This is a genomic window from Arthrobacter sp. 147(2020) (assembly GCF_013116715.1).
In the GTDB taxonomy this organism is placed as follows: domain Bacteria; phylum Actinomycetota; class Actinomycetes; order Actinomycetales; family Micrococcaceae; genus Arthrobacter_D.
Genome location: NZ_JABFOM010000025.1, coordinates 1 through 56,776, shown reverse-complemented (window position 1 = coordinate 56,776; position 56,776 = coordinate 1). Strand labels below are relative to the sequence as shown.

The following is a 56,776-nucleotide window of genomic DNA, read 5'->3' as shown; positions in this document are numbered from 1 at the left end:
CCGGAACGTGGCGATCAGGTCGGCGATCCTGTCCTTCTCCTCCCGGGAGCAGACGTTGACGCTCATCAGGTTCTGCGCGCGTTCGATGGCTTCGGCCTGGCTGAAATGCACCACATACACCGGTGCCTGCCGGGTACTCAGCAGCTCCTCCAGGGATTCCTGCACGGTCGTCTCGACGTAGTAGAAGTGCAGGGGGATGGGGCGTTCGGCGCTGCTGATAGTGGTGCTGGCGCGGCCGGTGAGCGAGGTGAGCGCCTCCTCGAAACGGGTCATGTCGCCCAGGGTCGCCGACATCAGCAGGAACTGGGCCTGCGGCAGCTCCAACAGAGGGACTTGCCACGCCCAGCCGCGCTGCGGGTCCGAGTAGAAGTGGAACTCGTCCATGATGACGGTGCCGACGTCGGCCTGCGCACCCTCACGGAGGGCAATGTTCGCCAGAATCTCGGCCGTGCAGCAGATGATCGGGGCATCCTGGTTTACGCCGGAATCGCCGGTGATCATGCCGACGTTCTCGGCGCCGAACGTCTCGCAGAGGGCGAAGAACTTTTCGGACACCAGCGCCTTGATCGGCGCGGTGTAGTAGCTGCGCTTGCCCCGGGCAATGGCGTCGAAGTGCGCTGCAACGGCCACCAGTGACTTTCCCGAGCCGGTGGGCGTCGCGAGGATCACGTTGTTGCCCGAGACCAGCTCAAGCACTGCCTCGTCCTGCGCCGGGTACAGGTTCATTCCCTCGCTGGTGGTCCACGCGAGGAACGCGCTGTAGACATCGTCGGCCTGGTCCGTGCCTGCGGGGAGGTGTTCCTGAATTCTCATAGGACTCCAGCCTATCTGCTGCCGCCTTACCGGGGCGCTGGCTGGCCCATTCGGCGGCCCGATACGCTGGAGGCATGCAATGGGATCCCACACAGTACTCACTGTTCTCCGACCACCGCGGCCGGCCGTTCCTCGACCTGGTCGGTCGGATCAACCATGCCGCTCCAAGGGTCGTCGTCGACCTCGGATGCGGGCCGGGGGACCTCACCCGGCTGCTGGCTGAACGCTGGCCCGACGCCGGGGTGCTGGGCATCGACTCGTCGGCCGACATGGTGGGGCGCGCCAATGAGCAATCCGATCCGCCGCCACATCTGCAGTTCGAGACCGGTGATATCCGGGACTTCTCGCCCGCTGACGACGTCGACGTCGTCGTCACCAACGCCGTCCTGCAGTGGGTGCCCGGTCAGGCCGAGCTGGTGCAGAAGTGGGCGCGGGCGCTTCGCCCCGGTGCCTGGCTGGCCCTCCAGGTCCCTGGCAACTTCGGATCCCCGGCGCACACCTTGATGCGCGAACTCGCCGGATCGAACGCCTGGCGGGACAAGCTCGGGGGAGTGCTGCGGCATACCGACGTCGTGTCGGAGCCGGAGGAGTACCTGCGGATGCTCAGCGAGGCGGGCATGACCGCCGACGTCTGGGAGACCACTTACCAGCACGTCCTCGCGGGACCCGATCCGGTCCTGCAATGGCTCAGGGGCACCGGATTGCGCCCGGTACTGCATGCGCTATCCGACGACGACGCCGCGGCCTTCGTGGACCAGTTCACCGCCCTGCTGCGCGGGGCCTACCCCGAGAAACCGTGGGGGACAGTCTTCGGGTTCCGGCGGATCTTCGCGGTCGGCGTGAAGAACCTAAAGAATTAGGCTCCCACCAGGACTGGCTCCACCGGTCGCGCGCTTCGGAGAGGACTCTAAGGGAGGCCACTAAGGTTGACCTCCGAGGTCTGGCCGATGCCTTGTGCAGCTGTGGTGGGTCCCGTCACTCTCTTGTGCAGTTGTGGTGGGTCGGGGCGTGTCCCACCCACCACAGGTGCCCAAAAGATCGCGAGGATCGAGGCGCGCGGGCCGATCACTCGCCACAGGTGCCCATAGGCCGCTGCTACCAGCCGCGGGCGCGCCACTCGTCGAGGTGCGGCCGCTCGGCTCCGAGGGTGGTGCCCTTCCCATGGCCGGGATGCACGATGGTGTCGTCCGGCAAATAATCAAAGATCCGCTCGGACACGTCGTTCATCAGCGATTCGAACCGGGCGGCGTCGCCCTGCGTGTTTCCCACACCCCCTGGGAACAGGGAGTCTCCGGTGAACAGGTGCGCGGGGCCCTGCGGGTCCCGGTACAGCAACGCCACACTGCCCGGTGTGTGCCCGCGCAGCTTGATCGCCTCAAGGTCAAAGCCGTCGAAGTTGCCGATATCGCCGTGGGCGAGGGAAACGTCGGTGGGAACTGAGATATCCGGAACGTCCTCGGTTCCGGCGGCGGTCCGCGCCTTCGTCTGCCCGACGACGTCGGCCAGCGCCCGCACATGGTCCCAGTGCGAGTGGGTGGTGATGATCAACGCCAGCTTGGTGTCGGCCGTGCTGTCGGCGGCGGCATCCTGCAGCAACTGCCCGATGGCGGCCGCGTCGTCGGCAGCGTCGATCAGCACCTGGGCACCGGTCGACTTGGAGGTGAGCAGGTACACGTTGTTGTCCATCTCGCTGACGGAAATGGAGCGGATGGTGAGGTCCTGGAGATTATGCATGGCCCAAGTCTAGGCACGCCGGGAAGCGGGTGGGTCTATCGGGCGTAATCAACGCGTGGAACAATGGCTGCATCTGCACTGTGCCCGAAAAGCGGGAGGACAGCGCACTGAAGAGTCCGAAGACCGAAAGGCAACAGTGAATCCTGGCGCAACAGGCAGCACCGACGTCACCGGCTGGCTGCGCATCGACCAGGCAAGCTCGGTTCCCCCGTATGAACAACTCCGCGTCCAGATCCTGGACGCGGCGAACGACGGGACGCTGCCCGTGGGTACCCGGCTGCCACCGGTGCGGACCCTCGCCGGCCACTTGGGCGTCGCAGTCAACACCGTCGCGCGGGCCTACCGGGAACTGGAACAGGCAAACATCGTCGTCACCCGGTCCCGGGCTGGCACTGTCGTTGCGGCAGCCGGGGACGAAGCGCGCCAGCGAGCCGCCGAAGCGGCTGACGGCTACGCCGATGTGATCAAGGCCAACGGCCTGACAGAGGACGAAGCTGTCGCGTATTTACGGGCTGCTCTGCGCCGTCGGTGAACATCCCGACGCAACCCGCCGACGACACGCTGAAAACACGGTGATCGAACATGTATTCGAACGTAGTTTCAATTAGAGTGGTTGGGTGTCTATTGCAACCTCGCTTGAATCAGAGTTTTCCGACCCCCGCATGACCCAGGATCTGTCACGCCTGGTCGTCAAGGGGGCGCGTGAGCACAACCTCCGCAACGTCGACCTGGACCTGCCCCGGGATGCCATGATCGTGTTTACCGGTCTGTCCGGGTCCGGTAAATCGTCCCTGGCCTTCGACACCATCTTCGCCGAAGGTCAGCGCCGCTACGTGGAGTCCCTCTCCGCTTACGCACGGCAGTTCCTCGGCCAGGTGGACAAGCCCGACGTCGACTTCATCGAGGGTCTCTCGCCGGCAGTGTCCATCGACCAGAAGTCCACCAACAAAAACCCTCGGTCCACAGTCGGCACCATCACCGAGATCTACGACTACATGCGGCTGCTCTGGGCCCGCGTGGGACGCCCGCACTGCCCCACCTGTGGTGAGCCGGTAGCCAAGCAGACCCCCCAGCAGATTGTCGACCAGCTGCTCGAGCTTGAGGAGGGCACCCGCTTCCAGGTCCTCGCCCCCGTAGTCCGCGGACGCAAGGGCGAGTTCGTCGACCTGTTCCAGGAACTCACCGCCAAGGGCTACGCCCGGGCCCGGGTGGACGGCGACGTCATCCAGCTGTCCGACTCACCGAAGCTCGGCAAGCAGTACAAGCACACCATCGAGGTGATCGTCGACCGCCTGGTGGTCAAAGACGGCATCCGCCAGCGACTCACCGACTCGGTGGAAACCGCGCTCAAGCTCGCCGACGGCCGTGTCCTCGCCGACTTCGTCGACCTCCCCGAGAAGGACGCCAAGCGCATCAGGGCCTTCTCCGAGCACCTCGCCTGCCCCAACGAGCACCCGCTGGCGATCGACGAGATCGAGCCACGCTCGTTCTCCTTCAACAACCCCTTCGGCGCCTGCCCGGCCTGCACCGGCATCGGCACCAAGCTGGAGGTTGACGAGGAACTGGTGGTCCCCAACCCCGACCTGACTCTTGCGGAAGGCGCCATCGCCCCCTGGTCGCTGGGCACCGCGACCCTCGAATACTGGACCCGGCTCCTCGAAGGCCTGTCCAAGGAACTGAACTTCAGGATGGACGTGCCCTGGCGGAAGCTGCCGGACCGCGCCCGCGAAGCCGCCCTGTACGGCAAGGACCACAAAGTGGTCGTCCAGTACAAGAACCGCTTCGGACGCGAACGGAAGTACAGCACCGGTTTTGAAGGCGCAGTGCAGTACATCCACCGCAAGCACCTGGAAACCGAGTCGGATCATGCCCGTGACCGCTACGAGGAGTACATGCGGCAGATCCCATGCCCCACGTGCGGGGGAGCCCGGCTGAACCCCGCGTCCCTGTCGGTGCTGATCAACGGCAAGTCGATCGCCTCGGTCGCGGCAATGCCCATGCGAGACTGCAGTGACTTCCTGAACAACCTGGTCCTGACCGGCCGGGAAGCCCAGATCGCATCCCAGGTGCTCAAGGAAATCCAGGCGCGCCTGCAATTCCTGCTCGACGTCGGCCTGGAGTACCTGAACCTTGAACGGTCCTCCGGTACTCTCTCCGGTGGCGAAGCCCAGCGGATCCGGCTTGCCACCCAGATTGGCTCAGGCCTGGTCGGAGTGCTTTACGTCCTCGACGAGCCCTCCATCGGCCTGCACCAGCGGGACAACCGCCGCCTGATCGAAACCCTCGCCCGGCTCCGCAACCTGGGTAATACCCTGATCGTGGTCGAGCATGACGAGGACACCATCCAGGAAGCCGATTGGATTGTCGACATCGGTCCGGGCGCGGGGGAGCACGGCGGCGAGGTGGTCCACTCGGGGCTGCTCGAAGACCTGCTCACCAACGAGCGCTCGATCACCGGTGACTACCTGTCGGGGCGACGGAAGATCGAGATCCCCAAGAAACGCCGGAAAATCGACAAGTCACGCCAGCTCAAGGTGATCGGGGCGCGTGAACACAACCTGACCTCGTTCGACATCGCATTCCCCCTGGGGGTGCTGACCGCCGTGACCGGTGTCAGTGGATCGGGAAAGTCGACCCTGGTCAACGAGATCCTCTACAAGGTCCTCGCCAACAAGCTGAACGGCGCCAAGCAGGTAGCCGGCCGGCACAAGCGGATCGACGGTCTGGAGCACCTCGACAAGGTGGTCCACGTCGACCAGAGCCCGATCGGCCGGACGCCGCGCTCCAACCCCGCCACCTACACCGGCGTCTTCGACAACATCAGGAAGCTCTTCGCCGAGACCACCGAGGCGAAGGTGCGCGGCTACCTTCCCGGCAGGTTCTCGTTCAATGTGAAGGGTGGCCGCTGCGAAGCCTGCTCCGGCGACGGCACCCTGAAGATCGAAATGAACTTCCTCCCCGACGTCTATGTACCGTGCGAGGTCTGCCACGGACAGCGCTACAACCGGGAAACCCTTGAGGTCCATTACAAGGGCAAGACCATCGCCGATGTGCTGAATATGCCGATCGAGGAGGGGGCAGAGTTCTTCGCCGCCTTCAGCCCGATCGCCAGGCACCTCAACACGCTGGTGGAGGTGGGCCTGGGCTACGTGCGGCTGGGGCAGCCAGCTACCACCCTGTCCGGTGGCGAGGCTCAGCGCGTGAAGCTGGCCAGCGAGCTGCAGAAGCGGTCCAACGGACGCAGCATTTACGTACTCGATGAGCCGACCACCGGTCTGCACTTCGAGGACATCCGCAAGCTCCTGCTCGTCCTCCAGGGACTCGTCGACAAGGGGAACACGGTGATCACCATCGAGCACAACCTCGACGTGATCAAGAGCGCCGACTGGGTGATCGACCTCGGGCCCGACGGCGGATCCGGCGGCGGCCAGATCATCGCGACCGGTACCCCCGAGCAGGTGGCCAAGTCGACGAAGAGCTACACCGGCACCTTCCTCGCCGAAACCCTCGGACGATAGGAAACGGCCGATATATTCCGTGGAGGGAATGCAGTTTTCCACTGGGGACCGGCTGTGGGAAACTTGGCCGGTGATGAACTACCGCCTGCTCGTACTCTTTGACCTCGATGGAACTCTCGTCGACCCCGCAGGCGCCATCACCGGTGGAATCACCGCGTCGCTGCAGGCCCACGGGCTTCCTGAGGCGTCGGAAGACCAGCTGCGCGCCATGGTGGGGCCACCTTTGGTGACCTCTCTGCGCGAAATCGCAGGGGTTCCGGAGCAGCTCCTGGACCCGGTCATCGCCCACTACCGGGAGGGCTACCGCCGGCATGGCATGGCCGGTAGCAGGCCCTACCCGGGAGTCATTGAGGTGGTGGAACGGCTGCGTGCCGCCGGACATCTGGTGGCCGTCGCCACCCAGAAGCCGCAGGGGCTGGCGGGCGAGCTGCTCCGCGTCCAGCAGATGGACGGGCTCTTTGAATCCATCAACGGGTCGCCAGACGAGGAACAGGCACCGGGTCCGGACGGCAAGACCCCCATCATCGCCGCGGCACTCGCCCGCCATGAGGGCAGGTACGACGACGCCGTCATGGTTGGCGACCGGTCGCACGACATCAGCGGTGCGGCAGCCAACGGGCTCGACTGCATTCCGGTGGGCTGGGGCTTTGGCTCACCCGAGGAGTTCAGTGCCGCGGGCGCCACCGAAACGGCCGAAACGGCAGAGGCCCTGCTGGATCTGATCCTTGCACGGGTGCCGCAGGAGGTGCGCCATGGGCATCTATGACCTCACCCGTAGCAGCACCCGCGGACTCATCGCCGGGCTCTGCCGCCCCACTGTCGAAGGCCTGGCCAACGTCCCGGCGGACGGCCCGCTGATTGTCGCGGCCAACCACCTGTCTTTCCTTGACAGCGTCCTGATCCAGGCCCTGATGCCCCGGCCGGTCGCGTTCTTCGCCAAGGCCGAGTACTTCACAGGCCGCGGCCTGAAGGGCAAGGCCATGCGCTCCTTCTTCGAGGGGGTCGGCTCGATCCCGGTGGAACGCGGTCAACAGGCGGCAAGCGTGCAGGCGCTGAAAACCCTTCACGAACTGTTGGAGGGCGGCAACGGGATCGGCATCTACCCGGAGGGCACCCGGTCCCGGGACGGGCTGCTGTACCGGGGGAGGACCGGAGTCGGCTGGCTCGCGCTCACCACCGGCGCGCCAGTGCTTCCCGTCGGACTCATCGGCACCGAGAACCTGCAGCCAGCGGGCCAGAAACGGATCAAACCGCAACACTTCACCATGAGGATCGGTGTGCCCCTGTACTTTGAGAAAACCGGCCCCGGGCATTCGCTGCCCGCCCGCCGGCAGGTCACTGACACCATCATGGATTCGATTGCCCACCTGAGCGGCCAGCAACGTTCGGCCAGCTACAACCAGAGCCCGGTCCTCGACTAATGGCAGATCCCCGCAGCTACCGCCCGCAGACCGGAGAAATCCCGGTGGATCCGGGCGTCTACCGGTTCCGTGACGAACACTCACGGGTGGTCTACGTCGGCAAGGCCAAGAACCTGCGCTCCCGGCTGAACTCCTACTTCGCCAACCCCCAGGGCCTGCTGCCCCGTACCCGGGCGATGGTGTTCACCGCTGCGAGCGTCGAGTGGACGGTCGTCGGCAGCGAGCTCGAAGCGTTGCAGCTCGAGTACACCTGGATCAAGGAGTTCAACCCCCGCTTCAACGTCATGTTCCGTGACGACAAGTCCTACCCCTACCTGGCCGTCACGATGGGTGAGAAATACCCGCGCGTCCAGGTCATGCGCGGCGACCGGCGGAAGGACACCCGCTACTTCGGCCCCTTCTACCCCGCCAAGGCGATCCGCGAAACGGTCGACACCCTGCTCCGCGTCTTTCCCGTCCGTACCTGCAGCAGCGGCGTTTTCAAACGGGCCGAGCGCACGGGCAGGCCCTGCCTGCTCGGGTACATCGACAAGTGCTCGGCACCCTGCGTCGGACGCATCAGCCCCGAGGACCACAAGGAGCTGGCCGCCCAGTTCTGTGATTTCATGGGCGGGCAGGCCACCCGGTTCATCGTCGACCTGGAGAAGCGGATGGCGGCCGCCGTCGCCGACCTGGACTACGAGTCCGCAGCGAGGATCCGTGACGATATCGCCGCCCTGAAACGGGTCTTTGAACGCAACACGGTGGTGCTGTCCGAGGACACTGATGCCGACATCTTTGCCCTGAAGGAGGATGAGCTGGAGGCGGCGGTCCAGGTCTTCCACGTGCGCGGCGGCAGGATCCGTGGCCAGCGCGGCTGGATGGTCGAGAAGGTCGAGGACATGACCACCGCCGACCTGGTGGAGCACCTCCTGCAGCAGGTCTACGGCGACGGCAGCAGCAGCAATAACCAGATCCCCCGTGAGGTGCTCGTCCCCGAGCTGCCCAGCAACGCGGACGAGATGTCCGTCTGGCTCGCCGGTCTCCGGGGCGCCAAGGTGGACCTCCGGGTCCCGCGGCGCGGTGACAAGGCCACCCTGCTCGGCACCGTGGAGCAGAACGCCGCCGACGCCCTCCGGCTGCACAAGAGCCGACGCGCCGGCGACCTCACCACCCGGTCGGCCGCCCTCCAGGAACTGCAGGAGGCACTGGACCTGCCTCAGCCCCTGATGCGCATCGAGTGCTTCGACATCTCCCACGTGCAGGGCACCAATGTGGTCGCATCGATGGTGGTGGTCGAGGACGGGTTGCCGCGCAAGGCCGACTACCGTCGGTTCTCCATCACGGGCGACGCCGCCCGGGACGACACCGCCTCGATGTACGACGTGATCCAGCGCCGCTTCCGCAACTACCTGGCGGAGAAGGCTGCACCCGCACTCCCGCCCGCCAGCATCGGCGACGGCGGTGCGCCGCCGGTCCCGCTGGCCGACACCACCACCGCCCCCACGCGCCAGAAGTTCGCCTACCCACCCAATCTGGTGGTGGTCGACGGCGGCCAGCCGCAGGTGCACGCCGCCGCGCGGGCCCTGAAGGACCTGGGGATCGACGACGTGTTTGTGATCGGCCTCGCGAAACGGCTGGAGGAGGTCTGGCTCCCGGACAGCGACTTCCCGGTCATCCTGCCCCGCGCCTCCGAGGGTCTCTTCCTGCTGCAACGGATCCGCGACGAAGCACACCGGTTTGCCATCGCTTTCCACCGGCAGAAGCGGGGCAAGTCGATGACGGCCTCGGCGCTGGACGCGATCCCGGGCCTGGGCCCGGCGAAGCGAAAGGCCCTGCTGGCCCACTTCGGGTCGGTGAAGAAGGTGCGCGCCGCCTCGGTCGAGGAGCTCCAGGCCGTGCCCGGGGTGGGACCGTCCCTCGCCGAAACGGTGCAGCGCGCCCTGGCCGCCGCGACGGCCGACGGCTCCACCAACGCACCGGCCCCGGCCGTGAACATGGCCACCGGCGAAATCCTTGATTCTTAGCTAGGGTAGAGCGTGGGGGAAATCCGCAAGAACCGCTAATACCTGCCGGGATGGAACACGCAAATGACTGAGGGCGAAGCCACCCTGACTCCGATCAAACCTGCCGAATCGGAACTGCTGGTGGTGACCGGCATGTCCGGTGCCGGCAGGAGCACTGCCGCCAACGCGCTGGAAGACCACGGCTGGTACGTGGTGGAAAACCTTCCGCCCCAGATGCTGGGCACCCTGACCGATCTGGTCGCCCGCATGCCCCAGTCCATCCCCAAGCTCGCCGTCGTCGTCGACGTCCGCAGCCAGGAGCTGTTCCACGACATCCGCAGTTCCCTCGACGCCCTCCGCGTCTCGGGCGTCAACTATCGGGTCCTCTTCCTCGACGCCAACGATGACACCCTCGTCCGCCGGTTTGAACAGGGCCGGCGCCCCCACCCGTTGCAGGACGAGGGCCGGATCCTCGACGGCATCGCCGCAGAGCGGGAAATCCTCAAGGAACTCAAGGAAGCCGCCGAGCTTGTGGTCGACACCTCGGAATTGAACGTGCACGCCCTGGCGACCGCCATCACCGAGCTGTTCTCCGAGTCGGGCCCGATCGTCCTGCGGATCAACGTCATGAGCTTCGGCTTCAAGTACGGCCTCCCGGTCGACTCCAACTATGTGGCGGATGTGCGCTTCATCCCCAACCCGCACTGGGTCCCCGTCCTCCGGCCGCAGACCGGACTGGACCAGCCGGTCCGCGACTACGTACTGGGAGCCACCGGCGCGGCCGAGTTCGTCAACCGGTACGTGCACGCGCTCGAACCTGTGCTTGACGGTTACCGACGTGAGAATAAGCACTATGCGACGATCGCGATTGGCTGCACCGGCGGCAAGCACCGTTCGGTAGCGGTCACCGAGGAGATCGCCAAACGCCTGGCCCAGTACCCCCATCTGCAGGTGACTGCCCACCACCGTGACCTGGGTAGGGAATAGTGGCACTCCTCACCGGGTCCCTGCCGCTGCTCCCCGCTGCGGCGGCCAGCCGGCGCGGCTCCGGCCCACAGGAGAACGCCCCCTCGGTGGTGGCGCTCGGCGGCGGGCACGGCCTGTCGTCGTCGCTGTCGGCGTTGCGGCTGCTCACCTCCGAACTCACGGCCATCGTCACCGTGGCCGACGACGGCGGCTCCTCGGGCAAGCTGCGCAAGGAACTCGGGGTACTGCCACCCGGTGACCTGCGGATGGCCCTGGCCGCGCTCTGCGATGACACGGACTGGGGCAGGACCTGGCGCGACGTCATGCAGCACCGCTTCACGTCCAAAGAGGGAGTCGACGGATCCCTGGACAACCACGCGCTCGGCAACCTGCTGATCGTGACCCTCTGGGAGCTGCTGGGAGACCCCGTGGCCGGCCTGCAGTGGGCCGGTGCACTGCTCGGCGCGCGGGGCCGGGTCCTCCCGATGGCCAGCGTCCCGTTGACCATCGAGGGTGACGTGCTCACCGAGGAGAACGGCTCGCTGCGGCTGCGAACCGTCAGTGGGCAATCCCAGCTGGCCGTGGCGGGCAGCGCGGCGAACGTCAACAATGTCCGTCTGCTCCCGGCCGGCGCCCCCGCCTGTGTTGACGCGCTCACCGCCGTGGAGCTTGCCGACTGGGTTATCCTCGGTCCCGGCTCCTGGTACACCTCGGTGCTGCCGCACCTGCTGCTGCCGGAACTGCGGGATGCCCTCTGCAGCACTACCGCCAAGCGGTGCCTCACCATGAACCTGAGCAATGAGACCAAGGAAACCGCCGGCATGTCGGCGGTCGACCATCTTGAAGTCATCAAGCGGTACGCCCCCGATTTCACCGTCGACGTCGTCATCGCCGATCCCGCAGTCATCGGCAACCGCGAGCAGTTCATCGCTGCCGTCGCCGAGATGGGAGGTCGTGCCGTGTTGGGTAAGGTAGGTTCTTCAACGGGCAAACCTGTTCATGATCCCCTGCGCCTCGCAACGGCGTTCCATGACATGTTTGGTGAAAACTAATCGATCTGAGGTTGTATTTGTGGCGCTGACTGCGGACGTGAAAGAGGAGCTGTCGCACCTCTCTGTCAAGAAGTCATCGGTGCGCAAAGCCGAGGTGTCGGCCCTGCTGCGATTCGCGGGGGGCCTGCACATCATTTCCGGCCGGATTGTCATCGAAGCGGAGGTTGACCTCGCGTCGACCGCGCGTCGGCTGCGCACCACCATCGCCGAAGTGTATGGGCACAACAGCGAGATCATCGTCGTCTCCGGCGGCGGACTGCGCCGCGGCAACCGGTATGTGGTCCGGGTGGTGCGCGACGGCGAATCCCTCGCCCGGCAGACCGGCCTCCTCGACAACCGTGGGCGGCCCGTCCGCGGACTGCCCTCGGCCGTGGTGAACGGGTCAACTGCCGACGCTGAAGCGGTGTGGCGCGGCGCCTTTCTCGCCCACGGCTCCCTGACCGAACCGGGGCGCTCCTCGTCCCTCGAGGTCACCTGTCCCGGCCCGGAGTCCGCGCTGGCCCTGGTGGGCGCCGCACGCCGCCTCGGCATCGCTGCCAAAGCACGCGAGGTCAGGGGAGTGGACCGGGTGGTCATCCGGGACGGGGACACCATCGCCGCCCTGCTGACCCGCATGGGAGCGCACGACGCGCTGATGGTCTGGGAGGAACGCAGGATGCGCAAGGAAGTGCGCGCAACAGCGAACCGCCTCGCCAACTTCGACGACGCCAACCTCCGCAGGTCCGCGCAGGCGGCGGTTGCTGCGGGCGCGCGGGTGGAGCGTGCCCTCGAAATCCTGGGGGAGGGTGTACCCGACCATCTCAAATACGCGGGTGAGCTGCGGGTCGCCCACAAGCAGGCCAGCCTCGACGAGCTGGGCAGCCTGGCCAACCCCCCGATGACCAAGGACGCGATCGCTGGACGCATCCGCCGGCTGCTCGCAATGGCCGACAAGCGCGCCATAGAGATTGGAATACCGGGAACCGAAGCCAATGTGACAGCCGACATGTTGGACGAGTGAATCTCTGCATAGGATGGAAGAGGCACGGGAATACCACCGACTACGGCGGGGTTCCCTGCAATATTGAACCAACTACGGTGTCTGACCGGTTGCGGTGCCAAATCACCCGCTGTGTCGGACCGACCTGGAGGAATTCGTGAGCGAGTACGTACTGCCCGAACTGAACTATGACTATGCTGCCCTGGAGCCGCACATCTCCGCACGCATCATGGAGCTCCACCACAGCAAGCACCACGCTGCCTACGTCAAGGGCGCCAACGACGCCATGGCCCAGCTGGCCGAGGCCCGTGAGAAGGGTGACTTCGGAAACATCTCGAAGCTCTCCAAGGACCTTGCCTTCCACACTGGCGGCCACATCAACCACTCAGTCTTCTGGAACAACCTGTCCCCGGACGGCGGCGACTCTCCCGAGGGTGAGCTTGCCGCAGCCATCGACGACGCCTTCGGCTCGTTCGACAAGTTCCGCGCCCAGTTCAGCGCGGCCGCCCTCGCCCTGCAGGGCTCCGGGTGGGCGTTCCTCGCCTACGAGCCCATCGGTGGCAACCTGGTCATCGAGCAGCTCTACGATCAGCAGGGCAACGTCGCGGTGGGCACCACCCCGCTGCTCATGCTGGACATGTGGGAGCACGCCTTCTACCTGGACTACGTCAACGTCAAGGCTGACTACGTCAAGGCCTTCTGGAACATCGTGAACTGGGCCGACGTCGCCAAGCGCTTCGCCGCTGCCCGCACGTCAGCCACCTCGCTGATCGTCGTCGGCTAGTCACACCAGGCACAGCGCCCTCTGGGCGTACCCGGGACGCCGCCCCCGCGGCGGCGTCCCGGACCTTACCAGCAACACAGTTCAAGGAGATAGAACGAATGACTACTCGTGTAGGAATCAACGGCTTCGGTCGAATCGGGCGCAATTTCTTCCGCGCCGCACTGGAGCAGGGTGCTGACCTGGAAATCGTCGCCGTCAACGACCTGACCAGCCCCGAGGCCCTGGCCCACCTGCTGAAGTATGACTCCGTCACGGGTCGCCTGGCAGCCACCGTCGAGGTCAACGACGGCAACATCGTGGTGGACGGCAAGTCCATCAAGGTCCTCGCGGAGCGCGACCCCGCCAACCTGCCGTGGAAAGACCTCGGAGTGGACATCGTCATCGAATCCACCGGGTTCTTTACCAAGGCCTCCGACGCGCAGAAGCACATCGACGCCGGCGCCAAGAAGGTCATCATCTCGGCTCCAGCCACCGATGAGGACTTCACCGTTGTACTGGGCGTCAACGACGACCAGTACGATCCCGAGACCCACAACATCATCTCCAACGCCTCCTGCACCACCAACTGCCTTGGGCCGCTGGCCAAGGTACTCAACGACAGCTTCGGCGTCGAGCGTGGCCTGATGACCACCATCCACGCCTACACCGCAGACCAGAACCTGCAGGACGGCCCCCACAAGGACTTGCGCCGCGCCCGCGCCGCAGCCCTGAACATGGTGCCCACCTCCACTGGTGCTGCCAAGGCCATCGGCCTGGTGCTGCCGGAACTGAAGGGCAAGCTGGATGGCTACGCCATCCGGGTTCCGGTCCCCACCGGCTCGGCCACCGACCTGACCGTCACGGTGTCCCGCGAGGTCACCGTCGAGGAAGTCAACGCCGCCTTCAAGGCAGCCGCGTCAGAGGGCAAGATGAAGGGCTACCTCACCTACACTGACGCGCCGATCGTGTCCTCGGACATCGTGGGCGATCCGTCGTCCTCCATCTTCGACTCGGGTCTGACCAAGGTCATCGGCAACCAGGTGAAGGTTGTGGGCTGGTACGACAACGAGTGGGGCTACTCCAGCCGTCTCGTCGACCTGACCAGCATCGTCGCCTCCAAGCTCTCCTAGCACCGAAGGACCGAAGTGGCCTCCTCCCTTGATGACCTCCTGCAGCTCGGCGTCCGTGGACGCACCGTCCTGGTCCGGTCGGACCTGAACGTCCCGCTCGACACCTCGGGGTCCGCCCCTCGGGTGACCGATGATGGCCGGCTCAGGGCCTCCCTGCCGGTGCTGCAGAAGCTCACCCAGGAGGGGGCCGCGGTGATCGTGATGGCCCATCTGGGGCGCCCGAAGGGCGCACCCGATGAACGCTATTCGCTGAAGCCAGCGGTCGACCGGCTGGCTGACCTGGCGGATTTCCCCGTCACGCTCGCCACTGACACCACCGGGGAGAACGCCAGGGAGCAGGCCGCAGGGCTTGCCTCCGGCAGCGTCCTGGTCCTGGAGAACGTGCGGTTCGATGCACGGGAGACCAGCAAGGACGACGGCGAACGGCAGGCCTTCGCCGCCGAGCTGGCAGCACTGACCGGCGACGACGGCGCCTACGTGAACGACGCCTTCGGCGCGGTCCACCGGAAACACGCGAGCGTCTACGACATCGCTGCGATCCTCCCGTCCTACCAGGGTGACCTGGTCAGGACCGAGGTGGAAGTGCTGCAGCGCCTCACCGGCGAACCGGTTGCTCCCTTCGTGGTGGTACTCGGCGGTTCCAAGGTGTCCGACAAGCTTGCGGTGATCGAAAACCTGCTGGGCACCGCAGACCGCATCCTCGTGGGCGGCGGCATGGTGTTCACCTTCCTCGCCGCGCAGGGCCACAAGGTGGGAGCGAGCCTCCTGGAGGAAGACCAGCTCGACGTGGTCAGGAGCTACCTCGAACGGGCGCAGCAGGCCGGCACCGAGTTTGTGCTCCCCACCGACATCGTGGTGGCCGCGAAATTCGCTGCCGACGCCGAACACGAGACCGTCGCAGCGGATGCCATTGAAGGAAGCTCCTTCGGCTCCGACGGCATCGGCCTCGACATCGGGCCCGCATCGGGCGCAGCATTTGCCGAGTCCATCGCGACCGCAGGGACTGTGTTCTGGAACGGCCCCATGGGCGTATTCGAGTTCGACGCGTTCGCGGGCGGGACCAAAGCCGTGGCGCAGGCCCTCACCGAAGCGACCACGCGCGGGGCACTGACAGTGGTCGGCGGTGGCGACTCCGCCGCAGCGGTCCGCTCACTTGGTTTCACCGACGACCAGTTTGGCCATATTTCGACCGGCGGAGGTGCCAGCCTCGAGTACCTCGAAGGCAAGGAACTCCCCGGACTGACCGCCCTCGGGCAGTAGGAGCAGCACATGACTTCCTCGACCAACGGCAAGTACGACCGCCGTCCCCTGATCGCCGGCAACTGGAAGATGAACCTGGACCATGTCCAGGGGATCACGCTCCTCCAGAAGCTTGCCTGGACCCTCGACGATGCGGGGCACGACTACCAGCGCACCGAAGTGGCAGTCTTCCCACCGTTCACTGACCTCCGCGGGGTACAGACCCTCGTCCGCGGCGACGACCTGCAGGTCGTGTACGGCGGCCAGGATCTGTCCCCACACGACTCAGGGGCCTACACCGGCGACATTTCCGGCCAGTTCCTGGACAAGCTCGATTGCACCTATGTCCTCGTCGGCCACTCCGAGCGGCGTGCCATCCACCACGAGACCGACGAGCTGCTCGCCAGCAAGGTCAAGGCCGCCTTCCGGCACAACCTGACCCCTATCCTCTGCGCCGGCGAAGGCCTTGAGGTGCGGCAGGCGGGCAACCATGTGGAGCACACCCTCAGCCAGCTGCGGAACGGAATCGAAGGACTCAGCGCCGCCCAGGTCGCCGAACTCGTCGTCGCCTACGAGCCGGTCTGGGCCATCGGCACCGGCGAAGTTGCCGGACCCGAGGATGCCCAGGAGATGTGCGCCGCCCTGCGTGCTGAACTGACCACCCTGTACGACGCGGAAACTGCCGGGAAGGTGCGCCTGCTCTACGGCGGATCCGTCAAGGCCGCAAACGCGGGCTCCATCCTCAAGGGCCGCGACGTCGACGGCTTGCTGGTCGGTGGTGCCAGCCTGGACGCTGCCGAGTTTGCTAGTATTGTCAGGTTCGAACATCTTCTGGTCACTGACTAAGAACGCTTCCTGCTGTCGGCCGATCGCGCACGTCAGTTACCCCTGAAAGGCCACTGTGGACATTCTCCGAATCATCTTGTTGGTTCTCCTTGCCATCACGAGCATGCTGCTCGTTCTGCTGATCCTGCTGCACAAGGGCCGCGGCGGTGGCATGTCCGACATGTTCGGCGGCGGTATGACCACGAGCATGGGCTCATCAGGCGTCGCTGAGCGGAACCTCAACCGTTTCACCGTGGCGCTGGGCCTGACCTGGGGCATTGTCATCGTGGCCCTGGGACTGCTGCAGCGGTTCGCCGCCTGACCTCTCCACCCGGCCGCCGGAGTCTGTCTCCGGAGCCAAAAGTTTTTCAGCTTTCCCGCGTTGACCATCATTTCCTGGCCACTTCATTGGGCGTAGACTGACCCTGTTGTCGGAGCCTAGTCCAGGAGCAATCCATGGTTAACGCGGGAAACGCATTTAAGGGCACACGAATCGGAACTGACTCATACGGGGGAATGGCTGGCTGGCAAGCCGAATCCGGACGGAGTCCTGCTGTCGTGGACCGAACGGTGGTGAGCTATTGGTGCATCCAGAACCACGAGACCAAACCGACCTTTGCCAAACTGCATGAGGACGAGATTCCCGAAGTCTGGGAATGCGGGACGTGCGGTCGTGCCGCAGGCAGGTTGCCGGGGGTGGAGCCCCTGGTGGATGGCGTCGAACCGTTCAAAAGCCACCTGCAGTATGCGAAAGAGCGCCGCACCGAAGCCGAGGCCGCAGTCGTCCTGGAGCAGGCGCTCTGCAACCTGCGGGCGCGGCGGTCAGGTCTCCGGCTTACCTAGCCGGGCGCGTCCTCAGACAGCCTCGTCGTCGGGTTCTTCATCTCCGGAGTCGATCAGCCGGCCCGGGAGCTGGGCTGCCGCCTCCTGGTCGATGAGCCACAGCGTTTTGCGCTGTCCGCGCGCACCGGACGCGGGGACCTGCACCGTCCCGGCACCTGCCAGGGCTAGTCCCACAGCTCCTGCTTTGTCCTGACCGCCCGCGGCGATCCAGATCTCCTGCGCCGAGTTCAGTGCCTCAAGGGTCAGGGAGATACGCAACGGTGGAGGTTTCGGCGCGTCGGCCACTCCCACGACAGTCTGCTCCTTGGTCCTGATGCCGGGCATCTCCGGGAACAGGGACGCTATGTGGGCGTCGGGCCCCACCCCCAGGAGCAGGACATCGAACCGGGGGAGCCGGGGATCCTGGCTGTCTCCCGCACGGTCGCCGTCGTCCCCTTCGTTGGCCAGGGCCCGTTCGGCGTCGGCGGCGTCCTGCAGCCGCGCGGCATAGTCGGCGGCAGCGGCGTCCTGGTCTGCGAAATCATCGCTCGACCCGAATTCGTGGACCTGGGACTCGGCGAGGCCCAGCTTCCCGAGGAGGGCCTGACGCGCCTGGACCGCATTGCGGTCTGGGTCGCTGGCACTGAGGAAGCGCTCATCTCCCCACCAGAAGTCGACCCGGCTCCAGTCCACGGCCGAGCAGGCTGGCGAATCGGCGACGGCGGCTAGCGCCGCGGTGCCAAGGGCCCCGCCGGTGAGTACCACTGTCGCTGATCCGCGCTCGTTCTGCACGTCGACCAGCCGGGTGATCAGCCGGGCAGCGACGGTGGCTGCGAGCAACGACGAATCCGGATGGATACTTACTTTAGGTTCAGCGTTCACTAGGACGCACGCTCCTTAGGTTGGTCCGCGCGAGCCCCTCCATGATCACCTCGCCGAATACCTCATCCGGGTCGAGACGGCGGAGCTCTTCTGCGAGACAGTCTTGCAGGCTCCGCCGCGGCAAGGAAATTCGCTGCACGGGCTGACCCGGCTGGTAAAGCTCGGCGACCGCCTGGTGCGGCCGGTTCAGTTCGACGTCGCCAGCGGGCCGGGACAACCTCACCCGCCGCAGTCCGGTGCCCGCGGGACCGGCAGCGATGGTGACCGGCGCGTCCAGCGCCAGGGTGAGCCAGGCGGCGAGCAACACGGTGCTGGGTGAATCGACTGCTCCCTCTACCGTGACTGCGGTAATCGGTGAGTCGTCCAATTGGTCGAGGACAGCGGCGAGCTGGATCCGCCAGTTCGTCAGCCGGGTCCAGGCTAGGTCGGTGTCACCGGCCGCGTAGGTACCACGGATCGTCGACAGGGCCGCCACTGGGTCCGGCTCGTTGGCTGCGTCGGTGATCCGCCGGTGGGCAATACTGCCGATGGACGTCCGGGATGCGTTCTCCGGCGCCCCGTGCGGCCACCAGGCCACAATGGGGGCATCAGGGAGCAACAGCGCCGACACGAGTGACTCGTTTTCCTCGGCGAGCTGCCCGTAGCCCTTGAGCACGATCACATCGGAGGCACCGGCGTCACCGCCCACCCGGATCTGCGCGTCCAGCCGGGTCTCATCCTCAGCGGAGCCGAGGGCGAGCACGATGATCCGGCAGGGGTGCTCGCGGCTCGCGAGGTTCGCGGCGAGGATCGCTTCCTCCTCATGGCCGGACGAGGTGATCACCACCAGGGTGAGCACCCGCCCCAGTGCGACGACGCCGCCCTTGTCGCGCAGGGTCATGATTTCCTTGGACACCTTCGAGGTGGTGGTGTCGGGCAGTTCGACGATCATGGCCTGCGCCACGTCCTTCCATCACGGGCGAGGAGCTCGTCAGCGGAGGCCGGGCCCCAGCTTCCCGGCACGTACTTCTCCGGCTGGTCGCCGAGGGACGCCCAGTATTCCTCGAAGGGATCAAGAATCTTCCAGGACAGTTCCACCTCTTCGTGCCGGGGGAACAGCGGCGGTTCGCCCAGCAGCACGTCGAGGATCAGCCGCTCATAGGCTTCGGGGCTCGATTCGGTGAACGAGTGACCGTAGCCGAAGTCCATGGTGACGTCCCGGACTTCCATCTGGGTGCCGGGCACCTTGGAACCGAACCTGATGGTCGCACCCTCGTCCGGCTGCACGCGGATGACGACGGCGTTCTGACCGAAGTCGTCCTCACCGTGGTCGCGGAACAGGAGGTTCGGCGCACGCTTGAAGACGACGGCGATCTCGGTCACCCGGCGGCCCAGCCGTTTGCCCGCCCGGAGGTAGAAGGGCACGCCGCTCCACCTGCGGGTATGGATGTCGAGGCGGAGGGCGGCGAAGCTTTCGGAGGTGGACTGTGGCGGGATTCCCTCTTCCTCCAGGAAGCCCCTGACGTGCTCGCCGCCCTGCCAGCCGGCGTCGTACTGGCCACGGGCGGAGGACTTGGAGAGGTCATCGGGCAGTTTCACCGCGGCGAGGACCTTCTCCTTCTCCGCCCGGAGGTCGTTGGCGTTGAAGGAGATGGGTTCTTCCATAGCGGTCAGCGCCAGGAGCTGCAGCAGGTGGTTCTGGATCACGTCGCGGGCCGCTCCGACCCCGTCGTAGTATCCGGCCCGACTGCCAATGCCGATGTCCTCGGCCATGGTGATCTGGACGTGGTCCACATAGTTGGCGTTCCACAGCGGCTCGAAGAGCTGGTTCGCGAACCGGAGGGCCAGGATGTTCTGGACGGTTTCCTTGCCCAGATAGTGGTCGATCCGGAATACGGCGTCCGGAGGAAAGACCTGTTCCACCACGGCGTTGAGCTCGCGGGCCGACTGCAGGTTGTGCCCGAAGGGCTTTTCGATGACCACCCGTCGCCACTGGCCCTCATTGGGCTGGGCGAGTCCGTGCTCCGAGAGCTTCTGGCAGACCAGTTCGAAGTCCTTCGGCGGGATGGACAGGTAGAACGCGTGGTTCCCCCGGGTCCCGCGGCTGGAGTCCAGCTCCTGGAGGGTGACTTCCAGCCGCCCGAAGGCGTCGTCGTCGTCGAAGTTTCCCTGCACGAACCGGATCCCGGCGGAGAGCTGTTCCCAGACGGTCTCATCGAACGGGGTCCGCGAGTACGCGGTGACAGACTCGCGCACCTCCTCGACGAACCTCTCGTCGTCCCAGTTCCGCCGGCCGAACCCGATCAGCGCGAAGCTCGGCGGCAGCAGCCCCCGGTTCGCCAGATCGTAGATTGCCGGCATCAGCTTCTTGCGCGCCAAGTCGCCGGTGACCCCGAAGAGCACCAGCGACGACGGCCCGGCGATCCGGCTGAGCCGGCGGTCGCGTGGGTCCCGCAGCGGGTTGGCGGGGCGCGCGTCGGTTGAGTCGGGCACTATACGGTGCCGTTCTCGTTGGAGGCCCGCTGGCCTGCGGCACCGCTGAGCAGGTGCGTAACCACCTGGACGAGCTGGTCCAGGCCGGCAGCCCGGTCTGCCAGGTGGAGGCGGAGCACCGGTCGTCCCTTGCCTGCAAGGACCTGGGCGTCGCCGGCCGCCTGGGCGGTGATCAGTTCACCGAAGGTGAAGGGACGCTCGGGGATGTCCAGGTCTTCGGCCGCTGCACCGGTGATGGTGAGGAACACGCCCTGCGCCGGACCGCCCTTGTGGAACTGGCCGGTGGAGTGCAGGAACCTGGGGCCCCAGCCAAACGTGACGGGACGCCCCGTCAGGGACGCGAGGGGTGACCTGATGTCCTCCAACCGCGACTGCACCGACCGGTCCAGGTAGGCCTGGACTGCCAGGTACCCGTTGGGCTCAAGGGTAGCGAAAAGCTGCTGCAGGGCGTCGCCCAGCGTACTGGCGTCGCCGAGCAGTCCACCGTCGGCGCGGATTTCGACGGCACCGTCGACGAAGTTCGCGGGGGTGGACTCGGGTTGTGCGTCGAGCAGACCTCTGGCGGCCGTCTTGGCGGCCTCCACATCGGGCTGGTCGAACGGGTTGATGCCCAGGAGGCGACCGGCGACCGCGGTGGCGAACTCCCAGACGAGCAGTTGGCTGCCGAGGCTGCCGCTGACGGTGACCTGGTTCCCCACCGGCTCAATATCGGCGTCCGGTGCGGTCAGTCGGACGGCGAGGACGTCGCCGTCGCCGGCGAGGATTTCCGGAGCGCCTTCCTCGGCGACCACCGGGAGTACACCGGTGCCCAGCTTGCCGGTCGATTCGGCGATCAACTGCTCAGCCCAGTCGGCGAGCCCGGGGATCCCCGAGGCCTCATCGGCAAAGACAATCTTGTCCCGCAGGGGGCTCGTGCCGCCCAGCACCGCTCCCAGGCGCAACCCGATGTTCGTCGGATCGTCTTCACCGAGGAACTCGGCGGTCTCCTCCGCGTCGTCCAGCAGGGCGTCGAGGTCGACTCCCGCAAGACCGGAGGGGACCAGGCCGAACGCGGTCAGCGCCGAGTACCTGCCGCCGACGTTGGGGTCAGCGTTGAACACGGCGCGGTAACCGGCCTCACGGGCTGAAGCGTCCAGCGGAGACCCCGGGTCAGTGACAATGACCACCCGGCTCAGCGGGTCGATACCCGCCGCGGTGAACGCAGCCTCGAAGATCCGGCGCTGGGAGTCGGTTTCGACGGTCGACCCCGACTTCGAGGAGACCACCACTGCCGTCTCCGCCACCCGGTCCTCGACCGTCCGACGGACCTGGTCCGGGTCGGTGGAGTCGAGCACCGTCAGCTCCACTCCGGCGGTCCGGGTGATCACCTCGGGCGCCAGGGAGGAACCTCCCATGCCGCACAGGACGATCCGGCTCACGCCGTCCGCCCGCAGGGAATCCCGCAGTTCCATGATGCCCGGGACGAGGCCGCGGGACGCGTCGACGAGGTCAACCCAGCCCAGCCGGACCGCTGCCTCCACCTCGGCGTCGTGACCCCACAGGGTGGGGTCCTTGGCCATCAGCCGCGATGCCACCCGGTCCTCGACGAGGGTGCCGGTGACGCGGTCGATGGCTTCCAGGGCGGCGCCAGCCGCCGCGAGCGTCATGGAACTCATCTGGTTTAGCCCTTCGCCCTGTCCAATGCGGTCTGGACGGTTTCGAGGAGCTCGTTCCAGCTCACTACGAACTTGTCCAGGCCTTCGATTTCCAGCTGTTCAACCACTTCGACGTAAGAAACGCCGATGTTCTCGAGATTGTTGAGGACCGTGTTCGCGTCCTCGTAGGACCCGGTGATGGTGTCCCCGGTGATGACGCCGTGGTCAGCCGTGGCCTCCAGGGTCTTTTCGGGCATCGTGTTGACGACGCCGGGTGCCACCAGCTCGGTGACGTACAGGGTGTCCGGCAGTGCCGGATCCTTCACACCGGTCGAGGCCCACAGGGGGCGCTGCCGACGGGCACCTGCTGCCGCAAGCACTTCCCACCGCTCGGTGCCGAACAGCTCCTCGTACACCTGGTAGGCCAGGCGTGCGTTGGCGAGCCCTGCCTTGCCCTTGAGTGCTGCCGCCTCGTCAGTGCCGATGGCGTCCAGGCGCTTGTCCACTTCACTGTCCACGCGGGACACGAAGAAGGAGGCGACCGAGTGGATGGTGGACAGGTCGAACCCGTTCTCCTTGGCCTGCTCGATGCCCAGCATGAAGGCGTTGATGACGGCACGGTAGCGTTCCAGCGAGAAGATGAGCGTCACGTTGACGCTGATCCCCTCGGCGATCGTCGCCGCGATGGCTTCGAGCCCCTCCACCGTGGCGGGGATCTTGATGAGGACGTTGGAGCGCTGCACCTTGGCGTGGAGCCGTTTCGCCTCGGCGATCGTGCCCTCGGTGTCCTTGGACAGGCGTGGGTCCACCTCGATGGACACCCGGCCGTCAACGCCGTCGGTGCTCTTCGCCTCGGCCGCGAAAATGTCGCAGGCCTGGGCGACGTCGTGGGTGGTGATGTCGAAGACGGCGTCGTTGACGGGGATGTTGGCGGCTGCGAGGGCCTCAATCTGGGCGGCGTACGAGTCGCCCTGCTGCAGTGCGGCAGCGAAGATGCTCGGGTTGGTGGTCACACCAACCACGTTGCGCTCCTCGATCAGGTGCTTGAAGGCGCCCGAGTTGATGCGCTCCCGGGAGAGGTCGTCGAGCCAGATGGAAACGCCTGCGGCGGAAAGGTCCGCCGTGGGGGTGGAAGTCATTGTGGATCTCCTTGAATTGTCGACTGTTACTGCTGGTCGCCGGTTTCGGATGACATGGGGCCGGACCAGGCCGGCGTGCCGTTCGGCGCCCGGTGGTTCCCTGCGGCGGCGATGGAGTCGCGGGCGGCCTGGGTCACGGCGTCGGCGGTGATGCCGAACTCGTTGAACAGGCGCTTGTAGTCGGCTGACGCACCGAAGTGCTCCAGTGAGACCGACCGGCCGGCGTCGCCGATGAGTTCACGCCAGCCCAGGGCCACGCCGGCCTCGACCGACACCCGTGCCAGGACGTTGCCGGGCAGTACCGACTCGCGGTACGCCTCGTCCTGCCGGTTGAACCACTCGAGGCTCGGCATCGACACCACGCGGGCGGCGATGCCTTCGGCCTGAAGCGTTGCGCGCGCCTCAACAGCCAGCTGGACCTCCGACCCGGTGCCGATCAGGATGACCTCGGGGGTGCCCCCCGCTGCTTCGGCCAGGATGTACGCGCCCCGGGCAGCGCCCTCGGCGGAACCGAAGGTGTCGCCGTCGGCTGCGCCCTCGCCCCGCTCGTACGTCGGGATGTTCTGCCGGGTCAGCACAATGCCGGCCGGGTTTTCGGTATTCTCCAGGATGGTGCGCCACGCGACGGCAACCTCGTTGGCGTCGCCCGGGCGGACGACGTCGAGACCCGGGATCGCCCGGAGTGCCGCGAGCTGTTCCACGGGCTGGTGGGTGGGGCCGTCCTCGCCCAGGCCGATCGAGTCGTGGGTCCACACGTAGATGGATGGAACGCCCATTAGCGCGCCCAACCGGACGGCGGGCCGCTGGTAGTCGCTGAAGATGAGGAAGGTGCCGGAGAAGGCGCGGGTGCTGCTGTGCATGACAATACCGTTGACGATCGCCGCTGCCGCGTGCTCCCGGATGCCGAAGTGCAGCACCCGGCCGTACGGGTTGCCCTGCCAGGCGTCGGTCTGCTTGCCGACGGGGACGAACGACGGCGATCCCTCGATAGTGGTGTTGTTCGATTCCGCGAGGTCAGCTGAGCCGCCCCACAGTTCGGGAAGGACCGGGCCAATTGCCGAGAGCACCTTGCCCGACGCCGCACGTGTTGACATGTCCTTGCCGGCCTCGAAGGTGGGGAGGGCATCGTCCCAGTTATCGGGAAGCTTGCGGGAAGCGATCCGGTCCAGGAGCTTCGCGTTGTCCGGGTTGGCCTGCTGCCAGGCGGTGAACGACTGCTCCCACTCGGTCCGCAGCGCCTTGCCGCGGTCTCCGACCTGCCGTGCATGATCCAGCACCTCCGCGGCCACGTCGAAGTGCTTGGCCGGGTCGAGGCCGAGCGTCTCCTTCAGGGCTGCCACCTCATCGGCGCCGAGAGCGGAGCCGTGGATCTTGCCGGTGTTCTGCTTGGTGGGGGCGGGCCAGCCGATGATGGTGCGCAGGGACACGATCGACGGCTTCGACGTCTCGGCCCGTGCAGCCGTCAGGGCCCTGTGGAGCTCTTCGATGTCTTCGACGTACTCGCCGGTCTTGGTCCAGTCGACGCGCTGGACGTGCCAGCCGTACGCCTCGTACCGGCCCAGCACGTTCTCGGTGAACGCGATGTCGGTGTCGTCCTCAATCGAGATGTGGTTCTCGTCATAGAGCACCACCAGGTTGCCGAGTTCCTGGTGCCCGGCGAGGGAGGAGGCTTCGGCAGTGACACCCTCCTGCAGGTCGCCGTCGGAAGCGATGACCCAGATGGTGTGGTCGAACGGGCTCTCGCCCACTGCAGCGTCGGGGTCCATCATGCCGCGCATGCGTCGCTGGGCGTAGGCGAAGCCCACCGCTGAGGCCAGGCCCTGGCCGAGTGGCCCGGTGGTGATCTCAACGCCGGGCGTGTGCCGGTACTCCGGGTGGCCCGGGGTCTTGGAGCCCCAGGTGCGCAGGGACTGCAGGTCCTCAAGCTCCAGGCCGTAGCCGGAGAGGAAGAGCTGGATGTACAGGGTGAGCGAGGTGTGGCCGGGGGAGAGGACGAAACGGTCCCTGCCGGTCCATTCGGGCTGCGAAGGGTCGTGCCTGATCAGCTTCTGGAAGAGCAGGTAGGCGGCGGGCGCCAGGCTCATCGCCGTGCCGGGGTGGCCGTTTCCCACCTTCTCCACCGCGTCGGCTGCCAGTACCCGCACGGCATCCACCGCACGGTTGTCCAGGTCAGTCCAGGTCAGTTCTTGCGTATCAAGCTGCGGCACGAAACCTCAGCCCCTCTCTGTGCTCCACGGCCAGCGCCACGGCGCCTCAAGTGGGACTGGCGATTGCCGTCCTCTAGCACCGGACCAGCTGGCCGTTCACCGTTGAAAATCTGCATTGTCTGAAAATTTGCATGTCGCTGCCCACGCTCCGCTCAACCGGCAAAATACACCAGCTGAAACGGCCCGGGCGTTACCGTCAACCCTATCGCTTTGGGCTGCCAATCAAATTCATTGTCCACATAGTGACGCAGGGAGTCACGCGCCGTCGACCTGGGCCGATACTTCTACACGCTGTAAAATCTGGGATCGGCGGGGCAGTATGATGAGAGAGGACTTTCCCCCCAGCAGAAACGGCAGTGTTACCTCGTGAAGACCGAGCAGGATCCGCGCCTTGCCAGTACAACGGGCAGCAGTACGGGTTTCAAACGCAAGGCGAAGGCCTATCTCGCTCTGACCAAACCGCGGGTCATTGAGCTGCTGCTGGTCACCACGCTCCCGACCATGATCTTCGCCCAGGGCGGCCTGCCCGGTCTCTGGCTGATCATCTCCACCATGGTGGGCGGGGCCCTGGCGGCAGGCAGTGCCGGCTCGTTCAACTGCTATATCGACCGCGACATCGACAAGGTGATGCACCGCACCGAGAAGCGCCCGTTGGTCACCGGGGAGGTGTCCCCTCGGGAGGCGCTGATCTTCTCCTGGGTCCTCGGCATAGCCGCCATCACCGTGCTGTGGTTCGGCGCGAACCCGCTGGCGGCCGCGCTGGGCGTCGCGGCGATCTTCTTCTACGTGGTTGTGTACTCGCTGATCCTCAAGCGCCGCACCTCGCAGAACATCGTGTGGGGCGGCGCCGCGGGCTGCATGCCGGTGCTGATCGCCTGGGCCGCGGTGACCAACACCGTTGAGTGGCCCGCCGTCGTCCTCTTCCTGATCATCTTCCTGTGGACGCCGCCGCACTACTGGCCGCTGTCCATGAAATACAGCGACGACTACAACGCGGCAAAGGTGCCCATGCTGGGAGCCATCGCCGGGGCCCGCGTGGTCTCCGTCCAGGTGGTCCTGTACGCCTACGCCACCGTTGCCTGCTCCCTGCTGCTGATCCCCGTGGGCGGTGCCGGCTGGGTGTTCACCGTGGCCGCCATCGCCTCCGGTATCTGGTTCCTGTCGGAAACGCACAAGCTCCACGCCTCGGCCGTCCGCGGGACCGTCACCGACAAGGGCTCGATGAAGGTCTTCCACGGCTCCATCAGCTACCTCACCGTGGTGTTCCTGGCACTGGCCATCGACCCCTTCATCGGCGGCCCGGTCTTTTAACGCTGCCGCCCGTCATCTTCTAACGCTGCCGCCTGTCAAGGGCAATACAGCTAGCATGAGCACATGGTGTTCAACGGTCTTATCGCGTATCCGGTCACTCCCTTCCACGAGAACGGTGACATCAACTTCCCCGAGCTGTCCTCGCTGGTGACCTCCCTGGCGTCCTCGGGAGTTGATGCGATAGCGGTGCTGGGGTCATCAGGCAGTTTCGCCTACCTGAACGCCGGGGAACGGTCCCGGGTTGCGGCGACCGCCGTCGACGCCGTCAGCGCATCCGACGCTGACGTCCCGGTGGTCGTGGGGATCAGTTCGGTGGGCACCCGGGAGGTGCTGGACGCCGCCCGCGACGCGGAGCGCGTCGGCGCCTCGGGGGTGGTGCTGTCACCGGTCTCCTACGTGCCGTTGAACAATGACGAGGTAGCAGCGCAGACCGCAGCCGTCTGCGATGTGACCGACCTGCCGATCTGCCTGTACAACAACCCGGGTACCACCCAGTTCCACTACGACCTGGAGCTGGTGGCCGAACTCCTTGACCTGCCCAACGTCGTCGCCTTCAAGGACACCGCCGCCGACGTCGTCACCTTCAGCCAGCGCTACGACCGGTTGCGGTCCCTGACCGGCCAGCCGGTGAGTCACGGGCTCAGCGGGGACCTGCTGATTGCGTCGGGCGACGTCGCGGCCGACGCCTGGCACACCGGACCGGCCGCACTGCTCCCCGTCGCCTACACCGAGTTCCGCGCGGCTGTCCTCAGCGGTGATACCGCCCGCATCGACGAGTCGCGGAAACTTCTGCTCCCCGTGGTCCAGGCGGTCCTGCGGTTGCGGAAACTGAGCGGGCTCCACTCGCTGGCGAAGGCGTGCGGCGTGAACGCCGGCGAACCCCGGCTACCCGTCCTGCCTGTCCCGGGCAGCGAGCAGCGCGACCTTGCCCGCCTGGTCGACGCGCTGGAGGTTACCGGGCGTCTCTGAGGTCCGCGGGCTGGGCTTCGACGCGAGGGGTGCCCAAGTCCAGAGTGGCGTGCTCCTGGCGGCTCACCGCGAGGTACAGGCTGTTCGCCATCGCGGCTGTCAGCACCGAGGCCCCCAGCATGTGCAGGGCCACCAGGGCTACTGGGAGGTGCAGGAAATGCTGCAGGTAGCCGACGGCGCCCTGCGCCAGCACCACGGCGGCGAGGAGTACCACCGATTTCCTCAGCCGCGGTGCTGTGGACTCGCGGTAGACCAGCACCAGCGCGACGGCGACCGTCAGCACCAGCAGGTAGACCGGCGCCGCGTGGATGCGGGTCATCAGGTCCGGGTCAAGGTTGTTCCGGGCGGCGCCGGCGTCGCCCGCGTGGGGTCCGGAACCGGTGACGATGACCCCGAGGAAGACGGTAACAGCGGTGAGCACCGCTGCGGCGCTCAGGATCTGGCGCAGCAGCCGCGACCCGAGCGGAGCGGCCGATCTTGCCGCCTGCGCGGTGCTGAGCCGGACCCGGTTGACCAGCACCGTTGCCAGCACGATCAGGACCATCGAGACGATGAAGTGCCAGCCCACCACCCAGGGGTTGAGCTGGGTCAGGACGGTGATACCGCCGAGGATGGCCTGGGCCGGGATGCCTGCGGCCAGGGCGATCGCCAGACGGAACAGGTCCTTGCGTTCCTTGCGGAGGTTCCAGAGTGAGACCACCATGGCAATGGCGATCGCCGTCAGGACGAAAGTGAGTAGCCGGTTCCCGAACTCGATCACTCCGTGGATCCCCATTTCCGGGGTATTCACTATCGAGGTGGCCGTGCACCGGGGCCATTCGGGGCACCCCAGGCCCGAGGCAGTGAGCCGGACGGCGCCCCCGGTGACCACAATCAGGATCTGGGAGATCAGCGACGCCAGGGCCAGCCGACGGACGAGCCGGGAGGTGGTGCGGGGGAGCTTTGCCGTGACGCGGCTCCAGCCGGTGGGTGCGGGGTGTGTCATGAAACTAACTCCATTTGAACCAGCGGATTGCGGCAAGGCTGGACAGGACTGCCCAGGCCGCGAGAATGAGCAGGGCGGGGAGGTTGAACGCCCCGTCGATGAGCGCCGAGCGTAGTCCGTCGCCAAGTGCCGCTGACGGCAGGATATCGACAAACGGTCGGATCGCGTCGGGCAGCAGGGTCCCCGGCAGGACGATGCCGCCGCCGACCGCCAGCAGGATCCACAGCAGGTTGGTCACCGCCAGGGTGGCCTCGGGGCGGAGCGTCCCAGCCACCAGGAGGCCCAGGGCCGTGAACGCGGCAGCGCCCAGGATCAGCTGCACCAGCCCGATGAGCAGGCCGGTGGGGTCGGGCCGCCACCCCAGGAGTGCCGCGGCCGTGCCGATCACCACCAGTTGCACCGCCAGCACCACGACGACGCCGAGCGCCTTGCCCAGGATCAACCCAGGTTTGCCCAGGGGAGTGGTCGAGAGGAACCGCAACACCCCGTACCGCCGGTCGAACCCGGTGGCGATGCCCTGTCCGGTGAACGCTGTTGACATGGCGCACAGCGCGATGATGCCCGGTGTTGCGGCGTCGATCCGGCTCGATGCCATCCCGTCGAGGAACGGGGTGAGGACCAGGACCACGAGCCCCAGCAGCGGCAGGGCAATGGCGAGGACCAGCTGCTCGCCATTGCGGAGCATCGCCAGTGCCTCATAGCGGCCCTGCAGGAGGATTCGTTTGGTCAGCGGAGCGGCGGTACTCATCGGATGTCCCGTCCGGAAATGTCGAGGAAGACGTCTTCCAGGGAGCGTGGCTCCATGGTGATGGCAACCGGCAGGATTCCGGCCTCTTCCCACCACCGCGCCAGCGACGTCAGATCGGCAGGGGTGAAGCAGCCGGCCACCGAGTATCGTCCCGGCTCGGTTTCCCGCAGGGTGAGGGCAGGAAAGGCTGCTGCCGGGAGGTCCAGGTTGGGGGCGGCCTGGAACCGCAGGTCACGGTAGGTATCGCCGGCGTCGTCGGCGGTCAGGTCGGCGACGGTGCCGTGGGTGACCGTCCGGCCGCCGTCGAGAATGTAGACGTAGTCGGCAAGCTTCTGGGCGTCGTCGAGCAGGTGGGTGGTGAGGATGATCGCCAGCCCCTCGGCGCGGAGTTCGCGGATCAGGTCGAAGACGATGGTGCGTGACTGTGGGTCCAGGCCGGCGCTTGGCTCATCAAGGAAAAGGACTTCGGGGTTGCCGATCAGCGCGCAGGCCAGAGCGAGGCGCTGCTTCTGGCCGCCGGACAGCCGCCGGATGCCGGTACCGGCGTAGGAGTTGATGCCCAGCCGGTCGGCCAGTTCGGCGACGGGCCGCGGGGAGCCGTACATGGCCGCGACGTGGTTCAGCAGGGCCAACGGCCGCGCCGACGGCGGCAGCCCGCCTTCCTGCAGCATGACTCCCACCCTGCTGCGCAGTGCCGCCCCGGCGTTGAACGGGTCTTCTCCCAGCAATCTGACGGACCCACCGTTGGGGCGCTGCAGACCCTGAGCGCATTCAAGGGTGGTGGTCTTGCCGGCACCGTTAGCGCCCAGCATGGCCGTCACCTGTCCGGGGTAGGCTCGAAGGTGGACGCCGTCGAGCACCCTGACCATCTTGCCGTCGAGCGAGGAAACGGGTCCAAAGTCCTTGACGAGCGCTGTGACTTCAAGCGCGGGAGACGGGTTTGGCACTCAATTATTCTACGCCATGTAGTACAGGTGCCCTCGCTGGCGGTGGTGCGCTGGATAGCCTCACCTTACTGGCAGCAAGGAACAGATTAGGACATGATTGTGTTGTCTATTCAATGGACGTGAAAACTCTGTGACCGGCACCGGAGCGCAGATATCGGAGGAGGCGGAATGAGCCAGGCACGCCTGGGCAGCACCTTCCCAGCTACCCCACGCCCGGCCGACGACGTCGCGCGCACCCCGTCCCTTCCCACCGCGCCGCGGGCCTCCCGGGCACCGGCTCGGTCCGACGCCGAGGACCGGACCCGCAGCAAGGTCCTGGCAGCGGTCCTGGAACACGGCCCCGTCAGCGCCGCCGAACTCGGCGAACGCCTCGGCTTCACCCCCGCAGCAGTCCGGCGCCATCTGGACGCGCTGTCCCGCAAGCAGCTCATCGAGGTGAAACTCGTCGGGAACCCGTCTTCCGGTGCTGGCCGACCCGCCCGGCGCTACGTCCTGAGCCAGCGCGGACAGACCGAACTCGGCACCGATTACCTCTCCATCGCCAAGGCGGCACTCGCCCAGTTGCAGGAGATGGCGGGCCCTGACGCCGTCGAGCAGTTCGCCCGCACCCGGTTCGCCGAAATGGAAACCCGCTACCGTCCCCTGGTGGAAGCCGCCGGCCCGGACCTCGAAGACCGCGCCCGCGCCCTGGCCGGCGCCTTGACCACCGACGGCTTTGTGGGGTCCACCACAGTTGTTGGCCGGAATGCCCCCAACACTGCCATGCTGGCAGTCCAGCTCTGCCAGGGGCACTGTCCCGTCCAGGAGCTGGCCGCCGAGTTCCCCTCGTTCTGCGACCAGGAGACCGAAGTGTTCTCCCGGCTGCTCGGCGTCGACGTGCGGCGGCTGTCGACGCTCGCCCGCGGCGGCCACGTCTGCACCACCCATATTCCCGTGGGCCGGGTTACACCGGCCCCCGCCGGAGCTGACACCTCCGAGCTAGAACCGACCGTATCCACCCATCAGCAAGAAAGGCCGTGATGACGGATCAAGTAGACCAGAAGACAATGGCTGAGGCAGCCGTTCCGGAAGCAGTAATCAGCGACATCCTGGAGCGCAACCCCGAGCTCGAAGGCATCGGTAACTATGCCTTCGGTTGGTCCGACAAGAACGACGTCGGCGCCAACGCCAAGCGTGGACTCAGCGAAGAGGTGGTCCGCGACATCTCGGCCAAGAAGGACGAGCCCGAGTGGATGCTCGACCTGCGCCTGAAGGGCCTGAAGTACTTCGATCGGAAGCCCATGCCCGCATGGGGTGCCGACCTGTCGGGCATCGACTTCGACAACATCAAGTACTTCGTGCGTTCCACGGAGAAGCAGGCCGGCAGCTGGGAGGAACTCCCGGAGGACATCAAGAACACCTACGAGAAGCTCGGGATCCCCGAGGCCGAGCGTAACCGTCTGGTCTCCGGCGTGGCAGCCCAGTACGAGTCCGAGGTGGTCTACCACCAGATCAACGAGGAACTCGAACGCCAGGGTGTCATCTTCATGGACACCGACACCGCGCTGAAGGAACACCCCGAGTTCTTCGAGGAGTACTTCGGTTCCATCATCCCGGTGGGCGACAACAAGTTCGCCTCACTGAACACGGCGGTCTGGTCCGGCGGCTCGTTCGTCTACGTGCCTCCCGGCGTTCACGTCGAGATCCCGCTGCAGGCCTACTTCCGCATCAACACCGAGAACATGGGCCAGTTTGAGCGCACCCTCATCATCGCTGACGAGGGCTCCTACGTGCACTACATCGAGGGCTGCACCGCCCCGATCTACACGTCGGACTCCCTGCACTCGGCCGTCGTCGAGATCGTGGTGAAGAAGGACGCCCGCGTCCGTTACACCACCATCCAGAACTGGTCGAACAACGTGTACAACCTGGTCACCAAGCGGGCCATCGCCCACGAGGGCGCCACCATGGAGTGGGTCGACGGCAACATCGGCTCGAAGGTCACCATGAAGTACCCGGCCGTCTACCTGGTCGGCGAGCATGCCAAGGGTGAGACCCTGTCGATCGCGTTCGCCGGCGAGGGCCAGCACCAGGACACCGGGTCCAAGATGGTACACATCGCGCCAAACACCAAGTCATCGATCATTTCCAAGTCGGTGGCCCGGGGCGGTGGGCGAGCCGCCTACCGAGGCTTGGTCCAGGTTCGCGAGGGCGCCAAGCACTCGGCGAACACCGTGCGCTGTGACGCACTGCTGGTCGACACGATCTCGCGGTCCGACACGTACCCGTACGTGGATATCCGGGAGGACGACGTCACCATGGGCCACGAGGCAACCGTCTCGCGGGTCAGCGAAGAACAGCTGTTCTACCTGATGTCCCGCGGCATGCCCGAGGACGAAGCCATGGCAATGATCGTGCGCGGGTTCATCGAGCCGATCGCCCGTGAGCTCCCCATGGAGTACGCACTCGAACTGAACCGCCTGATCGAACTCCAGATGGAAGGGGCCGTGGGCTAACACATGGCTGAAGCTACCCAGCTGGACGCACCAGCGTCCGCAGAAAAAATTGCCATCGACGGTTTCACCGAGGAGGGGGAGAACCTTTCCCCCTTCAATGAGGGAACTGTCCAGCACGGCGCCAAGAAGCACAGCCACGGCGACGCTCCGGTCATCCCGGAAGCCTCCCGCGGGGAACGGCTGAAGTCCTACAAGCTCGCCGACTTCGCGCCGCTGAACGGCCGCGAAGAGGACTGGCGGTTCACACCGCTGAAGCGTCTGCGCGGCCTGCACAACCAGCCGCTGACCGGCACGGGTCCCACTGTCGAGGTGACCGGTGCGACGAACGTCCTGGTCGAGACGGTGGGCCGTGACGACTCACGGATCGGCTCCGCTTCAGTTCCCGATGACCGGGTCTCGGCTGCGGCCTGGGAAGCGTTCACCGAGGCGACAGTGGTGACCATTCCGGTGGAAACCGTCGCCGACGGTGACGTGCAGATCTCGATCAATGGTGTCGACGAGGCTCCTGCCGCGCAGCACCTGATCATCAACGCCGAACGTTTCTCGAAGGCGGTGGTGGTCCTGGACCACCATGGGAAGACCACTCTCGCGCAGAACGTCGAGATCGTCGTCGGCGACGGTGCCGAGCTCACTGTTGTCAGTGTGCAGGAGTGGGACGACGACGCCGTCCACACCTCCACCCAGCAGGCCAAGATCGGGCGGAACGCGAAGTTCAAGCACGTGGTCGTCAGCCTCGGCGGCGACCTGGTGCGCATGACGCCGTCGTCGCTGTTCACCGGCCCCGGCTCAGAGGTGGAGATGTACGGACTGTACTTCGCCGACGCCGGCCAGCACCTGGAGCAGCGGTTGCTCGTTGACCACGCCGTCCCCAACTGCAAGTCCCGTGTCACGTACAAGGGTGCACTGCAGGGCCAGGATGCCCACACCGTCTGGGTCGGCGACGTGCTGATCCGCAAGGCGGCCGAGGGAACCGACACGTACGAGACAAACCGTAACCTCCTGCTGACCGACGGTACCCGTTCGGACTCGGTCCCCAACCTGGAGATCGAAACCGGACTGATCGAGGGTGCCGGCCACGCCAGCGCCACCGGCCGGTTCGACGACGAGCACCTGTTCTACCTGATGGCACGCGGCATCGACGAGAAGACCGCCCGCCGTCTGGTGGTCCGCGGTTTCCTCAACGAGGTCATCCAGCAGATCAAGGTGCCAGCGCTCGAGGAACGGCTCACCGACGCCGTCGAGCGGGAACTTGCGGCAGGAAACATCTAATGACCGACGCACCGAAGGGCGAGCTGGTCTGCAATGTCAACGACATTGAAGTCCGGCAGGCCCTGCGCATCCTGATCGACGACTACCCGGTGGCAGTGGTGAAAGACTCCGAGGGCGCGATCCACGCCCTCGGTGACACCTGCTCCCACGCCGACATTTCCCTTTCCGAGGGCGACGTCGAGGGTTGTGTCATCGAGTGCTGGGGCCATGGGTCGCAGTTCGACCTGCGCAGCGGCGCCCCGCTGCAGCTGCCAGCCTACGAACCCGTCCCGGTGTTTGCCCTGGAAATCCACGGCGACGAGGTCTACGTGGACATCACCACCGTCACCAACGGTGCCGCTGTCCCCGACCTCGGTTAGCCACCCCCACACTTTCGATCGCCCCGGTGGTGATCGAACCCGAACCCACATTGCACTCCCTGCCACGCAGGGCGCGAAGGAGAACCACAGATGTCCACCCTTGAAATCAAGGACCTCCACGTCAGCATCGAGACGGAGCAGGGGGCCCGGAAGCAGATCCTCAAAGGCGTCAGCCTGACCATCAACACCGGTGAGTCACACGCCATCATGGGCCCCAACGGCTCCGGCAAGTCGACCCTCGCCTCCACGATCGCCGGCCACCCCCGGTACCTCGTGGACAGCGGATCCATCACCCTCGACGGTGAGGATGTCCTCGACATGAGCGTCGACGAGCGGGCCCGCGCCGGTCTGTTCCTGGCCATGCAGTACCCCGTCGAGGTGCCCGGCGTGACCATGACCAACTTCCTGCGCACCGCGAAGACCGCGCTGGACGGCAAGGCCCCGAGCCTGCGCCACTGGACCAAGGACGTCAAGGAAGCGATGTCGCAGCTGCGCATCGATGCCGACTTCGCCCAGCGCAACGTCAACGAGGGCTTCTCCGGCGGCGAGAAGAAGCGCGTCGAGATCCTCCAGCTTGAGCTCTTCAAGCCCCGCTTCGCCATCCTCGACGAGACCGACTCCGGCCTCGACGTCGACGCGCTCAAGGTGGTCTCCGAGGGCGTCAACCGCGAGCACTCCAAGGGCGGAATGGGTACCCTGTTGATTACCCACTACACACGGATCCTGCGCTACATCAAGCCTGACTTCGTGCACGTGTTCGTTGACGGCAGGATCGCCGAGCAGGGTGGCCCGGAGCTGGCTGACCGCCTCGAAGCGGAAGGCTACGACCGCTTTGGAACCCCTGCCGCGGCTTCCGTCGACGCACCGGCCGGCGCCTAAGTTCGTTGGTATTGAGCTCGGTAACGTTTCGAGAAGGTAGACAACAATGAGTGAAGTGAACGCGGGACAGACCGCGATAGACGACGTCGAGGAAGCCCTCAAGGACGTGATTGACCCCGAGCTGGGTGTCAACATCGTCGACCTGGGGCTCCTGTACGGCCTGAAATACGCCGACGACGGCGCCCTCCTGATCGACATGACGCTCACGACGGCGGCCTGCCCGCTGACGGACGTCATCGAGGAGCAGGTGGGACAGTCTCTCGACGGCATCGTCGATGACTGGCGCCTGAACTGGGTGTGGATGCCGCCATGGGGTCCCGAAAAGATCACCGAAGACGGCCGCGACCAGATGCGGGCCCTCGGGTTCAACATCTAGGCTCCGGACCGTACCGACAAGGGCGCTGCACCACTGGTGTAGCGCCCTTGTTGTATCCCGGCTCAGTCCTCGCTGGCGCCGGCTGCTGCCGATGGGCCCGCCTCGCCCAGCCCCCGCGCGGCCAGCGCCTCACCGGTCTGGTGCGCGTAGGCGACGGCGCCGATGACCACCGGGATGACCAGGGCCCGCGGATTTCGTTCCAGACCGCGCGCCCTCGCAGCATCGCGCACGTCGGCGACGGAACCCACCAGGTAGGGCACGCTGCGGGTCATGAGTGCGAGGGTCAGCCCGAACCGCTCCGGGTCCGCACCCAGCCGGCGGAACGGAACGGCGAGGGAGACCAGCCCGTCCAGCAGGCGCTGCCCCTCGGTGGTCAGGGTGAGCAGACGGGCGGCCAGGAGACAGGTACCAATGTTCCCGACAAGTAGCAGCGCCGCCGCAGGGCCGTTGACGATCAGCTGATACCCGGCAAGGATGACCAGCATCGGCCAGACCGGTGCCAACGGTCGCCACAGGTGTATCGGGGATAACCGTGCCCCCACCAGGTAGCCGACCGTGACCAGGGCCAGGGCCGCACCGGTGACGGCAGGACGGTTGGCGAGCAGCACGCCCGTCGACAGCAGCAGGACGCCGAGCCCCTTCGGCCACAGGGGTGCGCGGTGCAGCAGGGAGTCACCGTCCACATAGGTGCCCAGCAGGCTCCCGTGCCCCCTCACCGGTCGTCTCCCGGCAGCTTCCCGGCGTCCAGGTGCAGACCCCGGTAGTGGTCGATGGCGGTGCGGGGGTCGCCGTCGAACACGAGCCGACCGTCGTCGATCACCAGCACCCGGTCACTGTCGCCGGCGAATTCCAGGTCGTGGGTGGTGAAGACAAGCTGCTGATCCAGGCCGCTGAACAGCCGGCGGACCCGGCGCTCATTGCGCAGGTCCAGCAGGGTGGTGGGTTCGTCGGCCACCAGGATGCGGGGGTCGACGGCGAGGACGGCTGCCAGGGCCATCAGCTGCCGTTCACCACCCGAGAGGTCATAGATACTCTGCTCGGCCAGGGGTGCCAGCCCGAACCGTTCCAGGACGCCCAGGGCGGTGGTCCGGCGTTCGGTGGGGTTGCGGAGACGGGCGCGCAGCGACAATTCAACGTCTTCGAGTCCCGTGGGCATCACAAGCTGCGACAGGGGATCGGTAAAGACGAACCCGACCCGCTGGCGGACCGCTCGGCCGGCCTTGACCGTGTCCAGTCCCTCAACCAGCACCCGTCCCGCCGTCGGGGTAACCAGCCCGTTGATCAGCTTCAGGAGGGTGGATTTGCCCGAGCCGTTGGCGCCGATCACGGCGATCCGCCGCTCGGCGAGGGTGACGCTTAGGGGCTCCAGGATCCGTCGGTCACCGTCCGGCCCCGGCACGCTGACCGTTGCCCCCTCGAAAACGATCATCGCTGGTGGGTGCCGCCAATCAGGCGGGGGAACGCGCGGTGCACGCTCAGGCCGATGGCCGCGGCGATCAGGTTCTTCAGCACGTCGCCGGGCAGATAGATGATGTCGGCGGCGACGGCTGCCACGAAGTCCAGCTTTCCGTTGATCATCAGACCCGCAATACCGAGGGGGTGGATGACGAGCAGACTGGCGGTCAGGCAGGCCGCGAAGAGTGCTGCATAACGGAACCTTTGGACCCTGGCCAGCACCAGTCGGGCCAGGAACCCGGCGACCAGCGCCGCGAGGGGGAAGGCCAGCAGGTACCCGGCAGACGGACCGGCGAGAACTCCCACGCCTCCGCTGAAGCCGCTGAAGATGGGAAGACCGGCCAGTCCCACGACCAAATACAGTGCCACCGCAGCGAAACCGCGGCCCGGGCCGAGCACAATCCCTGTCACCATGACGGCGAGGGTCTGGAGGGTCACCGGCACACCGAGCGGGCCGGCGGGGATAGCGGGTAGGATTGCAAGAGCGGCCACCAAGGCCGCGAAGACCGCGATCAGCGAAAGATCCGTGGCATTCCAGCGGCGCCTGGCGTGAGTGGGACTATCCACAGCGGCGGCCGCCGGAACCTGATTCTTCAGACGCATGATGGCTCTTTCTGTTAGTTATCGACAACAGCGTGCCGTCACTTACTGAGATTAGTGCCCCCGGATTCAAATTCGCTTGTAGGTTTCCTACAAAAACTAGGCTTCCAGCAAACACCCGATGATGCGGACCCGATCCATTGAAAGGCCACGTAATTGATTACCGTCTCGAACTTAGAGCTGCGCGCGGGAGCACGCCTGCTTATGGATGCGGTGTCATTCCGTGTTGACCGCGGGGACAAGATTGGCCTGGTAGGGCGCAACGGTGCCGGCAAGACCACCCTCACGCGCGTCATGGCGGGGGAGGGGCTGCCCGCTGGCGGCACTGTGACCCGCAAGGGAGAGATCGGTTACCTGCCCCAGGATCCGCGCACCCCGGACATGACCCAGTTGGCACGCGACCGCATCCTGTCCGCGCGCAACCTCGACGTCGTCGTCACGAAGCTCCGCGCGGCCCAGGAAGACATGGCCAGTGAGAACAACGCGGTGCGCGACAAGGCAATGGCGCGCTATGACCGGATTGAGGCGGAGTTCCTCGCCCACGGCGGTTACGCGGCGGAGGCCGAAGCTGCTGCCATATCCTCCAACCTCGCCCTCCCGGACCGCATCCTCAACCAGTCCTTGAGCACTCTTTCCGGTGGCCAGCGCCGTCGTGTCGAGCTCGCCCGCATCCTCTACTCGGGTGCCGAGACCATGCTCCTCGACGAGCCCACCAACCACCTCGACGCCGACTCCATCACCTGGCTGCGCGAGTTCCTGAAGAACCACCAGGGCGGACTGATCGTGATCAGCCATGACGTGGACCTCTTGGAGGCGACGGTGAACAAGGTGTTCCACCTGGACGCCAACCGCGCCACCATCGACATCTACAACATCGGCTGGAAGCGCTACCTGCAGCAGCGCGAAACCGATGAGCGCGCCCGCAAGCGTGAGCGTGCCAATACGGAGAAGAAGGCCCAGGTCCTCATGGACCAGGCCAACAAGATGCGAGCGAAGGCCACGAAGGCCGTCGCCGCGCAGAACATGGCCAAGCGTGCCGAACGTCTGCTGGGTGGGCTGGAAGCGGTCCGTGCGCAGGACCGCGTCGCCGCCCTGCGGTTCCCCGAGCCCTCGCCGTGTGGCAAGACGCCGATGACCGCTGAGGGCCTCAGCAAGTCGTACGGGTCACTGGAAATTTTCACCGACGTCGACCTGGCCATCGACCGGGGCTCGAAGGTTGTCATCCTGGGACTCAACGGTGCCGGCAAGACGACCCTGCTCAGGATGCTGGCAGGGGTCGACAAGCCCGATACCGGCGAGGTCATCCCCGGCCACGGCCTGAAGGTGGGCTACTACGCCCAGGAGCACGAAACCCTGGACACCGAGCGGACCGTGCTGGAGAACATGCGCTCGTCCGCGCCGGACATGAAGGACGCGGAGGTCCGGGGCGTCCTCGGCTCGTTCCTGTTCACCGGTGACGACGTCGACAAGCCTGCCGGGGTGCTTTCCGGCGGTGAGAAGACGCGCCTGGCCCTGGCAACGATCGTCGCGTCGTCGGCGAATGTCCTGCTGCTCGACGAACCGACCAACAACCTCGACCCCGCGAGCCGCGCCGAAATCCTCGGTGCGCTCCGCAACTACAGCGGCGCCGTCGTTCTGGTCAGTCACGACGAGGGCGCGGTTGAGGCGCTGAACCCCGAGCGGGTGGTCCTGCTGCCCGACGGCGTCGAGGACCTCTGGAGCGATGACTACCTCGACCTGGTGACGATGGCCTAGCGGTAATCCGCTAGTAGCCGCGCGCGTCGAGGAAGGCGTCCTCTTCTTCCTCGGCCGTCGGTCGGCGGTGTCGCCTGACCGGCGCAGCCTGGACTGTGCCATTGGCTTCTGCCAGGTCCTCCTCGTCGGAACGCTGTTGCTGCCGGGCGGCGTAGCCGAAGCCGACGAACAGGAGGGCCCCGAAGGCGAACCACTGCATCGAGTAGGACAGGTGCGGTCCCGAGTCGAGATACGGACGGGGAAAAATCTGGGGCGACGTTGCAGGACTGGGGCTTTCCGCCGACATCAGGCCGTAGGCTCCGGTCTGCAGGTCGTAGCCGACCACCTCCTGGTACCGGGTGAGGTCGATCGAGGCAATTTGCCCGTCCGGCGCTCCGCGGTCCAGCTCCGGCTCACCTGGTTTGATCCTGGCGGTCACTGTGACCTCACCCTCGGGCGGCTGCGGGAAGGCGTCGGGACGCCCCGCCTCATCGTTGCCGATCGGAAGCCAGCCACGGTTGATGATGACCGCTGACCCGTCGGCGAGCTGCAGGGGCACCAGCACCTCGTAGCCGGGGCGCCCACTGAAGGGTCGGTTCCGCACGATGAGCTGGTTGGCGGTGTCGTAGGTGCCGGTCAACTCGATGGGCAGCCACTCCTCTGCCGGGTCGAAGGACCTGAAGTCGGCGGACCCCGCAGCGTAGGGCGCGGCCGGTTGATCGTAGTTCGCCTCGATCCGCTCGATCGTGTCAGCGAGCTGATCCCGGCGGTCCAGCTGCCACATCCCGAGGGCACCGCACGCCAGGGCCAGGACGCTCACGAGTGCCAGCCAGCCGAGCCAGCGGGGTGAGAAAAGGAAACGGTACATCTACTCGGTGTTCCCGCCCACGGTGTCCCCGCCTAGCGGCAGGGTCTCCTTCCACAGGCCACGGGTCTGCAGGTAGTCCTCAAGCCAGTCCCGGTGGTCGGCACAGGCCACCCAGATCTTGCGGCGGTCCGGCGTGTGAATCTTGGGGTTGTTCCAGAGCAGCTGCCAGGCGGCGGGCAGCCGGCAGCCTTTACGTGAGCACACAGCTTCCGCTGGCCGTTCGTTTGGGGCAGGGTTCAGTTGCTGCAGCTGGTCGAGAAGGTTCATGCGGTGGGTCGGCCCTTGTCACGGTCGATGTGGTCGCGGTCAATGTCCTGGCTGGCAGTGGGATCGGCGTCGTCAATAATCTCGCCCTGCAGCACATCGTTGGCGGGCTCCGCCGCTGCGGGAGCCATGGGCTCGATCGCGGGAACCGGAACATTGTCGATCAGTGACTGACTGTGTGGCAGGTCGCTGGTGTCCGAGCCGCCGTTGGCGACAATGACGGCGAAGTACGGGAGGACCACCGCGCCGGCGATCATCACCCACTGCAGCCAGCCATCAACGAAGAACACCAGAATAATGCACACTAGGCGGATCCCCATCGAGATGGAGTACTTGATCATCCGCCCGCGTACTTCATCGCTGTGGGGGGTTCGTGCGTCAGTAATACTGTGTACGTCAGCGCCGTGCCGGATCTGCTTACTCATCACACTCCAAGGGACTTCTCAATTGTCTCACCCAGTGCCCCAGTTGTTAAAAGCCCCAGCGACACCAAAGGTTCCCCCCGGCCGCAAACTTGCGGTTGCGCGGGTGCCAGCTAGGATCGGCAGGGATAGTTGGAGCAATGATTCTGGAGGAATCCGTGGCAGACGCCGAGCAGGGACGCAGTGTTTTGGTAACCGGAGGCAACCGCGGCATTGGGCTCGCCATTGCGCAGGCCTTCGTCGAGAACGGCGACCGGGTGGCCATCACGTACCGCAGCGGTGACGTTCCCGAGGGCATGCTGGGCGTCAAGGCCGATGTCACCAGCGAGGAGCAGGTCGATGCCGCGTTCACCGCCGTTGAGGAAGCCCACGGCCCTGTGCAGGTGCTGGTCGCCAACGCCGGGATCACCCGCGACACCCTGCTGATGCGGATGACCGAATCCGACTTCACCGACGTGATCGACACCAACCTGACCGGAGCGTTCCGTGTCATCAAGCGTGCGTCGAAGGGCATGATCCGGCTGCGCCAGGGACGCGTGGTCCTCATCTCCTCCGTCACTGGCCTCTACGGTGCACCGGGCCAGATCAACTACTCGGCCTCCAAGGCGGGCCTGATCGGCATTGCCCGCTCCCTGACCCGCGAGCTCGGCTCCCGCGGGATCACCGCCAATGTGGTGGCCCCAGGCTTCATCAACACCGATATGACCGCCGAACTGCCCGAGGACACCCGCAAGAACTACCTCGCGACCATCCCGGCCCGCCGCTTCGCCGAGCCCACCGAGGTGGCCAACGTGGTGAAGTGGATTGCCAGCGACGAAGCCGCCTACATCTCCGGCGCTGTCATCCCGGTCGACGGCGGCCTGGGCATGGGCCACTAGCGTCGTCCGACGGCGCACCTGCAGCAATCACCACCACCTTCATCGAACCTAAGGAGTACCCATGGCTGCGCTGACCGGCACAACCGCAATCGTTACTGGATCATCACGGGGAATCGGGGCTGATGTCGCGAAACTACTCGCCGACCAGGGTGCCGCGGTCGTCGTCAACTACCGCCAGAAGGCACCCCGCGCGGCAAAGGTGGTGGCCGGTATCGAGGCGGCCGGCGGCAAGGCCGTCGCCGTGGGCGCCGACCTGACCACCGCTGAGGGATCGGCAGCGCTGATCCAGGCGGCCGTCGACAACTTCGGCGGGCTGGGACTGCTGGTCCTCAACGCGTCCGGCGGCATGGAGTCAGGGGTCGAGGAAGACTATGCCCTGAAGCTCAACCGCGACGCCCAGGTCAACATACTGCGCGCCGCGATGGAGGTCATGCCCGCCGGGTCGCGGGTGGTCTTCATCACCAGCCACCAGGCGCACTTCATCAACGAGGTCCCCACCATGGAGGCCTACGAGGCCGTGGCCCGCAGCAAGCGTGCCGGCGAGGATGCGCTCCGCGAGCTGCTCCCCGAGTTGGAAGCCAAGGGCATCACCCTCGTGGTGGTCTCCGGCGACATGATCGAGGGCACTGTCACTGCCACCCTGCTCGACCGGGCAACCCCGGGAGCCATTGAGGCGCGCCGCGAGCAGGCCGGGAAGCTCTACTCGGTCGCCGAGTTCGCGGCGGAGATCGCCAACATGGCCACTGCTGATGTGCCCAGCGGCCACACTGAGTACGTCGGTGGGCACGAATACTTCACCAAGTAGAAGGTTCGTTCGCTGCCCCCGGATGGGTCCGGGGGCGGTGAAGTCCATCCGCGCGGGGATGGGTCAGTGCCGGCTGAAGTGCCTGACCAGATCCAGGTAGGGCAAATCGATCGAGGCGTCCGCGGCCGCACGGACCGCCGGTTTAGCATTGAACGCCACGCCCAGGGCTGCCGCCGTCAGCATGTCCAGGTCATTCGCCCCGTCGCCGACGGCGATGGTCCGCTCCAGCGGAACGCCCGCCTCAGCAGCCCAGCGCCGCAGGGCGCGTTCCTTTGCCACGCGGTCCACCACGGGGCCCACCACCTCACCGGTGAGGTGGCCGTCAGCACTGATACCCAGCAGGTTCGCCTCGGCGAACGTCAGGCCGAGCTGCGCCGCGAGCGGGTCCAGCAGCTGGGTGAACCCACCGGAAACGGCGGCCACCGCGTGGCCGGCCAGCAGATAGTGCCGCACCAGCTCCGCAGCGCCGTCGCTGAGTTCGATTCTCGCGCCCACCTCGGTGAGAACGCTAACGGGCAGCCCCTTCAACACCGCCACCCGTGAACGCAGGCTCTCGGTGAAGTCAATCTCTCCCCGCATCGCCGCCTCCGTGACCGCAGCGACCTCGGCCTCCCGCCCGGCATGCGCAGCGAGGAGCTCGATCACCTCCTGCCGGATGAGGGTCGAGTCCACGTCCATGATCAGCAGTTTCCGGCCCTCCGCCAGCAGCTCCGGAGGGACGACGGCGACCCCCAGTTCGCGCGTCACATGCGGCTCTACAACCTTCCGCAGGTCCGCTGCGTCGCCGTCAAACGAAACGATCAACGTGGACGCCTGGAAACGGGAATCGCCGCCATTTTCGAGCTCGACGATCTGGGCGCCCGTGCCCTGCACAGACCCCTGAACAGCGATCAGGAAGTCATCGGTGAGTTCCACACCGTAACTGACCACACCGAATTCCCTGGGCATATTCCTCAGCTTTCAGTCGTCGTCGTGCACCTGCGACGCAGTCAGCGCCTCACCAGCCATTATTGCCGGGCCCGGAGTGGGCCCCGAAATCCCCGACCCGGAAAGTCACCTCCCGGAGGCGCAGCCCCGGCAGCGGCACGCCGTTTCGCGTTTGCCCCGGCAGTTGGCCTAATGTCTAGTGCTATGAGTGATGTTCTTGAGCTAGCTGGGGTAAGCCTTGTCCGGGGCGGCAAGAAGCTGTTGGACAGTGTGGACTGGCAGGTCAAGGAGGGCGAACGCTGGGTGATCATGGGCCCCAACGGTGCCGGCAAAACCACCCTGCTGCAGGTAGCCGGGGCGCGGATCCACCCCACCACCGGTGTGGCAGGCATTCTCGACGAGGTACTCGGTGCCGTCGACGTCTTCGAACTACGACCGCGCATCGGGCTCGCCTCCGCAGCCCTGGCCGCACAGATCCCCGAGCATGAAACGGTGCTGAACGTCGTCGTCACCGCCTCCTACGGCGTCACCGGCCGGTGGCGGGAGCAGTACGAGAAGCAGGATGCGCGTCGCGCTTTCGCCCTGCTCGACACGTGGGGCATGTCGACCTTCATGAACCGCAAGTTCTCCTCCCTCAGCGAGGGGGAACGCAAACGGGTCCAGATTGCGCGCGCGCTGATGACCGACCCCGAGCTGTTGCTGCTGGATGAGCCAGGCGCCGGACTCGACCTCGCCGGGCGGGAGGACCTGATCAGCCGGCTCACCACCCTGGCGCAGGACGAGGAAGCACCCGTCATGATCCTGGTAACCCACCACCTCGAAGAAGTGCCCCCGGGATTCACCCACGCCATGCTTATGCGCGACGGCGGAATCGTGGCGTCCGGCCCCATCGACACCGTCTTCACCGAGGAGAACCTCAGTGCGGCGTTCGACGTGCCGCTGGACGTCCGCCAGCAGGACGGCCGCTACACGGCTGTCGCCCGCACCAGCGCCTGATACCTAGGGGAACCTGCTCATGGAACTACTGCAGGGCGCCCTGATCTTTGTCGCCGGGCTGTGGGCGGGAGCCATCAATTCGGTGGTCGGCTCCGGCACCCTCGTCACCTTCCCCGTACTGCTCGCCCTCGGGTTTGCCCCCGTAACGGCAACCATCAGCAACGCCATGGGCCTGATTGCCGGCGGCGTCTCGGGCACCTGGGGGTACCGCCGGGAACTTGCTGGCCTCCGCTCGACCATCCTCCGCCTCCTGCCCGCCTCGATCCTGGGCGGTATCACCGGGGCGGCACTGCTGCTGAATCTGCCCGAACAGGTGTTCGAGTTCGCCGCGCCGGTGCTGATCATCATCGCCCTCGGATTCGTGATCTTCCAGCCCGCGCTGCAGCGCCGGGTGCTGCTCCGGGCAGAGCGGAAGGAATCCGCTGGCTCGCACCCGGTCGGGCTGACCATCCTGGTGTACCTGGCCGGTGTCTACGGCGGCTATTTCGTGGCAGCGCAGGGGATCCTGCTGGTCGGCATTCTCGGAATCTTCCTTCACGGAACCATCCAGAACGCCACGGCGGTAAAGAACCTCCTGGTACTTGCCGTGAACGTGGTGGCGGGTATCTCCTACATGCTCTTCGCCTTTGACCGGATCAACTGGTGGGTGGTGCTGGTCATCGCGGTCAGCTCGCTCATCGGCGGCTTCCTGGGTGCGCTGATCGGCCGCCGGCTGCGGCCGGTGGTGTTGCGCTCCATCATCGTCGCGCTCGGACTGGTGGCCCTGTACATCATGGTTGCGCGGTTGGTCACCGGATGAGCATCCACCGCCTCGTTGACCCGGCCGACCCCCGGGTATCGGATTACACCTCGCTCACCGACACCCAGCTGCGCCGCCGCCGGGAACCCGCCGAGGGCCTGTACATCGCTGAAAGCACCAAGGTGCTGCGCCGCGCCATCGACGCTGGCCACACCCCGCGGTCCTTCTTCCTCACCGACAAGTGGCTGCCCGACCTGCAGGACCTGGTGGACAGGTTCCCGGACGTCCCGGCGTATGTGGGGACCGAGCAGATCCTTGAGCAGATCACCGGGTTCCACTTGCACCGGGGCGCCCTGGCCGCGATGGACCGGCCGAAGCCGCTGGCGCTGGCCGACGTCGTGCACGGCGCCCGCCGGATCGCGGTCCTGGAGGACATCGTCGACCACACCAATCTCGGGGCCATTTTCCGTTCCGCTGCTGCGCTCGGCGTGGACGCCGTCCTGATCAGTCCCCGGTGTGCCGACCCGCTCTACCGGAGGGCGATCCGGGTCAGTATGGGAGCCGTCTTCCAGGTGCCCTGGGTGCGGCTGACCAACTGGCCAGCCCAGCTGGCGGATCTGCAGGCCGCAGGGTTTGTGGTGGCTTCTCTGGCGTTGGGGGAGCGGTCCGTTGACCTCGACGAGCTCAGCGCGGCACGCCACGAACGGCTGGCACTGGTGCTCGGTACCGAGGGCGACGGTCTCACCCAGGCCACCCTTGACCTCGCCGACCATAGCGTGAAGATCCCGATGCGGGCGGGTGTGGATTCGCTCAATGTGGCCGCCGCCAGTGCCGTCGCGTTCTGGGAATGCCGCATCAGCTAGGCGGGCCACGCGGGGCCTCTGGCCTTTTAGCCGCGGAGGCGCGGGGTGCGGTAGAGTAGGTAGCTGGTCCACGGGCCAAGCAACTTTTCCAACCCCCTTGTGCCTGGCCAAATCCAGGCAACTAACGAAGGTAACACTGTGAAGTCTGATATCCACCCCAAGTACTCAACGGTTGTCTTCCGCGACCTCGCGTCCGAGAAGTCTTTCCTGACCCGGTCCACTGTGACCTCCAAGAAGACCATTGAATGGGAAGACGGGAACACCTACCCACTGGTCGAGGTCGAAATCTCCTCCGAATCGCACCCTTTCTACACCGGCAAGCAGCGGATCATGGACTCCGCCGGCCGCGTGGAGCGCTTCAACGCCCGTTTCAAGGGCTTCGGCAAGAAGTAATGCCGACTGCAGCCTAGTTCTGCCGGATGGGCCCGGACCACTTCGGTGGTCCGGGCCCATTTCTCGTTCACCACCCAATACGTCTCCAAGGAGCCCCAGATGACCAGCCAACTCCCCACGGGAGACCTGCACGGCGAGTACAAGGTGCCCGGCGGGAAACTTGTCGCCGCTGACTTCACCGTCGACGGCGGTTCCCTGACCGGGGTGTCCATCAACGGTGACTTCTTCCTTGAGCCCGACGAGGCGCTCGACGACATCAACCGCTCCCTGGAGGGCCAGCCGGCGACTGCGACCCACGGTGAGCTGAGTGCCGCCGTCGCGCAGGGCCTGGACCCGGCAGCACAGCTGTTCGGCTTCTCCCCGGAGGCGGTGGCGACAGCGGTCCGCCGCGCGCTGGGACTGGCCACCGGCTGGGCTGATCACCAGTGGGAGGTCATTGGCCCCACACCCCTGTCCACCGAAATGCATGTGGCGATGGACGAGGTGCTGACCCGTGATGTGGGCGACGGCCGTCGCAACCCGACCCTGCGGTTCTGGGAGTGGGAATCGCCATCCGTGGTGATCGGCAGCTTCCAGTCCATGCGCAACGAGGTGGATCCCGACGGCGTGGCGCGGCACGGGGTCAGCGTGGTCCGGCGAGTCAGCGGCGGGGGAGCGATGTTCATGGAACACGGCAACGCCATCACCTACTCCCTGTACCTACCGCAAACCCTCGTGGATTCGCTGAGCTTCGCCGAGTCCTACCCGTTCCTGGATGCCTGGGTGATGGAGGCCCTGCGGACGCTCGGCATTGAGGCCTGGTACCAGCCGCTGAACGACATTGCCACCGACGTCGGCAAGATCGGCGGGGCAGCGCAGAAGCGGCTGAGCAACGGTGGCATGCTCCACCACGTCACCATGTCCTACGACATCGACGCCGACAAGATGCTCGAAGTGCTGCGGATCGGCAAGGAGAAGCTTTCCGATAAGGGCACGCGGAGCGCCAAGAAACGGGTCGACCCCCTTCGCCGCCAGACTGGTCGCAGCCGGGAGGACATCATCAAGGTCATGATCGACACGTTCAAAGCGCGGTACGGCGCCCAGGATGCGACCTTCACCGACGATGAGCTGTCCCGGGCGAGCCAGCTCGTGGAGAAGAAGTTCGGCACCTCCGAGTGGCTCTACCGGGTGCCGTAGAGACCTGATCCTTCCCTACCGGGCCTGCATCTCCTGGGCCCGCAACGAGCGCAGCAAGTGGTCGCGTTCCTCCAACACGATCCGTCGCAGTGCAGCGGGGGCCCCGTGGTGCTCGGCGAGCCACCCGTCGGCCGCATGCACCACCCGGTGCTCCTCGGCGGGCACCCCTGCGGCCAGGTCCTGGGAGCCGGGGAACAATCCACGCACAATCCGGCTGGCCATCTCGATCCCCCTGGTGTCCCACACCCGCCCGATCTCCGCGAAGTACTGCTCCAGGTAGGGGGCCCGCAGCTCGTCCGGGCCTTCAGCGAACCCGGCGATCGTTGCCGAGAGCAGCTCGTTGGAGAGCCGGGTACCGAACACCGCCTCCTGCCACGCCTTCTCCTTGATCACTGGGTCCGGAATAGAGGTGGAGGCCCGGGTAAACCCGGCCTTCCCGGCCGCGGTGCGGTCTCGTTCCAGCTCGACCTCCAGGTCCTCCGCCGAGGCGTGTGCCTGGGCGGCAAGGGCCTGCCAGAGGAGCCAGCGCAGTTCGGCGTCGACGGCGAGTCCGGGCACGCTGTCCTGACCATCCAGCAACTCCCGGAAAAGCCCCGAATGGGTGTCGCTGTGACGCCCGAGTGCGGCGGCCGCCCGTGCCCAGACCAGCTGCAGGTCCGAGGCTGGCCCGGCGGCGCGGAGCCCCTCCACCACAAACCCGAACAACCGCTCCCGCAGCTGGTCGCGCACGTCCACCGAGGCATAGTGTTCGACTGCATAGTGCGCGTTGCGCAGCATGACCTGCAAAGCGCCGATGCCTGTCTCACCCGGAGCAGCCAGCTGCACGGCGCCGACATAGTCCGCCGCGGAGAGCGCGGCGTCGCGGGTGTTCGACCACAGGGCGGCCTGGCAGACTGCGCGTGCCAGCGGCTCTTCCAGCTGCCCCACACTTGTCAGCAGGATCGCCAGTGAGCGGTCGTCGAAGCGGATCTTCGCGTAGGTCAGGTCGTCGTCGTTGATCAGGAGGAGATCGGGCTGGAGCGTACCGCTCAGTTCCGGCACCTCGGTGAGAGCCCCCTCGATGCGTACGTCGACGGCGCCCGTGCGGACCAAAGACCCGGCGACCCGGCTGTAGAGTCCCAGCCGGATCTGGTGGGGGCGCAAGGCTGACTCACCGGTGACCGGGTCGATGGCGTCCTGGTGGATCACTACCGAACGGTAGGCGCCGTCGTCGTCGACGGTCACTGCGGCACCCAGCGAAGGCACACCGGAGGTCTGGAGCCACTGCCGGGCCCAGCCCGTCATGTCCTGGTCGGTGGCGTCGGCCAGGGCGGAGAGCAGGTCGGCCAGCCGGGTGTTCCCGAAGGCGTGGGTCCTGAAGTAGGCCCGGGCCGCTTCGAAGAACGCGTCGCTGCCGGCGTACGCCACCAGCTGCTTCAGCACCGAAGCACCCTTGGCGTAGGTGATGCCGTCGAAGTTCTGCTTGGCAGCTTCCAGGTCAACAATGTCAGCGGTGATCGGGTGGGTGGAGGGAAGCTGGTCCTGGAGGTAGGCCCACGCCTTGCGGCGGTTGGCGAAACTTACCCACGAGGTGGCGGAGCCTGTCGCCTCAGCCACGGCGAGGGCACCCATGTAGTCGGCGAACGACTCCTTCAACCACAGGTCGTCCCACCAGAACATGGTCACCAGGTCGCCGAACCACATGTGGGCCATCTCGTGCAGGATGGTGTTGGCGCGGGCTTCGTACTCGTCGTGGGTGGCTTTGGACCGGAAGATGTAGCTCTCGGTAAACGTCACCAATCCGGGATTCTCCATGGCGCCAAGGTTGTACTCGGGTACGAACGCCTGCTCATATTTACCGAACGGATAGGGATATTCGAACCGCTCGTGGAAGTACCCAAGCCCCCGCTTGGTGACGTCGAAGATGGTGTCGGTGTCGAACGCGCTGGCCAGGGACGCCCTGCAGTAGAGGCCCAGCGGGATCTCCAGGGTGGACCCGTCGGACAGGGTGCCTGACCAGTGATCGGTGGCCGAGAAGTAGGGTCCGGCAAGGACAGTGGTGATGTAGGTGGAGATCCGTTCGGTCGGTGCGAACCGCCACACCGCAGTGCTTTCCCCGGCAGCAGGGGTCGCCTCGCCGGTGCGGGAAACCTCGGCCCCGTTGGATGCGACGATCCACCCGCTCGGTGCGGTTACGGAGAAGGTGAAGGACGCCTTCAGGTCCGGCTGCTCAAAGTTGGCGAAGACCCGGCGGGCATCGGCTGGCTCGTACTGGGTGTAAAGGTAGGTTTCGCCGTCGGCCGGGTCGGTGAAACGGTGCATTCCCTCGCCGCTTCGGCTGTAGAGGGCGGTTCCCGTCACCGTCACGGTGTTCTCTGCCGCCAGTTCCGGCAGGATGATCCGGGCACCGTCGACGACGACGGCGGGGTCCAGTTCGCTGCCGTTCAGGGTGACCGAGTGGACCTCCCCGGAGATGAAGTCCATGAAGGTGTCACTGCCCGGTTCGGTGCAGGTGAACCTGACAGTTGACCGGGACAGGAACCCGGCGACCTCGGGGTCGGCAGCCGTACTGAGGTCGAGGTGGACCTCGTAGCTGTCGACGCTCAGGAGACTGGACCGGTGGGCTGCTTCATCGCGGCGGAGATTCTCGTTCATCACCCGGTCATTCAATCACGGCTGGCAGCCGGGATCTCAGTTATGCGAACAGGGCCTCCAGGGGAGCGAGCGGGACTACCCCGGCGGCCTTTGCCGCGAGGTCCTCATCAACCGTGACGAGCGCATCGGCCTGAAGCCGGGTGACCGCGAGGTACTCGGCGTCGTCGATGGTCGCCCAGCCCTGGTCCCGCGCGATGGTCCAGGCGGTCCGGCGGGACACCCGGTCTCCGAGGAGGCGCAGCTTCAGTTCGGTCATCCGGTCGTGGTGTTGCAGGGCCTCCGCTTCGGTGAGCTCCCCGCTGCGGACGGCCTCGTACAGAATGGCGAGGGCCTGCGAACGAATGCTGTTGGGAGCCACCAGCTGGTGCTCAGCGCTGGGTCGCCTGTCCTGGCCGACGAGGTGAAGGAGCGTCGGTGGGTCGATCACGAAGCGGGTCATGCGGGCACTCTACGCTCTCCCGGAACGTCGTGGACAGGGCGGCGCCATGACGGGAAAAGTGGTGCTGGCGCCGGTCTATGGCGCGTGCCACACTCTTCGGCTATGACCTCCTTTACCGGATCCGATGACCTGCAGGCTGCTACTTTCAGCGACGTCAATCTGGAGGCCGCCACTTTCAGCGACGTCAATCTGCGGCGGGCGCGCTTCACGAATGCCGATCTCGGCGGTGTGGTGATGAGGGCAGTGGGCCTCGCGGGTGCCGACCTGGATGCGCCCTGGCTGCTGGACGGTGAGCGGTCCCTCCTGGTCAACGGTGTGGACGTCGCCCCGCTGGTGGAGGCCGAGCTGGTCAAACGCTTCCCCGGGCGGGCCGGGAGGCGCCCCACGGATCCCGAGGGTCTCCGTGAGAACTGGGCGGCTCTCGAACGTGCCTGGGCCGCCATCCTGGCGCGGGTTGCCATTATGACCGAGGGCACCGCCGATGAGTCAGTGGACGGCGAGTGGTCGTTCGCGCAGACGCTCCGCCACCTGGTGCTGGCCACTGATGTCTGGTTGCGGAAGGCGGTGTTGGGAATCAGGCGCCCGTTCCATCCGCTCGGCCAGCCCCACAGCGAGTACGAGACCGACGGGTATGACCTGTCGATCTTCACTGAGGGCACCCCTTCCTACGAGTCGGTCCTCGCGGCACGCGCCGGCCGGGTGGCGATGGTGCGCACCTTCATCGCGTCCGCAACACCGGAGGACCTCCTCATCCCGAGGGCCAATCCCTGGGCACCGGAGTACCCGGAAACCACGCTCTCCTGCCTCCGCACCATCCTGGAGGAAGAGTGGGAACACCTCCGGTACGCGACCCGGGACCTGGATGCCCTTCAGGCCTCCGCTTAACGCCACGCGAGTGACCCACCGCACAATATGTAATACAAGAAATCCGTGGCAATGTTGAGCCCATGTCCGATCTCTTCCAAGATTATGCCGCTGCCGCCAGCCGCACGCCCGCCTTCGACGAAATGTTCGCGTCCGGCCAGCAGGCCCGTGGTGAGTACAGCCAGGTAGCCGCCGCCCTCAGCGAACTGAACCTCGCCGATGTCACAGCGCGTGCCGATTCCATGGCCAGGACCTTCCTGGATCGTGGGGTTACTTTTGACTACGCGGGGGAGGAGAGGCCCTTCCCGCTGGACATTGTTCCCCGGGTCATCTCCGGTACCGACTGGCAGGTCCTTGAGCAGGGCGTCACCCAACGGGTCCGGGCTCTGGAAGCGTTTCTGAACGATGTCTACGACAAGATGTCAGTGGTCGCCGACGGCGTGATTCCCCGCCGATTGATCACCTCCAGCGCCCACTTCCACCGCCAGGTGTCCGGGTTCGACCCGGCCGGTGGCGTGCGCGTGCACATTTCCGGGATCGACGTCGTCCGGGATCAGGAGGGTACCTTCCGGGTTCTCGAGGACAACGTCCGGGTCCCCAGCGGGGTGAGCTACGTGCTGGAGAACCGGCGCGCGATGGCCAAGGGCCTGCCGGAGGCATTCGGGCAGCAGCACATTCGCCCGGTGGAGGAATACCCACGGCGGCTTCTCGCGGCGCTTCGCAAGACCGCGCCGTCGTCGGCGGAAGACCCCACCGTCGTCGTGCTCACCCCTGGCGTGTTCAATTCCGCGTACTTCGAACACACCCTGCTCGCTGGCCTGATGGGCGTCGAACTGGTGGAGGGCCGAGACCTGATCTGCCGCGGAAACCGGGTGTACATGCGTACCACCGCCGGCGAACAGCGCGTGGACGTCATCTACAAGCGGATCGACGACGAATTCCTCGATCCCCTGCAGTTCCGCTCCGATTCGATGCTTGGCTGCCCGGGCCTGGTCAATGCGGCACGTGCCGGCACCGTGACCATCGCCAACGCGGTGGGCAACGGAGTGGCAGACGACAAGCTGGTGTACACCTATGTTCCCGACCTGATCCGCTACTACCTCAGTGAGGAGCCGATCATCGCCAACGTCGATACCTATCGGCTGGAGGATCCCGAGGCCCGTGAGGAAGTGCTCGACCGGCTGGACGAACTGGTCGTCAAACCGGTGGACGGTTCGGGAGGCAAGGGCCTGGTCATTGGGCCGGACGCGTCGAAGGAAGAACTCGATGCGCTGCGGGAGCGGGTGAGCGCTGACCCCCGCGGCTGGATCGCGCAGCCGGTGCTGCAGCTGTCCACGGTGCCGACCATGTCCGGCGGCCAGTTCAGCCCCCGCCACGTGGACCTGCGGCCGTTCGCTGTGAACGACGGCGACGACGTCTGGGTGCTGCCCGGCGGCCTGACCCGGGTGGCTATGAAGGAAGGCTCACTGATCGTGAACTCCAGCCAGGGTGGCGGCTCGAAGGACACCTGGGTGGTTGACGAGCAGAACCAGACCCCGGTGCGACCGGTGGTCGAGACGGTCCGGCGCCCGGTGCAGGAGAGGGTCTGGCCGATCGAATCGGGCTGGCAGGATCGCCAGCCGGAGCAGCAACAGCAACAGCTGGGGTGTGCCGATGCCCTGGCCGGGGACGACCGTGGGAACCATGGAGAGGACACCGTCAATGCTTAGCCGGATCGCTGAGGCCCTGTTCTGGATTGGCCGCTATGTCGAACGTGCCGACGGCACCGCCCGTATTCTGGACGTCCACCTGGAGCGACTGAACCAGATGCCCCGCGGCGAGCAGCGCGATGTGTCCCGCCAGCTGCTCGGAGTGATGGGCAGCCGCATGGACGGTGACGAGCTCGAGCTTTCGGACCTGCTGCAGGCGCTGGCCTACGACCGGACCAGCACCACCTCGATTGCTGGCGCGCTCGGCGCCGCCAGGGAGAATGCCCGCCGGGCCCGCGAAACCGTGTCCGGCAGTGTCTGGGAGAGCCTCAACACCACCTGGTACGGCCTCACCCAGCATCGCAAGGACGTGGTGGGCACGTACCGGTTCTGCCACTGGGTGGTGGAGCGGACCGCGATGATTCGGGGGCTCTCGGACACCACGATGAGCCATGACGAGAGTTGGCAGTTCCTTGTGCTGGGCCGCAGCCTGGAACGGGCCGACATGACCGCACGGATGTTGTCCACTCACGACGTCCATGCCGCGGGACTGTCCTGGGTGAACATGTTGCGGTGTGCCGGAGCGTACGAGTCGTTCCTGCGGACCCGCCGGGCATCGTTCGGCGACCAGCAGGCCGCCGAGTTCCTGCTGCTCGACCGGTTGTTCCCCCGGTCGATCGTCTACGCGCTCAGCGACGCCGAGAAGTGCCTGACGAACCTCAACCCTGCCTATCGCCGGGTCGGGTTCATCAACGACGCCAGCCGCATTGTGGGGCAGGCCCGCACGTTCCTTGAGTTCCACCAGACCGACGACCTGATGTCGGAGCTGCCAGAACATATGGAACGGGTTCAGAAGGCCTGCGCAAAGGCTTCGGACGCGATTTCACGCACCTACTTTTCCCAGGCAGACGAACTGGCCTGGGTGGGAGAACTTTCATGACCCGCTTGCTCATCACGCACCGCACCGGCTACAACTACGTGCGCAAGGTGACCCTGTCCTACAACGAGGCACGGATGACTCCGCTCACCGACCCCCAGCAGGTGGTCCTTGAGTCCACACTGAAGGTGTCGCCGTCGAGCGCTGCCGTGTCCACCTATAAGGACTACTGGGGGACCCGGGTGACCGCATTCGATATGCAGAGCGCCCACGAGTCCCTTGAGGTGACGGCGGTGACCACCGTCGAGGTGAGCCGGATGGAACGGATCCCGACCGACGACGAGGTGGTCACCTGGGAACAGCTCAGGTCGGACGACGTCGCGAACGAGTACGGTGACTGGCTCCCGCAGACAGCCCTGACCGAACCTGACCCGGAGGTGAGCGGTAAGGCGCTCGAGCTCGTTGAGGGCCGCAACCCGCACCAGACGGTTCACGCCATCTTTGCGTGGATCAAGGAGGAAATGTCCTACGTGCAGGGCGTGACCGGAGTGCAGACCAACGCGAAGGATGCCTGGGAATCCAGGAAGGGCGTCTGCCAGGACCTGGCGCACCTTGCGATTGGTGCGTTCAGAAGTGTCGGTATTCCTGCGCGCTACATCTCCGGTTACCTGCATCCGCGCAGTAGTGCGGCGGTCGGGGAGAAGGTCGCCGGTCAGTCGCACGCCTGGGTTGAATGGTGGGACGGCGAATGGCGCGGCTGGGATCCGACAAACAAGGGCCCGGTCAGTGACTTCCACGTCTCGGTGGCCCGTGGACGCGACTACAAGGACGTGTCCCCGCTGAAGGGGATCCTGTCCGGTGGCGGTGGGTCGACCCTGAACGTGACTGTGGAAATCACCCGCGTCGCCTAGCGCTGGGGTTTTTGGTCTGTTGATTCGGGCCCTTTTCTGGTTCGGTTCCTGGTGGGTTCTGAGGGTCGCCAGGTTAGCAAGGTTGTGAGGGTCGGTCATCGGTCATCGGTCTGACGGCTGGTGCCCGGTGCTGGTTGGGTTCTGGGTGCCAGTTGTGCGGTTGGCTGGGTTCTGTGACTGTGCGGGCTGGGCGCAGCGGGTTCGGGCGGCCGTGCCCGGGTGCTGGCATAGTTCTAAAGTTGGCCCAGTTAACGCTCCGCTCGGACCATGGCTGAAGCCAGGGATTTATGCGGCAGTGCTCATGGGGCCCGGTCCCGTTCATGTCTCGATGCTGTGTTTCGATGGATCCAGTTCGGTCAGCTCGATTAAACCTTCACAACGCCGGGAACAAAGCTGCCTATGATCCACGTGGACTGTGGCCGACCTCGCGGATTGTGTTCGCTGTCGGCTTAATTTGTATCTGTGATTATTCCTCTGTTCGGCGCCTAAAAATGTCAGTGGCGGGTGATGTGATGGAGGTATGAAGCGGCAGGAGAACGCAGATGAGATCACCGGTTTTCCGGTGTCTGATCCTGCTGCCCCGGGCTCTGTTCCCAAGGGTGCTCCTGCCAGTAAGGGGCCGGGGACTGGTGGGTCGGTGACATTAGATTCGTCGGCAGTACCGGATTCGTCGGGTGACCCGGTGTCGTTGTTCAGCCGGGGGGAGAAGATTTGGTTGGAGCCTGCCTTTGGTAGGGCCCGGCATCGTCCGGTTGCTGGTGATACTCCGCCGACGGAGGTGGAGGTTGCCGGTCCGGAAACGCTGGTGGCGATGCTGCGTCGTGGTGATGGCCCGGATCCCGCGGCTGACGCACTTGAGACTGCGCCGGACACCGCGGAGCCCGGTACGGCTGAGCCTGGCACGGCTGAGCCTGGCACGGCTGGTCCTAGGACGGTTGGTCCTGGCACGGTTGGGCCTGGGACGGTTGAGTTGTTGGTGGCTGCTGATCGGTTGATGTCGTGGGTTGTGGCCCGGCAGGCGGAACTGGTCGCCGCGTTACACACTGAGGTTCTGGACGAGGCAGCGGCCCACGCCGCGTCCCGCCCCGGCGGGACGGTGGGGGCGGGGTTGGGGTTCACGTTGACCGCCGAGGAACTGGTGCCGCTGCTGAACCTCTCTGGACGTGCCGCTCACCGGCTGCTGGGCCAGAGCCTGACACTGGTGGAGGATCTGCCGAAGACCCTGCAATGCTTGGGGGCGGGGATGCTCACTCCCCGGCAGGCCCAGATCATCCTCGACGAGGCACTGACCATCCCGGCCGAGGCGTTGCCGGCCTTCGAAGAG

At 66.0% G+C, this 56,776-nt stretch carries 55 protein-coding genes and 1 pseudogene (1 of these 56 cut by a window edge); 36 read left to right on the top strand and 20 right to left on the bottom strand.

All coding sequences use genetic code 11. The features are described 5' to 3' along the window. Positions 1-813, bottom strand: partial view of a DEAD/DEAH box helicase gene (locus HMI58_RS14380; protein WP_171620692.1) — the 5' portion only. It extends 1,710 nt beyond the left edge of the window; 813 of the gene's 2,523 nt are visible here — the first part of the coding sequence; the start codon lies at positions 811-813; its stop codon lies beyond the left edge, outside the window. A gap of 74 nt (positions 814-887) precedes the next feature. Between HMI58_RS14380 and HMI58_RS14375 the strand changes: the two genes are divergently transcribed. Beyond that, positions 888-1,673, top strand: coding sequence for a trans-aconitate 2-methyltransferase (locus HMI58_RS14375; RefSeq protein ID WP_171620690.1), 786 nt, complete (start codon positions 888-890; stop codon positions 1,671-1,673). Positions 1,674-1,908: 235 nt separating this feature from the next. On the opposite strand, the gene HMI58_RS14370 is transcribed toward HMI58_RS14375, so the two are convergent. Then, positions 1,909-2,547: an MBL fold metallo-hydrolase gene (locus tag HMI58_RS14370; protein WP_171620688.1), complete on the bottom strand. Its 639-nt coding sequence runs from the start codon at positions 2,545-2,547 to the stop codon at positions 1,909-1,911. Positions 2,548-2,683: 136 nt separating this feature from the next. Here HMI58_RS14370 and HMI58_RS14365 point away from each other — a divergent pair, with 136 nt between their 5' ends. The 14 genes from HMI58_RS14365 (at position 2,684) to HMI58_RS14300 (ending at position 17,268) form a co-directional block, all read left to right on the top strand. Continuing rightward, positions 2,684-3,079, top strand: coding sequence for a GntR family transcriptional regulator (locus HMI58_RS14365; RefSeq protein ID WP_171585108.1), 396 nt, complete (start codon positions 2,684-2,686; stop codon positions 3,077-3,079). Between the two features lie 130 nt (positions 3,080-3,209). Then, positions 3,210-6,065, top strand: coding sequence for an excinuclease ABC subunit UvrA (gene uvrA, locus HMI58_RS14360; protein ID WP_171620697.1), 2,856 nt, complete (start codon positions 3,210-3,212; stop codon positions 6,063-6,065). A gap of 28 nt (positions 6,066-6,093) precedes the next feature. Next, on the top strand, positions 6,094-6,831 hold the full coding sequence (locus HMI58_RS14355; RefSeq protein WP_171620686.1) for an HAD hydrolase-like protein: 738 nt from the start codon (positions 6,094-6,096) through the stop codon (positions 6,829-6,831). After that, the gene (locus HMI58_RS14350) at positions 6,818-7,486 is read left to right on the top strand and encodes a lysophospholipid acyltransferase family protein (RefSeq protein ID WP_171585110.1); all 669 of its coding nucleotides are present in this window, start codon (positions 6,818-6,820) and stop codon (positions 7,484-7,486) included. Before HMI58_RS14355 ends, HMI58_RS14350 begins: the two co-directional genes overlap by 14 nt. After that, entirely contained in the window at positions 7,486-9,492 is a 2,007-nt protein-coding gene (uvrC, locus tag HMI58_RS14345; protein WP_171585111.1) for an excinuclease ABC subunit UvrC, read from the top strand. The genes HMI58_RS14350 and uvrC overlap by 1 nt, the downstream gene beginning before the upstream one ends. A 63-nt stretch (positions 9,493-9,555) precedes the next feature. Continuing rightward, on the top strand, positions 9,556-10,458 hold the full coding sequence (rapZ, locus tag HMI58_RS14340; protein WP_171585112.1) for an RNase adapter RapZ: 903 nt from the start codon (positions 9,556-9,558) through the stop codon (positions 10,456-10,458). Beyond that, positions 10,458-11,489 (top strand): uridine diphosphate-N-acetylglucosamine-binding protein YvcK, encoded by a 1,032-nt coding sequence (gene yvcK, locus HMI58_RS14335; RefSeq protein ID WP_171585113.1) that lies wholly within the window; start codon positions 10,458-10,460, stop codon positions 11,487-11,489. Before rapZ ends, yvcK begins: the two co-directional genes overlap by 1 nt. A 19-nt stretch (positions 11,490-11,508) precedes the next feature. After that, positions 11,509-12,489: a DNA-binding protein WhiA gene (gene whiA / locus HMI58_RS14330; protein ID WP_171620684.1), complete on the top strand. Its 981-nt coding sequence runs from the start codon at positions 11,509-11,511 to the stop codon at positions 12,487-12,489. Positions 12,490-12,625: 136 nt separating this feature from the next. Then, positions 12,626-13,252 (top strand): superoxide dismutase, encoded by a 627-nt coding sequence (locus HMI58_RS14325; protein WP_171585115.1) that lies wholly within the window; start codon positions 12,626-12,628, stop codon positions 13,250-13,252. Positions 13,253-13,350: 98 nt separating this feature from the next. Then, on the top strand, positions 13,351-14,361 hold the full coding sequence (gene gap / locus HMI58_RS14320; RefSeq protein ID WP_171585116.1) for a type I glyceraldehyde-3-phosphate dehydrogenase: 1,011 nt from the start codon (positions 13,351-13,353) through the stop codon (positions 14,359-14,361). A gap of 15 nt (positions 14,362-14,376) precedes the next feature. Then, the gene (locus HMI58_RS14315; RefSeq protein ID WP_171585117.1) at positions 14,377-15,621 is read left to right on the top strand and encodes a phosphoglycerate kinase; all 1,245 of its coding nucleotides are present in this window, start codon (positions 14,377-14,379) and stop codon (positions 15,619-15,621) included. A gap of 9 nt (positions 15,622-15,630) precedes the next feature. Then, positions 15,631-16,446 (top strand): triose-phosphate isomerase, encoded by an 816-nt coding sequence (tpiA, locus tag HMI58_RS14310; protein WP_171620682.1) that lies wholly within the window; start codon positions 15,631-15,633, stop codon positions 16,444-16,446. Positions 16,447-16,501: 55 nt separating this feature from the next. After that, positions 16,502-16,747 carry a preprotein translocase subunit SecG gene (gene secG / locus HMI58_RS14305; RefSeq protein WP_171585119.1) on the top strand — a complete coding sequence of 82 codons (246 nt, stop codon included), beginning with the start codon at positions 16,502-16,504 and terminating at the stop codon, positions 16,745-16,747. Positions 16,748-16,881: 134 nt separating this feature from the next. Next, positions 16,882-17,268 carry an RNA polymerase-binding protein RbpA gene (locus HMI58_RS14300; RefSeq protein WP_171585120.1) on the top strand — a complete coding sequence of 129 codons (387 nt, stop codon included), beginning with the start codon at positions 16,882-16,884 and terminating at the stop codon, positions 17,266-17,268. Positions 17,269-17,280: 12 nt separating this feature from the next. Here the strand turns inward: HMI58_RS14300 and pgl are convergent, their stop codons facing one another. From pgl to tkt, 6 genes are read right to left on the bottom strand one after another with little or no spacing between them, the layout of a single operon-like run. Further along, a complete protein-coding gene (gene pgl / locus HMI58_RS14295) occupies positions 17,281-18,129 on the bottom strand; it encodes a 6-phosphogluconolactonase (protein WP_171620680.1) in 849 nt (282 codons plus the stop codon). Beyond that, positions 18,119-19,060 carry a glucose-6-phosphate dehydrogenase assembly protein OpcA gene (locus tag HMI58_RS14290; RefSeq protein ID WP_171620696.1) on the bottom strand — a complete coding sequence of 314 codons (942 nt, stop codon included), beginning with the start codon at positions 19,058-19,060 and terminating at the stop codon, positions 18,119-18,121. Before HMI58_RS14290 ends, pgl begins: the two co-directional genes overlap by 11 nt. Beyond that, positions 19,057-20,601: a glucose-6-phosphate dehydrogenase gene (gene zwf / locus HMI58_RS14285; protein ID WP_318779224.1), complete on the bottom strand. Its 1,545-nt coding sequence runs from the start codon at positions 20,599-20,601 to the stop codon at positions 19,057-19,059. Before zwf ends, HMI58_RS14290 begins: the two co-directional genes overlap by 4 nt. Further along, positions 20,601-22,256: a glucose-6-phosphate isomerase gene (locus HMI58_RS14280; RefSeq protein ID WP_171620678.1), complete on the bottom strand. Its 1,656-nt coding sequence runs from the start codon at positions 22,254-22,256 to the stop codon at positions 20,601-20,603. Before HMI58_RS14280 ends, zwf begins: the two co-directional genes overlap by 1 nt. Positions 22,257-22,261: 5 nt before the next feature. Further along, the gene (tal, locus tag HMI58_RS14275) at positions 22,262-23,374 is read right to left on the bottom strand and encodes a transaldolase (protein ID WP_171620676.1); all 1,113 of its coding nucleotides are present in this window, start codon (positions 23,372-23,374) and stop codon (positions 22,262-22,264) included. 26 nt (positions 23,375-23,400) lie between these two features. Continuing rightward, complete coding sequence (gene tkt, locus HMI58_RS14270; RefSeq protein ID WP_171585124.1) at positions 23,401-25,581, bottom strand: transketolase; 2,181 nt, start codon at positions 25,579-25,581, stop codon at positions 23,401-23,403. Positions 25,582-25,947: 366 nt separating this feature from the next. Between tkt and HMI58_RS14265 the strand changes: the two genes are divergently transcribed. Together HMI58_RS14265 and HMI58_RS14260 are read left to right on the top strand one after the other, a co-directional pair. After that, positions 25,948-26,892 carry a heme o synthase gene (locus HMI58_RS14265; RefSeq protein WP_171585125.1) on the top strand — a complete coding sequence of 315 codons (945 nt, stop codon included), beginning with the start codon at positions 25,948-25,950 and terminating at the stop codon, positions 26,890-26,892. A 63-nt stretch (positions 26,893-26,955) separates the two neighbouring features. Beyond that, positions 26,956-27,861 carry a dihydrodipicolinate synthase family protein gene (locus HMI58_RS14260; protein ID WP_171620674.1) on the top strand — a complete coding sequence of 302 codons (906 nt, stop codon included), beginning with the start codon at positions 26,956-26,958 and terminating at the stop codon, positions 27,859-27,861. Here the strand turns inward: HMI58_RS14260 and HMI58_RS14255 are convergent. From HMI58_RS14255 to HMI58_RS14245, 3 genes are read right to left on the bottom strand one after another with little or no spacing between them, the layout of a single operon-like run. Further along, on the bottom strand, positions 27,845-28,846 hold the full coding sequence (locus HMI58_RS14255) for a COX15/CtaA family protein (RefSeq protein WP_171585127.1): 1,002 nt from the start codon (positions 28,844-28,846) through the stop codon (positions 27,845-27,847). The genes HMI58_RS14260 and HMI58_RS14255 overlap by 17 nt on opposite strands. A 4-nt stretch (positions 28,847-28,850) precedes the next feature. Continuing rightward, positions 28,851-29,594 (bottom strand): ABC transporter permease, encoded by a 744-nt coding sequence (locus tag HMI58_RS14250; protein WP_171585128.1) that lies wholly within the window; start codon positions 29,592-29,594, stop codon positions 28,851-28,853. After that, entirely contained in the window at positions 29,591-30,541 is a 951-nt protein-coding gene (locus HMI58_RS14245) for an ABC transporter ATP-binding protein (RefSeq protein WP_171620672.1), read from the bottom strand. Before HMI58_RS14245 ends, HMI58_RS14250 begins: the two co-directional genes overlap by 4 nt. Positions 30,542-30,709: 168 nt before the next feature. On the opposite strand from HMI58_RS14245, the gene HMI58_RS14240 reads away from it, so the two are divergent. From HMI58_RS14240 to HMI58_RS14215, 6 genes are all read left to right on the top strand, one after another. Continuing rightward, a complete protein-coding gene (locus HMI58_RS14240) occupies positions 30,710-31,561 on the top strand; it encodes a helix-turn-helix domain-containing protein (protein ID WP_171620670.1) in 852 nt (283 codons plus the stop codon). Beyond that, on the top strand, positions 31,561-33,036 hold the full coding sequence (gene sufB / locus HMI58_RS14235; RefSeq protein ID WP_171585131.1) for a Fe-S cluster assembly protein SufB: 1,476 nt from the start codon (positions 31,561-31,563) through the stop codon (positions 33,034-33,036). Before HMI58_RS14240 ends, sufB begins: the two co-directional genes overlap by 1 nt. Before the next feature lie 3 nt (positions 33,037-33,039). Next, positions 33,040-34,305: a Fe-S cluster assembly protein SufD gene (sufD, locus tag HMI58_RS14230; protein WP_171620668.1), complete on the top strand. Its 1,266-nt coding sequence runs from the start codon at positions 33,040-33,042 to the stop codon at positions 34,303-34,305. Continuing rightward, entirely contained in the window at positions 34,305-34,664 is a 360-nt protein-coding gene (locus HMI58_RS14225) for a non-heme iron oxygenase ferredoxin subunit (RefSeq protein WP_171585133.1), read from the top strand. Before sufD ends, HMI58_RS14225 begins: the two co-directional genes overlap by 1 nt. A gap of 90 nt (positions 34,665-34,754) precedes the next feature. Further along, positions 34,755-35,543, top strand: a complete 789-nt coding sequence (gene sufC / locus HMI58_RS14220) for a Fe-S cluster assembly ATPase SufC (RefSeq protein WP_171585134.1) — start codon at positions 34,755-34,757, stop codon at positions 35,541-35,543. A gap of 46 nt (positions 35,544-35,589) precedes the next feature. Continuing rightward, positions 35,590-35,919: a metal-sulfur cluster assembly factor gene (locus HMI58_RS14215; protein ID WP_171585135.1), complete on the top strand. Its 330-nt coding sequence runs from the start codon at positions 35,590-35,592 to the stop codon at positions 35,917-35,919. A 62-nt stretch (positions 35,920-35,981) separates the two neighbouring features. Here HMI58_RS14215 and HMI58_RS14210 read toward each other — a convergent pair whose 3' ends face one another. From HMI58_RS14210 to HMI58_RS14200, 3 genes are read right to left on the bottom strand one after another with little or no spacing between them, the layout of a single operon-like run. Further along, complete coding sequence (locus HMI58_RS14210; protein ID WP_171620666.1) at positions 35,982-36,635, bottom strand: energy-coupling factor transporter transmembrane protein EcfT; 654 nt, start codon at positions 36,633-36,635, stop codon at positions 35,982-35,984. Further along, on the bottom strand, positions 36,632-37,348 hold the full coding sequence (locus tag HMI58_RS14205; protein ID WP_171620664.1) for an ABC transporter ATP-binding protein: 717 nt from the start codon (positions 37,346-37,348) through the stop codon (positions 36,632-36,634). Before HMI58_RS14205 ends, HMI58_RS14210 begins: the two co-directional genes overlap by 4 nt. Continuing rightward, positions 37,345-37,977 (bottom strand): biotin transporter BioY, encoded by a 633-nt coding sequence (locus tag HMI58_RS14200; protein WP_171620662.1) that lies wholly within the window; start codon positions 37,975-37,977, stop codon positions 37,345-37,347. The genes HMI58_RS14205 and HMI58_RS14200 overlap by 4 nt, the downstream gene beginning before the upstream one ends. Before the next feature lie 153 nt (positions 37,978-38,130). Here HMI58_RS14200 and HMI58_RS14195 point away from each other — a divergent pair, with 153 nt between their 5' ends. Beyond that, positions 38,131-39,729: an ABC-F family ATP-binding cassette domain-containing protein gene (locus tag HMI58_RS14195; protein ID WP_171585139.1), complete on the top strand. Its 1,599-nt coding sequence runs from the start codon at positions 38,131-38,133 to the stop codon at positions 39,727-39,729. Between the two features lie 10 nt (positions 39,730-39,739). Here the strand turns inward: HMI58_RS14195 and HMI58_RS14190 are convergent, their stop codons facing one another. Genes HMI58_RS14190 through HMI58_RS14180 form a run of 3 tightly spaced genes read right to left on the bottom strand, consistent with a single transcriptional unit; the run spans position 39,740 to position 41,265 of the window. Then, positions 39,740-40,576, bottom strand: a complete 837-nt coding sequence (locus tag HMI58_RS14190; protein ID WP_171620660.1) for an SURF1 family protein — start codon at positions 40,574-40,576, stop codon at positions 39,740-39,742. After that, the gene (locus tag HMI58_RS14185) at positions 40,577-40,843 is read right to left on the bottom strand and encodes a hypothetical protein (protein ID WP_171620658.1); all 267 of its coding nucleotides are present in this window, start codon (positions 40,841-40,843) and stop codon (positions 40,577-40,579) included. It abuts the gene before it with no gap. Beyond that, a complete protein-coding gene (locus HMI58_RS14180) occupies positions 40,840-41,265 on the bottom strand; it encodes a DUF3099 domain-containing protein (RefSeq protein ID WP_171585142.1) in 426 nt (141 codons plus the stop codon). The genes HMI58_RS14185 and HMI58_RS14180 overlap by 4 nt, the downstream gene beginning before the upstream one ends. 137 nt (positions 41,266-41,402) lie before the next feature. Between HMI58_RS14180 and HMI58_RS14175 the strand changes: the two genes are divergently transcribed. Further along, positions 41,403-42,140 carry a beta-ketoacyl-ACP reductase gene (locus HMI58_RS14175; RefSeq protein WP_171585143.1) on the top strand — a complete coding sequence of 246 codons (738 nt, stop codon included), beginning with the start codon at positions 41,403-41,405 and terminating at the stop codon, positions 42,138-42,140. Between the two features lie 61 nt (positions 42,141-42,201). Continuing rightward, a complete protein-coding gene (locus tag HMI58_RS14170; protein ID WP_171620656.1) occupies positions 42,202-42,945 on the top strand; it encodes an SDR family oxidoreductase in 744 nt (247 codons plus the stop codon). Positions 42,946-43,008: 63 nt separating this feature from the next. Here HMI58_RS14170 and serB read toward each other — a convergent pair whose 3' ends face one another. After that, positions 43,009-43,893 carry a phosphoserine phosphatase SerB gene (serB, locus tag HMI58_RS14165; RefSeq protein WP_171620654.1) on the bottom strand — a complete coding sequence of 295 codons (885 nt, stop codon included), beginning with the start codon at positions 43,891-43,893 and terminating at the stop codon, positions 43,009-43,011. 183 nt (positions 43,894-44,076) lie between these two features. Here serB and HMI58_RS14160 point away from each other — a divergent pair, with 183 nt between their 5' ends. From HMI58_RS14160 to HMI58_RS14140, 5 genes are all read left to right on the top strand, one after another. After that, positions 44,077-44,868: an ABC transporter ATP-binding protein gene (locus tag HMI58_RS14160; protein WP_171585146.1), complete on the top strand. Its 792-nt coding sequence runs from the start codon at positions 44,077-44,079 to the stop codon at positions 44,866-44,868. 19 nt (positions 44,869-44,887) lie between these two features. Next, on the top strand, positions 44,888-45,667 hold the full coding sequence (locus HMI58_RS14155) for a sulfite exporter TauE/SafE family protein (RefSeq protein WP_171620652.1): 780 nt from the start codon (positions 44,888-44,890) through the stop codon (positions 45,665-45,667). After that, positions 45,664-46,470, top strand: a complete 807-nt coding sequence (locus tag HMI58_RS14150) for an RNA methyltransferase (protein WP_171620650.1) — start codon at positions 45,664-45,666, stop codon at positions 46,468-46,470. Before HMI58_RS14155 ends, HMI58_RS14150 begins: the two co-directional genes overlap by 4 nt. A 138-nt stretch (positions 46,471-46,608) precedes the next feature. Next, positions 46,609-46,863: a type B 50S ribosomal protein L31 gene (locus tag HMI58_RS14145; RefSeq protein WP_171585149.1), complete on the top strand. Its 255-nt coding sequence runs from the start codon at positions 46,609-46,611 to the stop codon at positions 46,861-46,863. A gap of 99 nt (positions 46,864-46,962) precedes the next feature. Beyond that, positions 46,963-48,039, top strand: coding sequence for a biotin/lipoate A/B protein ligase family protein (locus tag HMI58_RS14140; RefSeq protein ID WP_171620648.1), 1,077 nt, complete (start codon positions 46,963-46,965; stop codon positions 48,037-48,039). 15 nt (positions 48,040-48,054) lie between these two features. Here the strand turns inward: HMI58_RS14140 and pepN are convergent, their stop codons facing one another. Together pepN and HMI58_RS14130 are read right to left on the bottom strand one after the other, a co-directional pair. Next, positions 48,055-50,673, bottom strand: coding sequence for an aminopeptidase N (gene pepN, locus HMI58_RS14135; protein WP_205208213.1), 2,619 nt, complete (start codon positions 50,671-50,673; stop codon positions 48,055-48,057). Positions 50,674-50,713: 40 nt separating this feature from the next. Then, entirely contained in the window at positions 50,714-51,112 is a 399-nt protein-coding gene (locus tag HMI58_RS14130) for a hypothetical protein (RefSeq protein WP_171620644.1), read from the bottom strand. Between the two features lie 102 nt (positions 51,113-51,214). Here HMI58_RS14130 and HMI58_RS14125 point away from each other — a divergent pair, with 102 nt between their 5' ends. The 5 genes and pseudogenes from HMI58_RS14125 to HMI58_RS14105 all read left to right on the top strand — a co-directional run. Then, positions 51,215-51,997: a DinB family protein gene (locus HMI58_RS14125; protein ID WP_171620642.1), complete on the top strand. Its 783-nt coding sequence runs from the start codon at positions 51,215-51,217 to the stop codon at positions 51,995-51,997. A gap of 62 nt (positions 51,998-52,059) precedes the next feature. Next, positions 52,060-53,685, top strand: coding sequence for a circularly permuted type 2 ATP-grasp protein (locus HMI58_RS14120; protein WP_171620640.1), 1,626 nt, complete (start codon positions 52,060-52,062; stop codon positions 53,683-53,685). Beyond that, the gene (locus HMI58_RS14115; protein WP_171620638.1) at positions 53,678-54,604 is read left to right on the top strand and encodes an alpha-E domain-containing protein; all 927 of its coding nucleotides are present in this window, start codon (positions 53,678-53,680) and stop codon (positions 54,602-54,604) included. The genes HMI58_RS14120 and HMI58_RS14115 overlap by 8 nt, the downstream gene beginning before the upstream one ends. Then, positions 54,601-55,452 carry a transglutaminase family protein gene (locus HMI58_RS14110; protein ID WP_171620636.1) on the top strand — a complete coding sequence of 284 codons (852 nt, stop codon included), beginning with the start codon at positions 54,601-54,603 and terminating at the stop codon, positions 55,450-55,452. The genes HMI58_RS14115 and HMI58_RS14110 overlap by 4 nt, the downstream gene beginning before the upstream one ends. A 994-nt stretch (positions 55,453-56,446) precedes the next feature. Continuing rightward, a pseudogene (locus HMI58_RS14105) lies at positions 56,447-56,776 on the top strand (hypothetical protein); the annotation flags it as partial.

Coding starts and splice junctions, on each gene's coding strand:
- sufC (WP_171585134.1), top strand. CDS start 34,755: ATGTCCACCCTTGAAATCAAGGACCTCCACGTCAGCATCGAGACGGAG.
- HMI58_RS14200 (WP_171620662.1), bottom strand. CDS start 37,977: ATGCGTCTGAAGAATCAGGTTCCGGCGGCCGCCGCTGTGGATAGTCCC.
- HMI58_RS14350 (WP_171585110.1), top strand. CDS start 6,818: ATGGGCATCTATGACCTCACCCGTAGCAGCACCCGCGGACTCATCGCC.
- HMI58_RS14160 (WP_171585146.1), top strand. CDS start 44,077: ATGAGTGATGTTCTTGAGCTAGCTGGGGTAAGCCTTGTCCGGGGCGGC.
- sufD (WP_171620668.1), top strand. CDS start 33,040: ATGGCTGAAGCTACCCAGCTGGACGCACCAGCGTCCGCAGAAAAAATT.
- HMI58_RS14260 (WP_171620674.1), top strand. CDS start 26,956: ATGGTGTTCAACGGTCTTATCGCGTATCCGGTCACTCCCTTCCACGAG.
- HMI58_RS14185 (WP_171620658.1), bottom strand. CDS start 40,843: ATGAACCTTCTCGACCAGCTGCAGCAACTGAACCCTGCCCCAAACGAA.
- HMI58_RS14215 (WP_171585135.1), top strand. CDS start 35,590: ATGAGTGAAGTGAACGCGGGACAGACCGCGATAGACGACGTCGAGGAA.
- uvrC (WP_171585111.1), top strand. CDS start 7,486: ATGGCAGATCCCCGCAGCTACCGCCCGCAGACCGGAGAAATCCCGGTG.
- HMI58_RS14110 (WP_171620636.1), top strand. CDS start 54,601: ATGACCCGCTTGCTCATCACGCACCGCACCGGCTACAACTACGTGCGC.
- HMI58_RS14300 (WP_171585120.1), top strand. CDS start 16,882: ATGGTTAACGCGGGAAACGCATTTAAGGGCACACGAATCGGAACTGAC.
- HMI58_RS14205 (WP_171620664.1), bottom strand. CDS start 37,348: ATGATCGTTTTCGAGGGGGCAACGGTCAGCGTGCCGGGGCCGGACGGT.
- HMI58_RS14175 (WP_171585143.1), top strand. CDS start 41,403: ATGATTCTGGAGGAATCCGTGGCAGACGCCGAGCAGGGACGCAGTGTT.
- sufB (WP_171585131.1), top strand. CDS start 31,561: ATGACGGATCAAGTAGACCAGAAGACAATGGCTGAGGCAGCCGTTCCG.
- rapZ (WP_171585112.1), top strand. CDS start 9,556: ATGACTGAGGGCGAAGCCACCCTGACTCCGATCAAACCTGCCGAATCG.
- HMI58_RS14240 (WP_171620670.1), top strand. CDS start 30,710: ATGAGCCAGGCACGCCTGGGCAGCACCTTCCCAGCTACCCCACGCCCG.
- HMI58_RS14120 (WP_171620640.1), top strand. CDS start 52,060: ATGTCCGATCTCTTCCAAGATTATGCCGCTGCCGCCAGCCGCACGCCC.
- HMI58_RS14375 (WP_171620690.1), top strand. CDS start 888: ATGCAATGGGATCCCACACAGTACTCACTGTTCTCCGACCACCGCGGC.
- HMI58_RS14250 (WP_171585128.1), bottom strand. CDS start 29,594: ATGAGTACCGCCGCTCCGCTGACCAAACGAATCCTCCTGCAGGGCCGC.
- HMI58_RS14280 (WP_171620678.1), bottom strand. CDS start 22,256: ATGAGTTCCATGACGCTCGCGGCGGCTGGCGCCGCCCTGGAAGCCATC.
- gap (WP_171585116.1), top strand. CDS start 13,351: ATGACTACTCGTGTAGGAATCAACGGCTTCGGTCGAATCGGGCGCAAT.
- HMI58_RS14115 (WP_171620638.1), top strand. CDS start 53,678: ATGCTTAGCCGGATCGCTGAGGCCCTGTTCTGGATTGGCCGCTATGTC.
- HMI58_RS14140 (WP_171620648.1), top strand. CDS start 46,963: ATGACCAGCCAACTCCCCACGGGAGACCTGCACGGCGAGTACAAGGTG.
- HMI58_RS14155 (WP_171620652.1), top strand. CDS start 44,888: ATGGAACTACTGCAGGGCGCCCTGATCTTTGTCGCCGGGCTGTGGGCG.
- HMI58_RS14355 (WP_171620686.1), top strand. CDS start 6,094: ATGCAGTTTTCCACTGGGGACCGGCTGTGGGAAACTTGGCCGGTGATG.
- HMI58_RS14150 (WP_171620650.1), top strand. CDS start 45,664: ATGAGCATCCACCGCCTCGTTGACCCGGCCGACCCCCGGGTATCGGAT.
- serB (WP_171620654.1), bottom strand. CDS start 43,893: ATGCCCAGGGAATTCGGTGTGGTCAGTTACGGTGTGGAACTCACCGAT.
- HMI58_RS14255 (WP_171585127.1), bottom strand. CDS start 28,846: ATGACACACCCCGCACCCACCGGCTGGAGCCGCGTCACGGCAAAGCTC.
- tpiA (WP_171620682.1), top strand. CDS start 15,631: ATGACTTCCTCGACCAACGGCAAGTACGACCGCCGTCCCCTGATCGCC.
- tal (WP_171620676.1), bottom strand. CDS start 23,374: ATGACTTCCACCCCCACGGCGGACCTTTCCGCCGCAGGCGTTTCCATC.
- pepN (WP_205208213.1), bottom strand. CDS start 50,673: ATGAACGAGAATCTCCGCCGCGATGAAGCAGCCCACCGGTCCAGTCTC.
- HMI58_RS14170 (WP_171620656.1), top strand. CDS start 42,202: ATGGCTGCGCTGACCGGCACAACCGCAATCGTTACTGGATCATCACGG.
- HMI58_RS14125 (WP_171620642.1), top strand. CDS start 51,215: ATGACCTCCTTTACCGGATCCGATGACCTGCAGGCTGCTACTTTCAGC.
- HMI58_RS14225 (WP_171585133.1), top strand. CDS start 34,305: ATGACCGACGCACCGAAGGGCGAGCTGGTCTGCAATGTCAACGACATT.
- HMI58_RS14370 (WP_171620688.1), bottom strand. CDS start 2,547: ATGCATAATCTCCAGGACCTCACCATCCGCTCCATTTCCGTCAGCGAG.
- HMI58_RS14130 (WP_171620644.1), bottom strand. CDS start 51,112: ATGACCCGCTTCGTGATCGACCCACCGACGCTCCTTCACCTCGTCGGC.
- uvrA (WP_171620697.1), top strand. CDS start 3,210: ATGACCCAGGATCTGTCACGCCTGGTCGTCAAGGGGGCGCGTGAGCAC.
- HMI58_RS14190 (WP_171620660.1), bottom strand. CDS start 40,576: ATGTACCGTTTCCTTTTCTCACCCCGCTGGCTCGGCTGGCTGGCACTC.
- HMI58_RS14290 (WP_171620696.1), bottom strand. CDS start 19,060: ATGATCGTCGAACTGCCCGACACCACCACCTCGAAGGTGTCCAAGGAA.
- HMI58_RS14180 (WP_171585142.1), bottom strand. CDS start 41,265: ATGAGTAAGCAGATCCGGCACGGCGCTGACGTACACAGTATTACTGAC.